The sequence below is a fragment of the Leeuwenhoekiella parthenopeia genome, from assembly GCF_020782115.1.
In the GTDB taxonomy this organism is placed as follows: Bacteria; Bacteroidota; Bacteroidia; order Flavobacteriales; family Flavobacteriaceae; genus Leeuwenhoekiella; species Leeuwenhoekiella parthenopeia.
This window is the reverse complement of sequence record NZ_JAJGMW010000011.1, coordinates 1-57,671: the sequence shown is the minus strand read 5'-3', so window position 1 is coordinate 57,671 and position 57,671 is coordinate 1. Positions and strand designations below refer to the sequence as shown.

Annotated in this window: 55 protein-coding genes (1 of these 55 running past the window's edge); 42 read left to right on the top strand and 13 right to left on the bottom strand. The window is 43.4% G+C overall.

The features are described 5' to 3' along the window. Positions 1–188: the 5' end (the start) of an OmpA family protein gene (locus LLW17_RS09835; protein ID WP_228230086.1), read on the bottom strand. It extends 532 nt beyond the left edge of the window; only the first 188 of its 720 coding nucleotides appear in the window; the start codon lies at positions 186–188; its stop codon lies beyond the left edge, outside the window. A 273-nt stretch (positions 189–461) separates the two neighbouring features. Between LLW17_RS09835 and hisG the strand changes: the two genes are divergently transcribed. The 9 genes from hisG to hisIE all read left to right on the top strand — a co-directional run bounded on the left by hisG (position 462) and on the right by hisIE (position 8,684). Further along, the gene (hisG, locus tag LLW17_RS09830) at positions 462–1,322 is read left to right on the top strand and encodes an ATP phosphoribosyltransferase (protein ID WP_228230085.1); all 861 of its coding nucleotides are present in this window, start codon (positions 462–464) and stop codon (positions 1,320–1,322) included. Positions 1,323–1,435: 113 nt separating this feature from the next. After that, on the top strand, positions 1,436–2,728 hold the full coding sequence (gene hisD / locus LLW17_RS09825) for a histidinol dehydrogenase (RefSeq protein ID WP_228230084.1): 1,293 nt from the start codon (positions 1,436–1,438) through the stop codon (positions 2,726–2,728). Then, a complete protein-coding gene (gene hisC / locus LLW17_RS09820) occupies positions 2,728–3,777 on the top strand; it encodes a histidinol-phosphate transaminase (RefSeq protein WP_228230083.1) in 1,050 nt (349 codons plus the stop codon). Before hisD ends, hisC begins: the two co-directional genes overlap by 1 nt. A gap of 119 nt (positions 3,778–3,896) precedes the next feature. After that, positions 3,897–5,084 (top strand): bifunctional histidinol-phosphatase/imidazoleglycerol-phosphate dehydratase HisB, encoded by a 1,188-nt coding sequence (hisB, locus tag LLW17_RS09815; protein WP_228230082.1) that lies wholly within the window; start codon positions 3,897–3,899, stop codon positions 5,082–5,084. 38 nt (positions 5,085–5,122) lie between these two features. Beyond that, the gene (hisH, locus tag LLW17_RS09810; RefSeq protein ID WP_228230081.1) at positions 5,123–5,758 is read left to right on the top strand and encodes an imidazole glycerol phosphate synthase subunit HisH; all 636 of its coding nucleotides are present in this window, start codon (positions 5,123–5,125) and stop codon (positions 5,756–5,758) included. Positions 5,759–5,786: 28 nt separating this feature from the next. Continuing rightward, the gene (locus LLW17_RS09805; protein ID WP_228230080.1) at positions 5,787–6,152 is read left to right on the top strand and encodes a four helix bundle protein; all 366 of its coding nucleotides are present in this window, start codon (positions 5,787–5,789) and stop codon (positions 6,150–6,152) included. A 32-nt stretch (positions 6,153–6,184) separates the two neighbouring features. Continuing rightward, positions 6,185–6,937 carry a 1-(5-phosphoribosyl)-5-[(5-phosphoribosylamino)methylideneamino]imidazole-4-carboxamide isomerase gene (hisA, locus tag LLW17_RS09800; protein ID WP_228230079.1) on the top strand — a complete coding sequence of 251 codons (753 nt, stop codon included), beginning with the start codon at positions 6,185–6,187 and terminating at the stop codon, positions 6,935–6,937. A 367-nt stretch (positions 6,938–7,304) separates the two neighbouring features. Further along, positions 7,305–8,060, top strand: coding sequence for an imidazole glycerol phosphate synthase subunit HisF (gene hisF / locus LLW17_RS09795; RefSeq protein WP_228230078.1), 756 nt, complete (start codon positions 7,305–7,307; stop codon positions 8,058–8,060). 30 nt (positions 8,061–8,090) lie between these two features. Further along, entirely contained in the window at positions 8,091–8,684 is a 594-nt protein-coding gene (gene hisIE, locus LLW17_RS09790) for a bifunctional phosphoribosyl-AMP cyclohydrolase/phosphoribosyl-ATP diphosphatase HisIE (protein WP_228230077.1), read from the top strand. Between the two features lie 3 nt (positions 8,685–8,687). Here the strand turns inward: hisIE and LLW17_RS09785 are convergent, their stop codons facing one another. Continuing rightward, positions 8,688–10,091: a hypothetical protein gene (locus LLW17_RS09785; RefSeq protein ID WP_228230076.1), complete on the bottom strand. Its 1,404-nt coding sequence runs from the start codon at positions 10,089–10,091 to the stop codon at positions 8,688–8,690. A 93-nt stretch (positions 10,092–10,184) separates the two neighbouring features. After that, on the bottom strand, positions 10,185–10,691 hold the full coding sequence (locus LLW17_RS09780; protein WP_228230075.1) for a peroxiredoxin-like family protein: 507 nt from the start codon (positions 10,689–10,691) through the stop codon (positions 10,185–10,187). 240 nt (positions 10,692–10,931) lie between these two features. Between LLW17_RS09780 and LLW17_RS09775 the strand changes: the two genes are divergently transcribed. Next, complete coding sequence (locus tag LLW17_RS09775) at positions 10,932–11,576, top strand: C1q-like domain-containing protein (RefSeq protein ID WP_228230074.1); 645 nt, start codon at positions 10,932–10,934, stop codon at positions 11,574–11,576. Positions 11,577–11,613: 37 nt separating this feature from the next. Here LLW17_RS09775 and recQ read toward each other — a convergent pair whose 3' ends face one another. Next, positions 11,614–13,734 carry a DNA helicase RecQ gene (gene recQ / locus LLW17_RS09770; RefSeq protein ID WP_228230073.1) on the bottom strand — a complete coding sequence of 707 codons (2,121 nt, stop codon included), beginning with the start codon at positions 13,732–13,734 and terminating at the stop codon, positions 11,614–11,616. 245 nt (positions 13,735–13,979) lie between these two features. On the opposite strand from recQ, the gene LLW17_RS09765 reads away from it, so the two are divergent. From LLW17_RS09765 to LLW17_RS09755, 3 genes are all read left to right on the top strand, one after another. Then, complete coding sequence (locus LLW17_RS09765; RefSeq protein WP_228230072.1) at positions 13,980–14,867, top strand: carbon-nitrogen hydrolase; 888 nt, start codon at positions 13,980–13,982, stop codon at positions 14,865–14,867. Between the two features lie 3 nt (positions 14,868–14,870). Further along, positions 14,871–15,908 carry an agmatine deiminase family protein gene (locus tag LLW17_RS09760; protein ID WP_228230071.1) on the top strand — a complete coding sequence of 346 codons (1,038 nt, stop codon included), beginning with the start codon at positions 14,871–14,873 and terminating at the stop codon, positions 15,906–15,908. Positions 15,909–16,141: 233 nt separating this feature from the next. Further along, the gene (locus LLW17_RS09755) at positions 16,142–17,488 is read left to right on the top strand and encodes a DEAD/DEAH box helicase (protein ID WP_228230070.1); all 1,347 of its coding nucleotides are present in this window, start codon (positions 16,142–16,144) and stop codon (positions 17,486–17,488) included. Between the two features lie 16 nt (positions 17,489–17,504). On the opposite strand, the gene LLW17_RS09750 is transcribed toward LLW17_RS09755, so the two are convergent. The 3 genes from LLW17_RS09750 to LLW17_RS09740 are packed head-to-tail and all read right to left on the bottom strand — an operon-like array spanning position 17,505 to position 18,576. Continuing rightward, on the bottom strand, positions 17,505–17,876 hold the full coding sequence (locus LLW17_RS09750) for a DUF2237 family protein (protein WP_228230069.1): 372 nt from the start codon (positions 17,874–17,876) through the stop codon (positions 17,505–17,507). Positions 17,877–17,884: 8 nt separating this feature from the next. Beyond that, positions 17,885–18,232, bottom strand: a complete 348-nt coding sequence (locus tag LLW17_RS09745; protein WP_228230068.1) for a DoxX family protein — start codon at positions 18,230–18,232, stop codon at positions 17,885–17,887. After that, entirely contained in the window at positions 18,229–18,576 is a 348-nt protein-coding gene (locus tag LLW17_RS09740; protein WP_228230067.1) for a DoxX family protein, read from the bottom strand. The genes LLW17_RS09745 and LLW17_RS09740 overlap by 4 nt, the downstream gene beginning before the upstream one ends. A 210-nt stretch (positions 18,577–18,786) precedes the next feature. Here LLW17_RS09740 and LLW17_RS09735 point away from each other — a divergent pair, with 210 nt between their 5' ends. Continuing rightward, the gene (locus LLW17_RS09735) at positions 18,787–20,049 is read left to right on the top strand and encodes an NAD(P)/FAD-dependent oxidoreductase (RefSeq protein WP_228230066.1); all 1,263 of its coding nucleotides are present in this window, start codon (positions 18,787–18,789) and stop codon (positions 20,047–20,049) included. Between the two features lie 98 nt (positions 20,050–20,147). Beyond that, a complete protein-coding gene (locus LLW17_RS09730) occupies positions 20,148–20,327 on the top strand; it encodes a hypothetical protein (protein WP_228230065.1) in 180 nt (59 codons plus the stop codon). A gap of 25 nt (positions 20,328–20,352) precedes the next feature. Here the strand turns inward: LLW17_RS09730 and LLW17_RS09725 are convergent, their stop codons facing one another. Next, the gene (locus LLW17_RS09725) at positions 20,353–20,931 is read right to left on the bottom strand and encodes a pseudouridine synthase (RefSeq protein WP_228230064.1); all 579 of its coding nucleotides are present in this window, start codon (positions 20,929–20,931) and stop codon (positions 20,353–20,355) included. Positions 20,932–21,058: 127 nt separating this feature from the next. Here LLW17_RS09725 and LLW17_RS09720 point away from each other — a divergent pair, with 127 nt between their 5' ends. The 3 genes from LLW17_RS09720 to LLW17_RS09710 all read left to right on the top strand — a co-directional run bounded on the left by LLW17_RS09720 (position 21,059) and on the right by LLW17_RS09710 (position 24,643). Next, positions 21,059–21,628 (top strand): PepSY-associated TM helix domain-containing protein, encoded by a 570-nt coding sequence (locus LLW17_RS09720; RefSeq protein ID WP_228230063.1) that lies wholly within the window; start codon positions 21,059–21,061, stop codon positions 21,626–21,628. A gap of 17 nt (positions 21,629–21,645) precedes the next feature. Next, the gene (locus LLW17_RS09715) at positions 21,646–22,689 is read left to right on the top strand and encodes an MBL fold metallo-hydrolase (RefSeq protein ID WP_228230062.1); all 1,044 of its coding nucleotides are present in this window, start codon (positions 21,646–21,648) and stop codon (positions 22,687–22,689) included. A 64-nt stretch (positions 22,690–22,753) separates the two neighbouring features. Further along, positions 22,754–24,643, top strand: a complete 1,890-nt coding sequence (locus tag LLW17_RS09710) for an OmpA family protein (protein ID WP_228230061.1) — start codon at positions 22,754–22,756, stop codon at positions 24,641–24,643. A 34-nt stretch (positions 24,644–24,677) separates the two neighbouring features. On the opposite strand, the gene LLW17_RS09705 is transcribed toward LLW17_RS09710, so the two are convergent. After that, positions 24,678–25,721: a chemotaxis protein CheB gene (locus tag LLW17_RS09705; RefSeq protein WP_228230060.1), complete on the bottom strand. Its 1,044-nt coding sequence runs from the start codon at positions 25,719–25,721 to the stop codon at positions 24,678–24,680. A gap of 284 nt (positions 25,722–26,005) precedes the next feature. Here LLW17_RS09705 and LLW17_RS09700 point away from each other — a divergent pair, with 284 nt between their 5' ends. The 3 genes from LLW17_RS09700 to LLW17_RS09690 all read left to right on the top strand — a co-directional run bounded on the left by LLW17_RS09700 (position 26,006) and on the right by LLW17_RS09690 (position 28,511). Continuing rightward, positions 26,006–26,455 (top strand): KTSC domain-containing protein, encoded by a 450-nt coding sequence (locus LLW17_RS09700; RefSeq protein WP_228230059.1) that lies wholly within the window; start codon positions 26,006–26,008, stop codon positions 26,453–26,455. 9 nt (positions 26,456–26,464) lie between these two features. Next, positions 26,465–27,325, top strand: a complete 861-nt coding sequence (locus LLW17_RS09695) for a DMT family transporter (protein ID WP_228230058.1) — start codon at positions 26,465–26,467, stop codon at positions 27,323–27,325. 130 nt (positions 27,326–27,455) lie between these two features. Next, on the top strand, positions 27,456–28,511 hold the full coding sequence (locus tag LLW17_RS09690; RefSeq protein ID WP_228230057.1) for an NAD(P)-dependent alcohol dehydrogenase: 1,056 nt from the start codon (positions 27,456–27,458) through the stop codon (positions 28,509–28,511). 74 nt (positions 28,512–28,585) lie between these two features. Here the strand turns inward: LLW17_RS09690 and treS are convergent, their stop codons facing one another. Next, positions 28,586–31,894, bottom strand: coding sequence for a maltose alpha-D-glucosyltransferase (treS, locus tag LLW17_RS09685; protein ID WP_228230056.1), 3,309 nt, complete (start codon positions 31,892–31,894; stop codon positions 28,586–28,588). A 483-nt stretch (positions 31,895–32,377) separates the two neighbouring features. On the opposite strand from treS, the gene LLW17_RS09680 reads away from it, so the two are divergent. From LLW17_RS09680 to lpxD, 4 genes are all read left to right on the top strand, one after another. After that, positions 32,378–32,572, top strand: coding sequence for a cold-shock protein (locus tag LLW17_RS09680; RefSeq protein WP_228230166.1), 195 nt, complete (start codon positions 32,378–32,380; stop codon positions 32,570–32,572). 105 nt (positions 32,573–32,677) lie between these two features. Then, entirely contained in the window at positions 32,678–33,244 is a 567-nt protein-coding gene (locus LLW17_RS09675) for a Crp/Fnr family transcriptional regulator (protein WP_228230055.1), read from the top strand. A 108-nt stretch (positions 33,245–33,352) separates the two neighbouring features. After that, a complete protein-coding gene (locus LLW17_RS09670) occupies positions 33,353–35,668 on the top strand; it encodes a beta-glucosidase (protein ID WP_228230054.1) in 2,316 nt (771 codons plus the stop codon). A gap of 229 nt (positions 35,669–35,897) precedes the next feature. Further along, positions 35,898–36,890, top strand: a complete 993-nt coding sequence (lpxD, locus tag LLW17_RS09665) for a UDP-3-O-(3-hydroxymyristoyl)glucosamine N-acyltransferase (protein ID WP_228230053.1) — start codon at positions 35,898–35,900, stop codon at positions 36,888–36,890. Here the strand turns inward: lpxD and LLW17_RS09660 are convergent. The 3 genes from LLW17_RS09660 to LLW17_RS09650 form a co-directional block, all read right to left on the bottom strand. Continuing rightward, entirely contained in the window at positions 36,887–37,789 is a 903-nt protein-coding gene (locus tag LLW17_RS09660) for a DUF6268 family outer membrane beta-barrel protein (protein ID WP_228230052.1), read from the bottom strand. The genes lpxD and LLW17_RS09660 overlap by 4 nt on opposite strands. 192 nt (positions 37,790–37,981) lie before the next feature. Then, positions 37,982–41,113: a VPS10 domain-containing protein gene (locus LLW17_RS09655; RefSeq protein WP_228230051.1), complete on the bottom strand. Its 3,132-nt coding sequence runs from the start codon at positions 41,111–41,113 to the stop codon at positions 37,982–37,984. Positions 41,114–41,234: 121 nt separating this feature from the next. After that, on the bottom strand, positions 41,235–41,513 hold the full coding sequence (locus LLW17_RS09650) for a hypothetical protein (RefSeq protein WP_228230050.1): 279 nt from the start codon (positions 41,511–41,513) through the stop codon (positions 41,235–41,237). A 340-nt stretch (positions 41,514–41,853) separates the two neighbouring features. On the opposite strand from LLW17_RS09650, the gene LLW17_RS09645 reads away from it, so the two are divergent. The 17 genes from LLW17_RS09645 to LLW17_RS09565 form a co-directional block, all read left to right on the top strand. After that, on the top strand, positions 41,854–42,390 hold the full coding sequence (locus tag LLW17_RS09645) for an Hcp family type VI secretion system effector (protein WP_228230049.1): 537 nt from the start codon (positions 41,854–41,856) through the stop codon (positions 42,388–42,390). A 131-nt stretch (positions 42,391–42,521) separates the two neighbouring features. After that, positions 42,522–44,084 (top strand): protein adenylyltransferase SelO, encoded by a 1,563-nt coding sequence (locus tag LLW17_RS09640; protein ID WP_228230048.1) that lies wholly within the window; start codon positions 42,522–42,524, stop codon positions 44,082–44,084. After that, complete coding sequence (locus tag LLW17_RS09635; protein ID WP_228230047.1) at positions 44,084–44,338, top strand: peptide methionine sulfoxide reductase; 255 nt, start codon at positions 44,084–44,086, stop codon at positions 44,336–44,338. Before LLW17_RS09640 ends, LLW17_RS09635 begins: the two co-directional genes overlap by 1 nt. Next, positions 44,331–44,837, top strand: coding sequence for a peptide-methionine (S)-S-oxide reductase (locus tag LLW17_RS09630; protein WP_228230046.1), 507 nt, complete (start codon positions 44,331–44,333; stop codon positions 44,835–44,837). The genes LLW17_RS09635 and LLW17_RS09630 overlap by 8 nt, the downstream gene beginning before the upstream one ends. Positions 44,838–44,935: 98 nt before the next feature. Then, a complete protein-coding gene (locus LLW17_RS09625) occupies positions 44,936–45,607 on the top strand; it encodes a ferredoxin reductase domain-containing protein (protein ID WP_228230045.1) in 672 nt (223 codons plus the stop codon). Between the two features lie 118 nt (positions 45,608–45,725). Next, positions 45,726–46,253 carry a hypothetical protein gene (locus tag LLW17_RS09620; RefSeq protein WP_228230044.1) on the top strand — a complete coding sequence of 176 codons (528 nt, stop codon included), beginning with the start codon at positions 45,726–45,728 and terminating at the stop codon, positions 46,251–46,253. Between the two features lie 89 nt (positions 46,254–46,342). After that, positions 46,343–47,263, top strand: a complete 921-nt coding sequence (locus tag LLW17_RS09615; RefSeq protein ID WP_228230043.1) for an EamA family transporter — start codon at positions 46,343–46,345, stop codon at positions 47,261–47,263. A gap of 207 nt (positions 47,264–47,470) precedes the next feature. Continuing rightward, on the top strand, positions 47,471–48,352 hold the full coding sequence (locus LLW17_RS09610) for a hypothetical protein (RefSeq protein WP_228230042.1): 882 nt from the start codon (positions 47,471–47,473) through the stop codon (positions 48,350–48,352). Between the two features lie 53 nt (positions 48,353–48,405). Further along, positions 48,406–49,389, top strand: coding sequence for a hypothetical protein (locus LLW17_RS09605; RefSeq protein WP_228230041.1), 984 nt, complete (start codon positions 48,406–48,408; stop codon positions 49,387–49,389). A gap of 20 nt (positions 49,390–49,409) precedes the next feature. Beyond that, the gene (locus LLW17_RS09600; RefSeq protein ID WP_262908968.1) at positions 49,410–50,276 is read left to right on the top strand and encodes a CHAT domain-containing protein; all 867 of its coding nucleotides are present in this window, start codon (positions 49,410–49,412) and stop codon (positions 50,274–50,276) included. Positions 50,277–50,319: 43 nt separating this feature from the next. Continuing rightward, on the top strand, positions 50,320–51,072 hold the full coding sequence (locus LLW17_RS09595; protein ID WP_228230040.1) for an MORN repeat-containing protein: 753 nt from the start codon (positions 50,320–50,322) through the stop codon (positions 51,070–51,072). A gap of 172 nt (positions 51,073–51,244) precedes the next feature. Next, the gene (locus LLW17_RS09590; RefSeq protein WP_228230039.1) at positions 51,245–54,127 is read left to right on the top strand and encodes a CHAT domain-containing protein; all 2,883 of its coding nucleotides are present in this window, start codon (positions 51,245–51,247) and stop codon (positions 54,125–54,127) included. A gap of 9 nt (positions 54,128–54,136) precedes the next feature. Continuing rightward, a complete protein-coding gene (locus LLW17_RS09585) occupies positions 54,137–54,355 on the top strand; it encodes a hypothetical protein (protein WP_228230038.1) in 219 nt (72 codons plus the stop codon). 196 nt (positions 54,356–54,551) lie between these two features. Next, positions 54,552–55,298 carry an MORN repeat-containing protein gene (locus LLW17_RS09580; RefSeq protein ID WP_228230037.1) on the top strand — a complete coding sequence of 249 codons (747 nt, stop codon included), beginning with the start codon at positions 54,552–54,554 and terminating at the stop codon, positions 55,296–55,298. A 317-nt stretch (positions 55,299–55,615) separates the two neighbouring features. Next, positions 55,616–56,629, top strand: coding sequence for a zinc-binding alcohol dehydrogenase family protein (locus tag LLW17_RS09575; RefSeq protein WP_228230036.1), 1,014 nt, complete (start codon positions 55,616–55,618; stop codon positions 56,627–56,629). Positions 56,630–56,701: 72 nt separating this feature from the next. Then, positions 56,702–57,412: a class I SAM-dependent methyltransferase gene (locus LLW17_RS09570; protein WP_228230035.1), complete on the top strand. Its 711-nt coding sequence runs from the start codon at positions 56,702–56,704 to the stop codon at positions 57,410–57,412. 75 nt (positions 57,413–57,487) lie between these two features. Continuing rightward, positions 57,488–57,671, top strand: a 184-nt coding sequence (locus tag LLW17_RS09565) for a transposase (protein WP_228228726.1), incomplete at its 3' end; no start/stop codon positions are given.

Here is a 57,671-nt window from a genome sequence, read left to right as displayed (position 1 = left end):
TCCTCTTCTATAAAAGGAACAAATTCTGTTGGTGTGGAATCACCGGGTGTAGTGTCGAGATCCTTGGGCTTTACCACTTTAGATGCAAAAAGGCTGCTCTGGTCTACCGCTCCTGTTGTGTTCATAAAGAGAACGCCCAGAAAAAACCAGCAGCAAAAAACTCCAAATGCAATTAAAAATCGTTTCATCTCCAGTGATATGCCTCAAAAGTAACACTTTAACTTATATTAGTTGTATTACATCGAAAAAAAACATTTGTATTATTTTGGGCACAAGAGCAATTTTTTAATTAAATTCGCTTCCGCATTATGAAAGCAACATCTTTACATCATCATCATTTTTATTTACGCGCTCAAGCGAGGTAAGAATGTTGTGTGTATAAAGCATAATTTACAATAACCCGTTTGAGTCATTCAAACGGGTTTTCTGTTTTGAATGGTTCAAGCTTAACAAACCAAAAAATGACTAAAAAAATTAGAATTGCTATTCAAAAGGCCGGAAGGCTCAATGAAGATTCCCTTCAAATCCTAAAAGACTGTGGTGTAAGTATCGACAACGGCAGAGACCAGCTTAAAGCCAGCGCAGCCAATTTTCCGCTCGAGGTTTTTTACCTGCGTAACGGCGATATCCCGCAGTATTTAAGAGATGGGGTGGTTGATATCGCTATTATTGGAGAAAATGTACTTATCGAAAAAGGTTCAGACATTGCTATTGCACAAAAACTGGGCTTTTCAAAATGTAAGGTTTCACTGGCTGTGCCAAAAGGGACTAAATACGAATCAGTTAAAGATTTTGAAGGTAAAAAAATCGCTACTTCCTATCCCAATACGGTGCTCGACTATCTTTCGAAATACGGCGTAAAAGCAGATTTACACATCATCAACGGTTCTGTAGAAATCGCGCCAAATATTGGCCTTGCAGATGGTATTTGCGATATCGTTTCCAGCGGCAGCACCTTGTTTAAGAACGGATTAAAAGAGGTGGAAGTGATGCTTAAATCTGAAGCGGTTTTGGCGGTTTCGCCAAAGATAGACAGTGAACGCCAGGAGATTCTAGACAAACTTATATTTCGTATAAAGGCGGTTTTAAAAGGACGTGATTATAAGTACGTGCTTCTAAATGCTCCAAACGACAGGCTCGACGCCATTATCGCAATGTTACCGGGTATGAAAAGCCCTACAGTGCTTCCGTTAGCAGAAGAAGGCTGGAGTAGCGTACACTCCGTTATCGATAAGAATGAGTTTTGGGAAGTAATCGATAAGCTTAAAGACTCCGGGGCTCAGGGTATTTTGGTGAGCGATATTGAAAAGATGGTTTTGTAGCGTCTGATGGATACAAAACTATTCCGAATCAGGTCGGAATCTTATGAACTTATATTTTCCGAAAGCCTACTGGTTATAGATCAAAATCAAAACGGCTCCAAAAAAAGTAAAGAATGAATAAAATAAGTAATCCGTTACGGGAAGATTGGGATCAAATCCTCAAACGACCCACGCAGACCTACGATCAGATCGAAGGTACGGTGCTCGAGGTCTTTAAGTCTATTCAGACGGAAGGCGACGCAGCTGTTGCCCGATATACCGAAAAATTTGATGGAATTGCTCTGGATAATTTGGTAGTAACTCAATCTGAAATCGACCAGGCTCTTACGAGTATTGATTCAGATTTAAAAGAAGCTATAAAGCTGGCAAAAGCGAATATTGAGCGCTTTCACCAGGCGCAGCGCACGCCGCGTGTCGAGGTGGAAACTGCTCCCGGTGTGATGTGCTGGCAGGAAAAACGTCCCATACAGAAAGTGGGACTGTATATTCCCGGAGGGACAGCACCCTTGTTTTCTACGATTTTAATGCTGGCCATTCCGGCAAAAATCGCAGGATGTAAAGAAGTCATTTTATGCACCCCACCTGATAAGCAGGGCAATATCAATCCCGCGATTTTGGTTACCGCGCAGCTTTGTGGTATTGATAAGATCTATAAAGTGGGAGGCATTCAGGCTATTGGTGCGATGACCTTTGGTACCGAAAGTATTTCGAAAGTCTATAAGATTTTTGGTCCCGGGAATCAGTTTGTAACTGTCGCCAAACAAATGGCTACCAAGTACAATGTAAGTATCGATATGCCTGCCGGTCCATCGGAACTGCTGGTAGTTGCAGACGATACCGCAGATGCAGCATTCGTCGCTTCAGACCTCTTGAGTCAGGCCGAACATGGTGTGGACAGCCAGGTGATTTTGGTTTCTACTTCAAAAGCGCTTATTGCAGCAGTGGAAGAGGAAATCGCGAGCCAGCTGGAAGCCCTTCCCCGTAAAGCTATTGCTGAAAAAGCCATCGCAAACAGCAAACTCATTTACGTGGAAACGCACGAAAAAGCTTTGGAACTCATTGATGAATATGGCCCGGAGCATTTTATTGTTGCTACTGACAGCAATGATTTTTACGTGGATAACATCGCCAATGCAGGCTCAGTTTTTATTGGGAACTATACGCCCGAGAGTGCCGGGGATTACGCTTCCGGGACAAACCATACCTTGCCGACTAACGGTTATGCCAAGCAATACAGTGGGGTGAATCTTGATAGTTTTATGAAAAGTATGACCTTTCAAAAACTCTCTGAAGAAGGCATTCAAAACATTGGTAACGCAATCGAACTTATGGCTGCCGCCGAAGGGCTTCAGGCGCATAAGAATGCAGTTACCCTACGTCTCAATAAACTCGCAAAAAAGAACTAATGCCAACAACATTTCACTTAGAAAAACTGGTGCGCGAGAATGTAGCGCGACTAAAACCCTATTCTTCGGCCCGTGATGAGTTTAAGGATTTTCACGAGGATATGGTTTTTTTAGATGCCAATGAAAACCCGTATAACAATGGCGTAAACCGCTATCCCGATCCGCAGCAAATCACGCTGAAGCAGCATTTATCAACCGTAAAGCGCGTTCCGGCAGATCAGATTCTTTTGGGTAACGGCAGCGACGAGGTGCTCGATTTGTTGTTTCGGGCGTTTTGCGAACCCAAAACCGATAATGTAATCACATTACCGCCTACTTACGGGATGTATAGTGTGCTTGCAGCAACTAACGATATTGCAAACCGCGAGGTTGTGTTGACCAAAGATTTTCAACCCGATGTACACGCTGTACTGGAGCAGATAGATCACCAGACCAAAATGATTTTTCTGTGTTCGCCAAACAATCCCACAGCAAACAGTTTTGATGCGGAGTCGATTGAAAAATTGTTGAAATCCTTCCGCGGACTCGTAATTGTGGATGAGGCGTATATCGATTTTGCTAAGGGTGAAAGTTGGTCATCACGGCTTCAGGAATATCCAAATCTGGTTATTATTCAAACCCTGTCTAAAGCTTACGGCTTAGCCGGAATCAGACTGGGAATTTGTTATGCTTCCGCAGAAATTATTGCGATACTCAACAAAATCAAACTGCCTTATAATGTGAATGAACTCACACAAAAAAGAGCATTAGAGCGGGTTTTAGACACCGAAAAAGTTGAGACTGAAATTAACTCTATTTTAGAGGAAAGGGATGCTTTATCTAAAGTGTTACTTCAAGTAAATTTTGTGCAGCACGTTTTTCCTTCTGAGGCGAATTTTATCCTTGCACGGGTAGACGATGCCAATAAACGCTACGATCAGCTCATTCAAAAAGGTATCGTGGTACGCAACCGAAGCACGCAGGCATTGTGTGAAAACACCTTGCGTTTTACGGTGGGGACACCAGAGGAAAACAAAAAATTAATAACAGCTTTGAACCATTTAAAATAATTAATTGTTCATACGAAAATAATCGCAAGGTAATTCCCCCTTTGGGGTTAGGGGGACTTTACGGTGGGGACACCAGAGGAAAACAAAAAATTAATCGCCGCTTTAAACGAATTAGACTAATGAATAGTTCAAATACAAAAAATCCTAATGCAGTTCCCCCTTCGGGGGCCAGGGGGCAGAAAGTACTTTTTATAGACCGGGACGGTACTATTATTAAAGAGCCACCGGGTTATCAGGTAGACGCTTTTGAGAAAGTCACTTTTTACCCAAAAGTATTTACGTATCTGAGTAAAATCGCGAAAGAACTCGATTACAAACTCGTGATGATTACTAATCAGGACGGTTTGGGTACCGACTCGTTCCCTGAAGATACGTTCTGGCCGGTGCATAATTTCATTATAAAATCCTTTGAAAATGAGGGGGTTGTTTTTGATCGTGTATTCATCGACAAGACCTTACCCGAAGAAAACGCCAATACGCGCAAGCCGGGAACCGGTATGTTGACCGAGTTTTTTTCGGAAGATTATGATCTCGAAAACAGTTTTGTTCTCGGTGATCGTATTACCGATATCGAACTTGCTAAAAATCTGGGCGCTAAGGGCATTTTCATAAGCGATCATACCGATTTGGGGGCAGACGAAATCACGACAAAACGGGAAGATCTTGACGCCTATATCGCGCTTGAGACTATAGACTGGCAACAGATTTACGAGTTTCTAAAACTCAACGCCCGTTCGGCTTCCATCTCTAGAAAAACCAACGAAACCGATATTGAAATCGAACTCAATCTCGACGGAACCGGCAAAAGCGACATCAAAACGGGTCTGGCGTTTTTTGACCATATGCTTGATCAGTTGGCCCGCCATGGTTCGATGGATCTAAAAATACACGTAGATGGTGATCTTGAGGTAGACGAGCACCACACCATTGAAGATACCGCTATCGCATTGGGCGAGGTGTTTGCGAAAGCTCTGGGTAACAAACTGGGTATTGAACGTTATGGCTTTTGCCTGCCGATGGATGATTGCCTGGCGCAGGTTGCTATTGACTTTGGAGGCCGCAACTGGCTGGTTTGGGAAGCCGATTTTAAACGCGAAAAAATAGGGGAGATGCCTACTGAAATGTTTTACCATTTCTTCAAATCCTTTACAGACGGGGCCCGCGCAAACTTGAATGTAAAAGCCGAAGGCACTAACGAACACCACAAGATCGAAGCCATTTTTAAAGCGTTTGCGAAAGCCATAAAAGTGGCTGTTAAAAGAGATCCGGATAAAATGGTGTTGCCCAGTACGAAAGGGATGCTCTGATCCCCCTAACCCCCGAAGGGGGAATTAAATCAATAGAAATGAACAACAATACTATAAAGGAACAAAAACACTCCCCCTTTGGGGGAGCCGGAGGGGGACTCGTAATCATAAACTACGGTGCCGGAAACATACAAAGTATCAAGTTTGCCTTCAAGCGTTTGGGGATTGATGCGGTCCTGTCTGACGATGCTGAAGAAATTAAAGCCGCAGATAAGGTGATTTTTCCCGGAGTGGGCGAGGCCAGTAGTGCGATGGCCAAGCTACGAGCTACCGGCTTAGACCAGGTAATTCCTACTCTAAAACAACCCGTATTGGGCATTTGCCTGGGGATGCAATTGATGTGCAAACACTCAACAGAAGGAGATACCACCGGACTCGGGATTTTTGATACCGATGTGATCAAGTTTTCAAATGCCGTAAAAGTTCCGCAAATCGGCTGGAATGAAATTTCAAACCTGGAAGGACCTCTATTCAAAGGAATACCCGAGAACTCCCATATGTATCTGGTGCACAGTTTTTATGCTCCCCAATGCACTGAAATGATCGCCACCACCCATTATGAAGTTGATTATGCTTCGGCTTTGCAAAAAGACAATTTTTACGGTGTGCAGTTTCATCCGGAGAAAAGTGGTAAAGTTGGACAGGAAATTTTGAAAAATTTTGTGAGCTTGTAAAATAGAAAAACTAAATTAAAAAGTAGAAATGGAAGATTTAAAGTCAAGAACGAAACGATTTACGATAGATTGCTGGAATCTTTGTTCAACACTTCCTAAATCTAGAGAGTATAACAATCTCGTTTCTCAATTACTGAAAAGTTCGAGTTCTGTTGGTGCAAATTGGAGCGCATCACAAAGACCTAAGTCAGATGCTGACTTTATAAATAAATTGAAAATTGTTGAAGAGGAAGCAGATGAATCTTGTTTTTGGCTTGAAATACTTATTGCAATTTCTGAGAGTGGTAATTTGGAAGCTGAAAGGCTATTAAAAGAAAGTTCAGAGATATTGGCAATAACTGTTGCATCTATCAACACAATGAAAAAAAGAATAAATAAAAATAAGGAAGATTGATTTTTCGACTTTCTAATTTCTAATTTTTAAAAATGCGAATAATCCCCGCCATAGACATCATAGACGGTAAGTGTGTACGCCTTTCAAAAGGTGATTACGATACCAAAAAAATATACAACGAGCACCCGCTGGAGGTTGCAAAGGAATTTGAAGCCCACGGGATTCAATATCTGCATCTGGTTGATCTGGATGGTGCTAAGAGCAAGCATATTGTAAACCACAAGGTCTTGGAGCAAATCGCTTCGCAAACCAGCCTTAAAATTGATTTTGGGGGCGGACTCAAAACCGACGAGGATTTGCGTATCGCTTTTGAAAGTGGTGCCAGTCAAATCACCGGTGGAAGTATTGCCGTCAAGGATCCGGAAACCTTTAAGAGCTGGTTGTCTAAATTTGGTCCCGACAAGATTATTTTGGGAGCAGATGCGAAAGATGAAAAAGTAGCCGTTAGTGGATGGCTGGAAGAATCTAAAGAAGAATTGATTCCGTTTATCAAGAGCTATCAGCAGGAAGGCGTGTCGTATGTAATTTGTACAGACATCAGTAAAGACGGGATGTTAGAAGGTCCTTCTTTTGATTTGTACCGAAAAATTCTGGAAGAATGTCACCCTGAGCTTGTCGAAGGGGCAGTCGAGAACATTAAACTAATAGCTTCCGGCGGAATCTCCCATTTTGACGAATTACCAAAGCTGGCTGAACTGGGCTGCGAAGGAACCATTATTGGGAAAGCGATTTACGAAGGACGCATTTCCATGAAACAACTGGAAGGTTTTATACTTGGTCATTGAAAAATCGAATTAGCATATTAGGAGTTTACTTATTGACATTTTATTTGGTAATTATAACATTTACCGTTAGCAATTGGTCAGAACTATCTGCTTACGAAGGCTGGGGGGTTGTAGGGATGATTGGTCTTATTGTATTGGGTATTCCACTTTTAATAATTGAATCGCTGTTATTCTTAATAGATAATAAGCTGATTAAAAATGGGGTTGCATTAATAGTATGTTTAATTTTCTCCTATTTGATTTTTATTGAAATGGGGCTATTAAAATTTTAATTAGAAAAATAGTTTTCAGTTTGCTATAGAATTGAAATAACAATAGAAATTATAATAAGTTTTCCGTCTTCACGGAAAAGACAAAAAATAAAAATATGCTTACCAAACGAATCATTCCCTGTCTCGATATTAAAAACGGAAGAACCGTAAAAGGGGTCAACTTCGTAGATCTGCGCGATGCCGGTGATCCGGTCGAGCTGGCGGCTAAATATGCCGAAACGGGTGCAGACGAACTCGTTTTTCTGGATATTTCGGCAACGGAAGAGCACCGAAAAACCCTGGCTGATCTGGTTTTGCGAGTAGCCGAAAAAATAAACATTCCTTTTACCGTGGGTGGCGGAATTTCATCTGTTGAAGATGTAGATATTCTATTGCAAAACGGGGCAGATAAAGTTTCTATCAATTCGTCGGCGGTTAAAAATCCCCAACTGATTAATGATCTTGCGGCTAAATTCGGTTCGCAATGCGTTGTGGTTGCTATTGATGCCAAACAAATTGAAGGTAAATGGACTGTACACCTTGTGGGTGGTAAAGTACCTACCGAACTCGATCTGTTTGAATGGGCCATGGAAGTGGAACAACGGGGTGCAGGGGAAATCCTCTTTACCTCGATGGATCATGACGGCACTAAAAACGGCTTTGCTGATGAAGCGCTGGCAAAATTGAGCGGTATGTTGAATATTCCCATTATCGCTTCGGGCGGGGCAGGGACGATGCAGCACTTCACAGATACCTTTAAAAACGGAAAATCAGACGCAGCTCTGGCTGCCAGTGTATTTCATTTTCACGAAACAGACATCCCCGAGCTAAAACACGAATTGAAAAAACAAAATATCCCGGTCCGGATTTAATACTTTCGCAACCGCGTAAAAAAAGATACCATGACAATCAACTATAATGAACAGGGCCTGGTGCCGGCAATTATACAGGACGCTAAAACCAAAAATGTTTTGATGCTGGGCTATATGAATGAAGAAGCCTATCTCAAAACCAACGAGACCAAAAAAGTAACTTTTTACAGCCGTAGTAAGCAACGTTTGTGGACCAAAGGCGAAGAAAGCGGTAACTTTTTACACCTGGTTTCCATTAAAAATGATTGTGATAACGACACCTTATTGATCAGCGTAAATCCGCAGGGACCAACCTGCCATAAAGGAACCGACAATTGCTGGGGCGAGGATAACGAGCAGTCGTTTGGTTTCCTAACCGAATTGGAACACACCATTTCGGAACGTAAAGCCAATCAGGATAACGAAAAAAGCTATGTTGCCGATCTGTTTCGCAAAGGCATAAATAAAATCGCCCAGAAAGTGGGGGAGGAAGCGGTTGAAGTGGTTATCGAAGCTAAAGACGACAACGACGATTTATTTCTCAACGAGAGCGCAGACCTCTTATTTCACTATCTGATTTTGCTTAAAGCCAAAGGCTACGGATTACAGGATATTGAGCAGGTTTTGATAAATCGAAAGAAATAAGACTTAATTATAATTGCTAAAGCGCAATTCCAGAATATCATTGTCTTTATCCAGATAAATATAGCTGTATCCTTCTTTAAGGAATGCAGCTGATAGTTCGCTGAAGCTTCGTTTTTTTTTCAGGGATTCGGTGTAGGATTCCTGATCAATCTGTGCATAAGTAGTTTCAACTCCGGTTGCGCTTTTCAGTACGCCTGATGCATCCAAAACAAACGAGATTTCCTCATCAGAATCATAGAAAGGAGCATCCCCGGGAGCAGCCGGGCCAAATCCTGTAGGTACAGATTGCATCATTTGATTCATATTTTGCTGCATCATTTGCTGCTGCCACATCATTTGATTTTGAAACATCCAATGGTGAAACCACCAGTTGTATTGATATGCCTTTTTATCTACATAACTTAAAGTAACCAAAACTGCGCCTTCCTTTATAGCATTAGTGGTTATTGTAGTCGTATTTCGGGATCGTGATGCTTTTGAGATAAATTCATTTAAATCTGAGGAAATTTCGGCTTTAGCTAATTGCGCTCGATCATACGTTACAGATTGCTCATCTGCATTTTGAATGGGTAAAACATCTAATTTAAAAGACTCTTTACTTAACGAAATAGCCAAAAGTTGTTCTGGGTTAAGAAAGGAATTGTAATCTTTTAATTTTTGAATACCATCCTGATTAAAAACCCTGACTTCAGAGACAGGGCCGGTCTCTTCGAGGTTCACACTAACAACCGCCGTTGATGAAGCCTTTGGATCATCTTTGGTAAAAGAGATTACCTTGTCGTATAAATAAGCTTTAGCGCTTGAAATCGAGCCTTTATCTACAAAATCCATAGTCTCTATGGCCTGTAGATTATCCTTGAACAATTCTTCCAGTAAATCGGCTGTTCTTCCGGTTACGGGGCGATCCTGAGTAGTAATGTTTTTGGAATTTTCAATACTTGCGATATGAAGCGTGTTGTCTTCATAGTTGATCATATGCGTAACACCATCGCTGCGAAGTTTCAGTTTATAATCCTCAAATTTATCCTTAAGCTCCAGTTTAGCGCTTGATGAGCCGTCTAAAGCGAAATCAAGCACTTCCTGACCATCTTTTGTAGTTACCAAAAGCGTCACGAGATCATTAGAAAAGTGTAACGATTCGATTCTCGGTTCTTCACTAATCGAGAGTGCGGCTAATTTCTGTAGGTTCTGAGCCTTATCTAACAGAAAGGGCAGGACCTCATACATTTTAGTATCCTTATTTTTTAAAACTGCAATGTGAATAGATTGCTCCTGTTTCCAATCTGCGGAAAAAGTCTGAACCAATTTTTGATTATCCTGAAGTTTAATACTTAAGGGATCGATTCCGGCAACTAGAAAATTAGAAAAAAGAAGAAATACTAAGGCAAAAGAATAATGGCGAATCATTTAAAAGTTTTGCTGGCAATATAATAATTTAAATTATTTCGACTCCCAAAACAATAAAGATGCGGCAGAATGGTTATTTAATCACGTGGAAACCTAATTTCCTCCCCGCGCCGGATACTCCTCTTTTTTGATAAAATCAATTCCCTTTAAGAGTCCGTCGAGATCAGGCCGGGCAAAAGGCATGGTTTGTATTATAGAGCTGTAAAGTGTTCCGTCGGGGTTTATTAAAAAGAGTCCGGGTTCTGAAAAAACTTTGGGTTCCCCTTCTTTTATAGCGTGTGAAATATACAGTCCCCATTCGCGTGCTTTGTCTTCGGTCAACTCATAAGCGATGGGTAAATTCCCGGTTTCCCATTTTTCAGCCGAAAGCTTTGCGCGTTTTTCTGAATCCATACTAACTGCGATTACATTCACGCCGCGTTCTTCAAAATCGCTGAGTTTTGAAGTGAATTCTTTGAGTTGTTTCTTGCAGATAGGGCAGTGCAAACCTCTGTAAAATAATACCAACGTAAAACGTTCCGGTTTTTGTTTACTCAACTCCCAGCGGGTGCCATTTATAAGGTTTAAGTCTAACTGGGGTACTTCCTGATTTGGTTTCATAATTTTTGTTTTCAAGTTAAGCTTAAGGCTAGCAACAGGGACACAATAAACTGGTAAAAAAGGTTAAGGTGTTCCCAACTAGATTTTACTTGTATATAAGTCTTAAGGCTTCTCAGGCTGAATAATTTTACAAGTAAAGTTTGATTAATCGGCTAACTATCAGTGTATTTTGTCGCTTTTTTGTTTATTTCAGCGGATGAATATTTATTTTCAAAGTGCCATTCAAAACGAAATCTTCTTATGCGTTGGGTATTTTATCTCTTAGTTCCGGCTATATCCTTTGCCGGTTTTTCACAGGTAGGATTTGGGACTACAAATCCACATCCGGATGTCTTGGTTGACATTAATGGAGCATTACGTGTACGGCAATATATAGAGGGCAGCGGCACTGCAGCACGGGATTCTATTGCTGTTTTTGATGGTAGAGGTGTCGTTATGAGCGTTCCTTCACGTATTTTATTAGCCAATAGGGATAAGTCTTTAGTAAAAGCTAAGCTAACCTCAAATTTTAGTATTGCCTTATTATCTAATGTGATTGTAAAATTCAATTCGGAAGATTTTGATCTAAAGGATGAGTTTGATCCTACCACGGGATATTTTACAGCGGAATATGCGGGAATTTACAGAGTTAGTGCGCAAATAAAAACGAGCTCTTTAAGTGCCGGTGATCTGGGACTTTCCATTTATAAAACCAATGCTGCAGGAACCGTTGAGACCAAAGTTGCTGAAGAGAATTTTATAAATGTATCTATTCCTCTAGGACTGTCAACAATCAATGTATCCCCACCCACACGTTCGGTTTCTACATTAGTTCAATTAGAAGCCGGGGAAAAAATCAGTTTTAAAGTATATTCTGCTGTAGGCTTAAGCCTCTCAGCAATATAAATGGTTATGATTCCTTCTGTACCATTGAGCAGGTGCGCTAGCTGTTGTTTTCCAGTTCAATTACGGTTAAGGCCAGACGTATTTTGTGATAGGGTACTTTTTCTTCCAGAAAATCGAAGTAAGCCTTTAAGGTATCGGGACTGTTTAATTCTTTCGCGGCAATTTTAACCTGAGATACTTCGTCCTCACTCACATAATCATACAGATTTATTTTTTCACCATCAAGAGCAAGCTTTGCCAAATGCGAATACACGGTAGTATCTTTTAAATCACGCTTTCGCGAAATTTCCTCAATGCTGAGTCCGTCTTGAAGCATTTGATAGGTGACCTGATGCGTAGCTGTTTTACTGCCCTTTTTCTTGATTTTAGCAGCCTGAAACTCGAGTATTGCATCGATAAAGGCATCTCCGTAAACCTCAAGTTTGCGCTGGCCTACACCGCTTATTTCCAGGAGTTCCATCTCACTCATAGGGCGTACCCGTTCCATTTCTTTAAGGGTGGCATCGCTGAAAACCAGATAGGCCGGAATATCTTCTTCCTTAGCAATCTCGGCTCGCAATTGTCTGAGTTTTTCAAACAGATCGTTGCCCTTCTTAATTTTAGGTTCTTTGGCAACGGCTGGTTCAGGCTGAATCGCTTCGGTAGGATGCGTAAGCAAAACTTTTTTTCCATTGAATAAAACCTCCTTGCTTGACGGAGTTAAATGCAGGGCATTATTCAGATGAAAAGCAATTTCGCAATAACCCTGATTAATCAATTGCAGGACATAATGCTGCCAGTCTTTCCAGGAAGTGTCTTTGCCAATCCCAAAGGTTTTGACCTCTTCCAAACCTTTATCAATGATCATCGCGTTTTTTGCACCGCGCAGAATATCGATAATAACGCCTATGGGTTCGCTGTTTTTCACCCGGGCAATGGTAGATAATGCTTTTTGGGCAAGAATGGTTCCGTCAAAAAACTGGGGCGGATTTTTACACACATCACAGTTACCGCAGTCTTTTTCTAAAAACTCTCCAAAATAACTCAGCAGTATTTTACGCCGGCAGGTCAGGGCTTCGGTGTACTGCTTCATACGATCCAATTTGGCATTCTGCACCTCCTCATTGGCAGCACCCTGAGTAAAACGCCTCAATTGAATCACATCTGCATAGGTATGAAAAAGCAAAGCGTGCGCATCGAGACCGTCACGCCCGGCCCGACCGATTTCCTGGTAATAGCCTTCCAGATTTTTCGGCATATTGTAATGAATCACCCAACGCACGTTTGACTTATCGATCCCCATCCCAAAAGCGACCGTGGCGCAAACCACCTGGGTTTTATCGTAAATAAAATCTTCCTGTACGCGGGTGCGCTCTTCAAAACTCAGCCCCGCGTGATACGATTCGGCTTTAATACCTTTGTTTTGCAGGGATTGGGCAACAGTCTCGGTGGTTTTGCGGCTCAGACAATAAATGATTCCGCTGGAATCGGGACGTTTGGCCAGAAATTTTTTAATCTGATCGAGCCGCTTGTCTGCCGCACGCACTTCGAGAGTGATATTTTTTCGGTCAAAAGAGCTAATGAACTGCCTGGCGTGCGTGATGTTAAGCTGCTCTGCGATATCCTGTCTGGTGGCTTTATCAGCGGTTGCGGTAAGCGCAATAACCGGAACAGCGGGCAGGGATTTCTTTAAAAAACCCAGTTGCTGATACGAAGGCCTGAAATCGTGTCCCCAGGAAGAGATACAATGCGCCTCATCTATCGCGATACAACTGATGTAGTTTTCGGTAAGCAGGGGCGATAATCCCGAAAGACTCTCAGGCGCAACATAAAGTAGCTTTAATTCGCCATTTGCAGCTTTGGCCAGTATTTCCTGTTGATCTTGAGCCTGCTGACTGCTGTTGTAAAAATCGGCCTTGATCCCGTTTGCATTGAGTCCGTCAACCTGATCTTTCATTAAAGCAATCAAAGGCGAGATGACCAAGGTAAGTCCTTTAAAATGCATAGCGGGTAACTGATAGCAAATAGACTTTCCGCCACCTGTAGGCATAATAACTATGGCATCATTTCCCGAAAGTACCGTTTCTATAATTTCCTGCTGATTGCTTCTAAAACTGTCGTACCCGAAATAGGTTTTCAGGGAAGTGAGCAGTTCGGTATGATCTACAGATTGGGCCATGTTAGAAACTTTTTTGCAAAAAACGGCATTTTTAGGCAGATAGCTCAGGACCATCTTATTTTTAACCTAATTGGACGCTGCACGTGTTTTTAACATTATAAATTTTACAAAAACGGGTTTTGCTTTTTAAACATTATGCATTTTTACAATCTCAAAATGAATATTAAATAATTCTTGGTAATTCAATGAACAAAGCCCTTATTTTACTGGGTTTTGCTTAGAATTTATCTGTAAAATTGTCTCGTATGAAAGCAAGAAAATACACCATCGCAGTCCTGCAACTCAATTTAAACAACACCCCCGAAAACAATCTGGAGAAGTGTAAAAAGTGGGTGCGTGATGCCGCCGCTCAGGGAGCAGAGGTTATCTCGCTGCCCGAACTGTACAGCAGTCATTACTTTTGCCAGGATGAAGATGTAGACAATTTTAAATACGCAGAACCCCTTTATGATATTTCGTTTACCGCTTTTAGCGCCCTGGCGAAAGAGTTAGGCGTGGTGATTATTGTTCCGTTTTTTGAAAAACGTATGAGCGGTATCTATCACAACAGCGCTTACATCATCGATACAGACGGAAGCGAAGCCGGTTTATACCGAAAAATGCACATTCCGGACGATCCGCACTTCTATGAGAAATTTTACTTTACGCCGGGGGATTTAGGTTTCAAAACCATAAAAACCAAAAAAGCGAACCTGGGTACACTTATCTGCTGGGATCAGTGGTATCCCGAAGCTGCCCGTTTAACCGCTTTGCAGGGAGCCGAAGTTTTATTCTATCCCACGGCAATAGGCTGGCATCCCCAGGAGAAAGCGCAATACGGGGTTAACCAGCACGGTGCATGGATGAATGTGATGAAAGGTCACGCTGTCGCCAATGGCGTGTATGTTGCAGCTGCAAACCGTATCGGACTTGAAAAATACGTGCCCGATACCGACGGAATTGAATTTTGGGGCCAGTCTTTTATCTGCGGGCCTCAAGGTGAAATTCTCGCACAGGCCTCTGTGGATCAGGAAGAAATTTTAATGGCAGAAATCGACCTGGATTTGCAGGAAAACGTTCGCCAAAACTGGCCATTTTTCAGAGATCGACGCATCGATTTCTATGGCGAAATAACTAAACGCGCACTCGATTAATCCATGAGAAAAGAACGACGTCTACCTGCAGAATGGGAACAGCAACAAGGCATTTTACTATGCTTTCCGGGAAATGGCAACGACTGGCCGGGGAAGTACCAGACCATTCAGTTTGCGTTTGCCGAGTTTATCAAGAAAATTGCAGCGACCGAGACCGTTTTTGTTCTGGTAGGTAGCGAAAGCATTCGGGATAAGGCCATCAGCCTGCTCGAAGCGGCTCACGTAAACCTTAGTAAAGTCACATTTATCATTCAAAAGACCAATCGCAGCTGGATGCGCGATGCAGGCCCAATCATTGTAAAAACGGATGAAGGTCGTGAGGCACTTAATTTCAACTTTAACGGCTGGGCTAAATATGGAAACTTCAGGCTAGACAAACAGGTGCCAAAACGTATGGGTGATTTTCTCGGGATTCCCGTAAATCAGATAATGCACAACGGTGAATCTGTAATCCTGGAAGGCGGCGCTATTGACGTAAACGGTAAAGGCACACTACTCACTACTGAAGAATGTCTGCTCGATCCCGAGGTTCAGGTACGTAATCCCAATTTCACTAGGGAGGATTACGAACTCATTTTTAAAAAATATCTGGGTGTTATTAACACCATTTGGCTGGGTGATGGTATTGCCGGTGATGACACGCACGGTCACGTTGATGATTTATGCCGCTTTGTAAATGAAAATACCATTGTAACGGTTGTGGAAGAGGATCAAAAAGATGCCAATTACAAACCTTTACAGGATAATTTAAAACGCCTGCAACAAGCAAAGCTTGAAGATGGCAGCAGTCCGGTGATTGTGACATTGCCTATGCCAAAGGCCATCAACTACGAAGATCTGCGCGTACCCGCCAGCTATGCCAATTTTCTTATTCTGAATAAAACGGTGCTGGTTCCAACTTTTAATGATGCTAAAGACCGAATCGCATTAAATACGCTAGCCGAACTTTTCCCCGACCGCGAAGTAATAGGAATCGGGGCCATAGATCTGATTTGGGGTCTGGGAACCCTGCATTGCCTCAGTATGCAGATACCGGAGTAGTTGTGTTAGATTTTAGGTTTGAATGTGAAAAGTAAGAGGTAAGAGGTAAGAGGTAAAAGGTAAGTGGTGAGAAGTAAGAGGTGGATTTGCTAATGGCCGGAAAGACCTGATTTTCTTTACGTAATTAATCGAACACTGAAGCGCAAACTGAAAACTGCTTACTCAGACTGCCAACTGCGAACCGAACACTGCCAACTGAATTAAAAACGTACCTTTGCCGCAAATACGCGCACATGGCATCTTTTGAAGATTTTAAAATAAATAAACAATTGCGTTATGCGATTGAAGACCTGGGTTTTACTGAAGCTACCCCCATACAGGAACAGGCTTTTTCGGTTATACGTTCGGGTAGGGATGTGGTAGGTATTGCACAGACCGGTACCGGTAAAACCTTTGCTTACACCTTGCCGTTATTAGAAGGTCTTAAATTTTCAAAACAGGTTAATCCGCGTATTTTGATTTTGGTTCCTACCCGTGAACTCGTTTTGCAGGTGGTAGATCAGATCAATGAATATGGTAAATACAGCTCCATTCGTGTTTTGGGTGTTTTTGGCGGCACCAACATCAACACGCAGCGCCAGGAAGTTGCGCAGGGCTGCGACATTATTGTAGGTACTCCCGGCCGTCTTTACGATTTGGCCGTAAGCCGCACGCTTCAGCTTAAATCGATCAAGCATTTGGTTATTGACGAAGTAGATGTGATGCTCGATCTGGGCTTCCGGTTTCAACTGGTAAATATTTTTGATTTGCTTCCGCAGCGCCGTCAGAATATAATGTTTTCAGCAACCATGACAGACGAGGTTGATGAACTCATGGACACCTTTTTTACGGCTCCAGAGCGCATTCAGGTGGCTTTAAGCGGTACACCTTTAGAATCTATCGATCAAAAGTATTACCAGCTGCCTAATTTCTACACCAAGGTAAATCTGGTTATTCATCTGCTTGAGGACAAAGACACCTATCAAAAAAACCTGATTTTTGTATCCAACAAAAAGCACGCAGATCGCGTGTATGCTGAGCTTGCTGAAGTTTTTGGCGATTCGGTTGGGGTAATTCATGCCAATAAAACCCAGAATTACCGAATTAATGCCATCGAGCAGTTTGATAAAGGCACCTATCGCATTTTGGTTACTACCGATGTGATGGCGCGCGGACTCGATTTAGATCAAATCACCCACGTCTTCAATCTGGATGTACCACGTTTCCCGGAAAACTACATGCACCGTATAGGCCGTACCGGTAGGGCTGACCACAAGGGGAACAGTATCCTGATGGGTACCGAAGCCGAACTTGAAAAGAAACAGGAGATTGAAGAGTTGATGAATAAGAGCATTCCGCAGCAGGAATTGCCCGAAGGACTTGAAGTTTCTAAAAAACTACTTCCCGAAGAACAGCCCGATTACGTTGAGATCAATAACCCGATTAAACGCGATGAAGATCGAGGGGCCAGTTTCCACGAGAAAAAAGAGAAGAATAAAAAGGTTAATCTGGGAGGTAGTTACAGAAGGGAAATTGCTAAAAAGTACAAGAAGCCCAAAACCCGTGGGGATAAGGGCTATAACCGCCGTAATAAAAAATAGGACAACATTTTTCGCATCATTCCGGTAAGGCATACTGTTCGAGCAACTCAAGACGGGTATAGTTTAGCGTTTCCTGATGACAGGCCTCGAGCTTAAGTTTTGGAGCAACGCCTGCTTTTTCCGCTTCAAGCCATCTGCTCACACACAAACACCAGAAATCACCGGGTTTTAGTCCGGGGAAATTCCATTGCGGGCGGGGCGTGATCAGATCGTTTCCGCGATTAGCAGAAAAATTCAGGAATTCTTCGGTTACCTGAGCGCACACCACGTGAGTACCCGTATCTGCATCAATTGTTTTGCAAAATCCGTCTCTAAAATACCCGGTTAAAGGTTCGTAGCAGCACGCAATAAGCGGTTTTCCGTAGACATTAAGCGGATTTTTTTCCATATCAAGTATTAATTTTTAAAGAAATAGATAGCCAAAAAAAGATTCACCAGCATAAAAACAAACGCCGGGGACGATGCCAGTATGCTGTCTTTAATTCGCAAGCGTGTTAGAAACCCAAGCAACATCAGTACAGCAAGACCAGCGGCGCTCAGGGCAAGCAGATTGGTGTTAAAGAACGTGCCTGCAAGTAGGCCTGTTCCGCCCAGTAATTGTAAGTACCCGGTAGTCCTGCGCCATTCACTCAGGCCAAAGCGCGTGAATTCTTCCTTCATTTTTTGGGTAAGCAAACAACTAATGCCGTAAATGACAAAAGCAATACCGGTAAATAGAGCCAGGGCCTTTAGTAAGAGTATCAATTGAAAAATCCGTAGTGATATGCGGCTATAAATAAGCTAAGTACCAGTAAAGCCAGGGAAGGAAGGTGCTTAACAAATGGATTTTTCACCTTAAAATGTGCAAATTGCGCACAAATCATCAAAAATGCCATTAATAACGCAGGGATTGCTGCCAAACCGGGATACCAGATACTCGTAATAAGCAAGGTAGAAAGGGCGATCTTAGAAGCTCCCACAAAATTACGGGTGAGGTCTGCCAAGCCATATTCATTAAACTCCTTAACGATATTGTCCCAGCGAAAAACCCAAACAATAACAATTGAAACAGTAATAATAACTTTAGAGAGGGTAACGATTAGTTCCATAGTTTTTCTTTTCAAGTTAAGGTAATGCGGGGATTGAATGCTGCCTTGCGCCACTAATATTTAGTTAAAAAACTTTCATAAATTTTGAATGTTCACTTCAAATGGTTGTGCTAGTGGCTTAGATATTAATGTTTTCTAAAAGAAGTTATTTCCGGTTAATCCTTTTTTTCTTTTACATATATTGAACCGCGATAAGCGTTTATAATTACTATGGAATCAACTAACGACAAACCAATTTTTATTGTAGGAGCAGGGGTAAGCGGTCTGGTAGCGGCCCGCGTACTGGAGAATCACGGGTACAGCCCTATTGTTATCGAAGCCGGTGATCGCGCAGGCGGTCGCGTAAAAACCGATATTGTAGAGGGTTACCAGCTCGATCAGGGCTTTCAGGTTATGCTTGATGCCTATCCTAAAGCTCAGGAATACCTCAATTACGATAAGCTCGATCTTCAAAAACTGATTCCAGGAGCGATACTTTTTAATAACGGAAAGCGTAAAGTGCTGGGTGATCCTACCCGCGAACTTTCGATGGCATTACCCACTATGCTAAGCAGTGTGGGATCATTTTCAGATAAACTGAAGGTTTTAAAGCTCAATTTTAAACTCCGAAAAAAATCGCTTGAAGCTGTTTTTGCTTCCGAAGAAAAAACCACCTTACAGTATTTAAAAGATTACGGGTTTTCTGAAGGGATGATCAATGGCTTTTTTAAACCCTTCTTTACAGGAATTTATCTGGAAGACAGGCTTCAGACTTCAAGCCGTATGTTTGAATTCGTTTTCAAAATGTTTGGCGAAGGCGCTGCGGTCATTCCCCGTGGCGGAATTGAGGCTATTTCCAGACAACTGCAGGATCGCCTAATCCAGACCGAGTTTCGGTTTAATACACGCGTAAAACAAGTCACTCAGGACGCGGTGACCCTCGAAGACGGTAGTGTACACCAAAGCCTGGGTACGATTATCGCAACAGAAGCCGGTGATTTGGTCGCCAATCTAAATCAACAACAACTTCCATGGAAATCAGTTGACAATCTGTATTTTGAAGTGAAGGGTGCGCCGGTTTACAACAAGCCTATCATCGGACTTTTTAATGCGAAAGACACTTTGGTCAATAACATTCATTACGCTACAAATATCGCCACGCACAGCGAAGGGCGCTATGGTTTGCTTTCGGTTTCGGTGGTAAAAGAACACGAATACAGCGAAGAAAAACTCGTAGAACGGGTACAGGAAGAACTGGCAAAACACGCTAAGATTAAAAATACCCGCTTTTTAAAAAGGTATCGAATTAAAAAAGCATTGCCTCAACTGGATAATCTGCGTTATGAGATGGCACCTTCTGAAACCCAGCTCATCAACGGAATTTTCCTGGCCGGGGATCAGCAATTAAACGGTTCGCTTAACGCCGCAATGATGGCCGGCGAGCGCGCAGCTCTGGGACTTATTCAGACGATTGAGGGTGGGGTTGTTAGATGAATTTTTTGATGATATTCTTTTAATTTTCCAAATCCATATTTTATTTAAACCTTTGATTCTTAAAAAATGTTAAATTTAAAAACCTAAAAATTAAACATATGAATAAATCAAAAATTGTATTAACCCTCGTAAATAGTGTACTTTTTGCAGGGATAATTTTGTATTTTACTGATATTATAAAATCAGAATTAACTATTAAAGCCTTTATGATTCCGGCATTTTTGATTTTAGCAAGTCAATTTCCAATAAGTGCGTTGTTTAATAAAAGTAAGGCGTAAATTTTTAATTGTTTAGCAATAAACACTAAACCTCCCCATCCCATTCTACAACCGCTCCGGGTTGCAGGTTATCCAATTTCAAATTTCCAACCCGTACCCGAACCAGTCGAAGGGTAGGGCAATTGATGGCGGATGTCATCTTACGCACCTGTCGGAATTTCCCCTCTTCAATCGTAATACTCAGCCAGGTTACCGGCCCATGCCGCGCATCCCGTATTTTTTTAGTCCGTTCCGGTAAATCCGGAGAAGTTTCCAATCGTTGTATTCGCGCGGGTTTGGTTTCGTATTTGGCTCCATTAAGCCCAATTTTGATACCCTCCCTCAGTTGATCGAGTTCGTTTTCGGTGGGATCTCCATCTACCAGCGCATAATATTCCTTTTCGATACCGCTCCGGTTGATGAGATCGCTCAGCTTTCCATCGGTAGTCAGTAGCAGCAGACCTTCAGACTTTTCGTCCAGACGGCCTATGGGCATAATACCTTCGGGCCAGTCGTAGAGTTCGTCCAGAAATTTTTTCTTCCGCCTTTGGCGCAAATCATTACTGCCCAGCTGGCTGATGTAGCCGTAGGGTTTGTAAAGCAGAAAATGCCGGTGTGTAGTCAAACTGTGTCTTTTTCGCCTGGCGAAAATACTAAAATCAAACCGCCTTCAGACAAAAGCTTTAACAGCAGCACAAGCAGCCATTTGCCGGAATACTTTATTTTTGGGCGTTTAAACGCTTTTACCAGTAATGTCCACGCAAACCAAACGAAAAAAACAAGCCAAAATCCTAAGACAATTTCGCAGCATACACCGGGCAATGGGTGCTGTGTTGTTTGTGTTTTTCTTTGTGATTTCAATTTCAGGGGCATTGCTGGGGCTAAAAAAGAACAGTGGCGATTTGCTGTTGCCCAAAACCCGGGAGGGCACCACCAGCGATTTGTCTGAGTGGCTGCCGTTACCTACGCTTCAGGACAAGGCCATCGCCGTTTTGCGCGACTCGGTCTCTGCAGATCTTTCGCCCAGGCTAGACCGCATCGATGTACGCCAGGAAAAGGGAAGTGTCAAGTTTATTTTTGCCGACCATTACTACGGCATTCAGCTCGATGGTGCTACCGGTAAAGTGCTTCATTTAGGGAAACGCCGCTCTGATGTGGTCGAAAACATACACGACGGTTCTATTATCGATACCTATCTGGGAACCGAAGGTTATTTTAAGCTGATTTACACGGTTATTATGGGAGTGGCCCTGCTATTGTTTACGATAACCGGTTTTTGGCTGTGGTACGGGCCGAAACGTATGCGAAAAAACCGCGACTAACGCAAAAATGAAAATCTATGTTCAAGCAATTTGGCGGTAAAATCACTCCCCAACTTAAAAAACGCTATGCACAATCGCCCAACTGGAAGGATGGGAAGTTTGAAAATAGTATGGAAACCGGAATGGATTTTAGTTTTAAAGACCTTCCGGGGATGCTTTATAAACTTTTTTTTCAAAAAGGAAATACCCTACCCAATGAGGATTTAGCCATCCTTCCGCTTGATGTTGAAGCTTTTTTAGAACCGTCAAAGTCTATCAAATACGTTTGGTACGGTCACGGCGTATTTTTAATGCGCGTCAATGGCAGGACTTTGCTCATTGACCCGATGTTTGGCCCTGATGCAGCACCCATTTCGCCTTTTGGCTCCAAACGTTTCTCTAAAAATACGCTCGATCTAATCGATACCCTGCCACCCATTGATCTGATGCTGCTAACCCACGATCATTACGACCATCTGGACCTTACCAGTATTCAAAAATTAATTCCGAAAATCAAGAATTGTTATGTGGCTCTGGGAGCCGGCAGACATCTGGAAGCCTGGGGTGTTGATGCCGGTGATATTACAGAATTTGACTGGTGGGACAGCACCAACTTTGAAGGTATTGAAATCACGTTTACGCCAAGCCGGCATTTTTCGGGACGGGGTTTGGGTGACCGGGCCAAATCGCTTTGGGGCGGCTGGGTTTTTAAAACAAAAACCGAATCTTTATACCTCACCGGCGATGGCGGGTACGGTCCTCATTTTAAAGAAATAGGGGAGCGGCTGGGGCCTTTTGACTTTGGCTTTATTGAATGTGGACAGTATGGTGAAAAATGGCGGCAGATTCATATGTTTCCTGACGAAAGCATCACAGCAGCCCAGGATGCTCAGATTAAAACTGGAATGCCGTACCACTGGGCTGGTTTTAAACTTGCGCTTCACGACTGGACAGAACCCGCTGAAGAATTTGTGAAGTATGCAACCCAAATGGGCTTTGACTATACACTGCCCGGGCTGGGCGAACTCAACAGCCTGCAGGACTCCCTAAATAAACAGAAATGGTGGATTGCCCTTTCTTGATTTCCTGCTTTTTATAATCCCAAAAGTTTCTATATTGCCGGTTTACCCCAAATCTGCTGATGCTATGCGCCCATTCTTTTCCTGCCTGCTTCTGTTTCTTTGCCTAACCACGGCTGGTCTTGCTCAGGACGATACCTACGGTATTGTAATGCCCAATAATGCAAGTACGCGAGCCAACTGCCAGCGCTGTCTGCAGCTATTTCGGCAAAAACCGAAAGAAGTCCAGTTTTCGGTTGAAAAAGATGAAAACAATATTTTGTGGTTTGTCATAACCGATAAACGCTGGTTTGAGCAGATGTTTCAGCAATCTGGAGACGGCATCGCCCTCGATATTGTGAATAAGAAGCGCTACGACTGCAAGGCTACGCCAACAGAAGCCAAACAAATACGGGGACTTTTACAAAAACCGGTTTATGCTGATGTACTGCGACGGGGTTTAAAACCTTACGAAAATAGCTTTCGGGTACGTCTAGGGCAGCTTCCTGATGAACTTCAGGGTCAAACGCTTGAGTACAATGTTTTGTTTTTAAATAACCGGCACTTGTGTATGTACTACACCGTGTACAACCTGGAAGCCTACAACTGGAAACTCCTCGATATGGGGGTTTATCTGGACACCATCACTTTCGAAAAAGCGGAAAAAGCAGGGCAGGAGCTGGTTTCCAAATCCTACAAAACCCTCAATTTCAGGATTCCTTTTGAGAAAAATAAGTCTGAATATCTGGCGGAAGACATCAGACCCGTTTACGATTCGTTACGGCTTACCGATTTCGATATCAAAGCTATAGAAATTCAGGCTTACAGCAGCGTTGAGGGCAATCTGGAACGCAATATTGAATTGCAGGAACAGCGCGCAGCCAGTATTGTAAGGGCTTTACAGAGTTTTCAGGAGCCTCAGATAGAAACCAGGGTAAATTCGGCTGAAAACTGGGTCGAATTTCTAAAGGATATTCAGGGCACTCCCTATGCATCCTACAGGGATTTGAGCAAAGCCGAAGTAAAAAATAGACTGGCCGGCCCCGATGGTACAAAGCTTGAACCCATTTTAAAAAACCACCGCAAAGCGCTGATCAGGCTTTCGCTCGAAAAGAAGAGCAGCTATAAAATCATGACTACCCAAAGCCTCATTCGTGAATTCAACGCTGCGCTGCAAAACGAAGAGGTCATCAAAGCTCAGGAAATTCAAAACCTGCTGCTGGGGCGGGTGCGCGACAAATTAGCGGATCCTAATTCGCTTAAAGAACTTCAAATACCTCGGCAGGAGAACTATGCCGATTTTTTAAACAACAATGCCGCTGTACGCTATCTGGTGGATCAGGCTTATTTGATAATTGCCTATAACGAACTCGAGAAACTGCAAGATCTTGATCCCGATAACTACAAAATCAAATACAATCTGGCCGCTCTCAAATTTGTGATATGGAAGTTTGATTTACAACCGGTAGATCCTGCGGCGTTTTTAACGCAAATCAGGACTTTGAGATCCTACGACATTGAAGAAAGTCTCATTGGCCGAATGCTTACTAATTATTACATCATTCAAAGCGAAAAGTATGCAAGGGCTCGCGATTATGCCCGAAAAGACGGCGCTGTACGACAGGTCTTATCGCTTTTAAAAAGTGTAGCCCTGCGCGATGAAGATTATTTGAGTATGGCGCAATACCTTACCTATTATTCAGATATGGAGCAGGCTACTGCCTTGATCGAAGACCGGGTAAACCGAATTGATGTAGACGAAGATTTACTGTTTTACTACCTCAATCTTACCATTATAGACGATGAACTTACTCAGACACCGGAGTATCGAAGTATTATGTTAAACGCCTTCAACCGGAATAAAACCCGTTATTGCCGGCTGTTTAATGCTTCAAATGACGGAGGTGTGACTTTTCAGCTGCTGGAAGATGATTATTTACGGGATTCCTATTGCGAGAACTGTGAGAATGGGGAATAACCGGAATCTGTGATAAAATACTTCGTTCTCGTAATTAGCAGCTTTCAGACTGCAAACTGGAAGCCACATCAGGATTAAATTCAGGCGGCTCGATGTCCATAGCCTCTTTGAGTGTGCTGATATTTTTCTGGGTTTCCTTAATTTTTTGGCGGGTTGATTCTATCAAAAACCGGGATTCGTTGCGTTCAAAACGTTTCAGGGAGCGCTTAAGCAGATTGAGTTTTTCTTCAAACATGCGCAATGCGATCCACAGGCTTTCTTCAACCTTTTTCTTTTTAGCTTCAATAAGCGCATCCTCGGTAAACCCGTGGCCGGTATGACACCGATAGCGATCCTGATTTTCATCATTTTTCATAAGCCAAAGCGGCCCTCCACAATCGGGACAGCCGTAGGGTACTTTTTCGCCCAGATCGTTTTCAAGATCAACCCGGCTTCCCATAGTTTTAGAAAGTAAAGCTTCGGTCTTGATATACTGCGGTATTTCGCCTGCAGGCGGAATTTCAGTATTTACGAGACGGGTGATTTCTGAAGCCATATCTTCCATTCCACAGCAAAAATCGGGTTGCAGCGAACTCAGGGCAAAACCGGGCATTTCGGGATAACTGGCCTCTGCAGGATCCTGAATACCTATAAGACCCTTGCATGCCTTGATGGCGTGTAAACCGCTGGTTCCGTCGCTCAGCATTCCACTCAAAACCACACCAATTAGCCTGTTTGAATAAGTGGCCGCCGCAGAGCGAAATAACGGATCGATAGCCGGGCGCGCCATATTTTCGCGTGGCCCGCGGGTAAGCAACATAACTCCCTCGTCTATAAGTAAATGATGGTCTGGCACCGCGAGGTACACAACCCCGGGTTCTATGGGCGCAGCATGCCGGGCATACTTAAACTCGAGTGTGGAGTTTTGTTTTAAACCGGAAGCATAATCTATATGCAAATGAGACTGCATATGTTGCACCACAAAAAACGCGGCGTTTATTTCTTTATCAAAACCCTTCAAAAGCTTGCGCAATGCGTCAAAACCGCCTGCGGATGCACCAATTACTACGATTCGGGTCTGCTCATTGAAGGTTTTCAAAATAGAAAGGCTTTTAAAGATTTTTAAAATTATAAAACACAAGTATTTAGCCTTCACAAGAAATCCCTAAAATAAACAGACATGCTGCAGCTAAAAAGGAAATCCATTTTCAGGGAACTTGGTGAAAACGCCGGGAGTGTTTGCTTAAGTTGAAGGTTCAAGCTGTTATAAATCAGATATTAACCAATTCGTAATCTGATACTTATGCAGATTTAGAATAAAAGCTGCTTTCAGGTTTTTGGTAGCCAAAATAACCTAACTTCGCGCCTTCTTAAAAAAACGCTATGAAACGTATTACCGCTTACCGCAAACTGTTTAATACCGATAAAGATGCAGACCTGAAGCAGCTTAAATCGGCTTACCGCAATCTGGTTAAAGAATGGCATCCGGATAAGTTTCAGGAAGGAGATGCGCGTAAAGAGGAAGCCGAACTGAAAAGTCGCGAGATCATAGACGCCTATCATTTTCTGGTAAGTATTGCTCCAGAGACTCACGCGGCAAACAAAGAGGTGTATACAGAGACCATCACACAATCGGGTATCGCAGATTACCAGCACAAGGGTTTGGTTCTTGAAATCACCTTTACCGACGGCAGCACCTATGAATATTTTGGTATCGCAAAACCTGTATTTCTAAAATTCCACAATGCGGGGAATCAGGTGCGTTTCGCAAAGCGAAATATTTACAACTCCTTCTTATACCGAAAATCAAAGCGTTATTTGCAGGAAGCCTAACAGATTGTAATGGCTAAAAAAGCGATTTATGCGGTTATTCTGGCTGCTTGCATAGCCGGGCTTAACGGTATTTTGATCAAAAAAATGCCTGCTTTGTCTACCGGAGCGATCGGCTGGTTTAGAGCGGGTATTCCGGTGCTGTTTTTGCTTCCGGGTCTTATAAGGGCTAATGATTTTAAGGTTAAGGGCAATTACAAAATGCTCCTTTTAGCTTCGGGTATCAATGCCTTGCGGATGTACTTTTACCTTATCGCTTTTATTTACACCTCTATAGGCAATGCGGTCGTACTGTTCTACATCTATCCGCTTTTTATAACCCTGATAGAATCGCTAATCTATAAAGCACCCATCAAAAAGGCTCAGATTTACCTGATGCTTCTTGCTTTTACGGGTATTGTATTTACCTACTTAAACAAGCCCTTCAGTTTTGAATCTAAAGATTTTATTGGGATGCTCGCCGCTCTTGCAGCCGCTGTGGGTTACGCATTTTTTGTAAGCCTGTTTAAGAGACAAACTGTGCACTGCAACCGCAATCAATTGCTGTTTTATCAAAATATAGCAGGAGCCGTTGTGTTTCTTCCATTTTTGTTTGGTATTGAAAATCCGGTACCAGAACAATTGGGCATTGCGGTGTTTTACGCACTTTTGATTGGGATTGTGGTATTCAGCCTGTTCTTTTTCGGCTTAAAACATCTTAACGCAACCACGGCTGCCTCGCTGATGTATCTGGAGATTTTGAGTGCCATTATCTACAGCTATTTTTTGCTGGGCGAAAAACTAACCTGGAATACCTATCTGGGCGGAAGCCTGATCCTCATCAGCAGCTTTTTCATCTCAAGGATCAATAAAACGGTGACTTCAAAATCTTGAGCTTTTAATACTTCGTCTTTAAAAAATTAACCTGAGTGAATCTTCCGCGTTAAACTTAGTTTAAAACCCCCGTTGCTACTTGCCAAGGCTTTAATATAAGCGTAATTTAATGCTCAAAGTAAAAATAATTATGAGCGAAGTAAAAGCATACGGGGCAGCAGATCCCAAAGCAGATTTAAAACAAATAAATATTGAACGCCGCGAGGTTAAGCCGCGTGACGTCAAAATTAAAATTACCTATTGCGGTGTATGCCATAGTGATATTCACACGGTACGCAACGACTGGGGCAACTCTAAATATCCGGTAGTTCCTGGACACGAAATCATAGGTGAAGTGCTAGAAGTGGGTAGCGAGGTAAGCAATTTTAAAGTTGGTCAAACCGTAGGTGTAGGCTGTATGGTAGATTCCTGCCGCGAGTGTGAGCCTTGTAAGCACGATCTGGAGCAATTTTGTGAAGAAGGAATGGTAGGTACTTATAACGGTAAAGATAAACATCTGGGAGGTCATACTTTTGGTGGTTATTCCGAAGAAATTATTGTAGATCACTATTACGTGTTAAGTGTACCGGACAATCTGGATACTAAAGCAGTAGCTCCCTTACTTTGTGCCGGTATTACCACGTTTTCTCCGTTAAACCACTGGAAAGTAAGTAAAGGCGATAAAGTAGGCGTGATTGGTCTTGGCGGACTAGGGCATATGGGAATCAAATTTGCTCACGCGATGGGAGCTCACGTGGTGATGATCACCACCAGCCCTGAGAAAGCCGAAGATGCCAAGCGTTTAGGTGCAGACGAGGTATTGATTTCTAAAGATAAGGATGCCATGAAAAAACATCAGGGCAGTTTTGACTTTTTGCTGAATACCGTTCCGGTTGGGCACGACATTAATCCGTATTTACAATTGTTGAAAATAGATTCAACGATGTGTATGGTGGGAGCAATAGAGCCTTTACCTGATGTTCACGGCGGTAACCTGATTATGGGACGTAAAAATGTAGCAGGATCCCTTATTGGTGGTATCAAGGAAACTCAGGAAATGCTTGACTTCTGTGGAAAGCATGACGTGGTTAGTGATATCGAACTGATTGACATCAACACCATAAACGAGGCTTACGAACGTGTGGTTGACGGCGACGTTAAATACCGTTTTGTGATTGATATGGAATCCTTACGCAACGCAAACTAAAAGAAGGTTTATATCCATTAAAAAACCCCGTAAATCAACTGATTTACGGGGTTTTTTCTATTTAGATGTGAAATTTATTTGCAGGCATCCAACACCGCCTGAATACCACGCAGGGGCACCAGCGACCAGTGCGGACGGTTATTGAGCTCGTAATTGAGTTCCATAATGGCTTTTTCAAGCATAAAGGTTTCCAAAAGAACGGTAAAATCACGCGTATTTGAAGGAATCAAATTTGAATTCTCAAGCGTATCGCAATAGCCTTTCAAAAAGAAACGGGTCATATAATAAAACCAGAGTTCGGCCCATTTTTCCAGCTCAGACTCACGGTATTCATCGGCATAATTGATTTGCATAAACGGCGTATAAGCCGCATAATGAAGGGATCTTATCATCGAGGCCACATCCCGCAGACCTGACCGTAGAATACGCCGCTCGCTAAAGGGTCGGGTAGGCTCACCTTCAAAGTTAATGATGATATAATCTTTACCCGTCCACAGCAATTGCTCCAGATGGTAATCGCCGTGTGTGCGTATTTTAAGCGTATCAAGCTTGTGATCAAATACCCGTTTAAAGCAGGCTGAAATCTCACTTTTTCGCTTTAAAACAGCTTCAGCTTCCTGCTGAATGCCTTCGGGAAGACTGGGTATTGATTTCTTTAGATTTTCAAAAGTCTCCCGGGTAAGACTTTGTAACGATGAGTAGAGCGAGCGCTGATAGTGCAGCGAAAACTCTTCGTGTTCAAAGCCCTTTTGATTTTTATTACTGGCCAAAGCCTGATGCATTTCGGCACTACGCTGGCCCAAAAGGCTAATGCGTTCGGGCAATAGACTGTCTACCAGTTCCTGATCGCGCTCGTTCAATTCCTCAAAAGTGAGTTTCTCGAGTCGGGATTCGATCTTAAACTCAGGTTCGTCTTCCACAGCCGTGGTTTCTACACGTTCCATATAGCGATGGGCTGCATCTTTGGCATTTTCCCAGGCAGTACCGGTGTTGGTTACCAAATCCTGCATCATACCCAAAACCGGATCGCTGTTACGCGGTGTTTTGTACCGAATACTGCCCATATATAAAGGCGTATTGTCAAATTGTACGGTTTCGGTCAGGAATTTTGAAATCTCCGCATCGGGATTGATCGTGCTGTCTAATCTGCGGTATAATTTTAAAAAGTACCGGTGATCATAAATGATCGAAGTATTGCTGCGGCGGCTTTCGATCAAACGCGAGGCAACCTCTTTGATATCAGAGTCCGGTGCGGTTTTGCCCTTATCAAAAATCATTGCTTCCTTACCGGATTTCAGGGTTTTACCCTGTTGCAGACTGTAAAACAAGAACTCGCGATAGGCAGGTACGTGAACGGCATCGACTAAGAACCCTTCCTCTTTACCCAGTTTTAATTGGGCGACCCGGCCTTTTTCAGGAATTTCTTCAAGTATTTTCTCGTGCGAACTCGCCACAAAAGCCAGTGGAAACTGGTAAATTTCCGGCAGACCTTCATTATAAGTAACGTCTACGATTAAATTTTTAACCGGAATTTCGTCTACATCCAGATCTATTCTATTGGCAACGCTAATGCCCTGAATGATGCGGTTGCGGTCTGTAAACCAATATTTTCCTTTAAAATAACGCGGGAAAACTTTAGTCTCAAGTGCCTGAAGCACTTTGGTCTCAAACAACTGCTCCCAGCTGTTGGCTTTTATTTCGGGCAAGGGCCCATCCTGAATTTGCACATCTGCCTTGGTTAGCGAAAACCAGTAATAACCGTGTGGCGCCAGGGTGAAGAGATACGGTCTTGAGCTTATACGCGGAAATTTATTATGGCTAAAGACTTCCATCGGAATATAATCTTTAAACTCATCGAGTTCCAGTTCTACCGCTTGTGAAAAACGCGAGAGGTTTGCGATTACCAGAATGTTTTCGTCCCCATAACTACGCGTAAAAGCCAGAATCTTGGAGTTGGAAGGAGAGAAGAACTTGATATCACCCCGCCCGAAGGCTTTAAAACTCTTACGCATATTTAAGATACGCTTCATCCACCACAATAGCGAGGATGGATTGATTTGCTGAGATTCTACGTTAACCGTTTGGGAATTGTACTGCGGGTCTATGATTGTAGGCAGGTACAGCTTTTGCGGGTTTGCCATTGAGAAACCGGCATTGCGGTCTGCCGTCCACTGCATAGGTGTGCGTACCCCGTCACGGTCACCCAGATAAAAATTATCACCCATCCCGATCTCATCCCCGTAATACATCACGGGTGTTCCCGGAAGGGAGAAAAGCAAAACATTCATCAGCTCGATCTTGCTACGGTTGTTATCGAGCAGGGGAGCCAGACGGCGTCTGATACCCACGTTGATTTTTGCCTTGGGATCCTGAGAATACACTTTGTACATATAATCCCGTTCCTCATCGGTGACCATCTCAAGGGTGAGTTCGTCGTGATTTCTCAGGAAAATCGCCCACTGGCAACTCTCTGGAATATCGGGAGTCTGGTCTATGATATCGATAATGGGATAGCGGTCTTCCATTTTTACCGCCATAAACATACGCGGCATAATGGGGAAGTGGTAGTTCATATGACACTCGTCACCTTCTCCAAAGTAGGCCGCAGAATCTTCGGGCCACATATTGGCTTCTGCCAGAAGAAGCTTATTGTCGTATTTATCGTCAATGCGCTTGCGCAATTTTTTTAGGAAATCGTGTGTTTCCGGCAGGTTTTCACAATTGGTGCCATCGCGTTCAAAGAGATAGGGCACGGCATCAAGCCTAAACCCGTCAACGCCCAGATCGCACCAGAAATCCATTATATTAAAGACTTCTTCCTGCACATCGGGATTGTCAAAATTCAAATCGGGCTGGTGGGCAAAAAAGCGGTGCCAGTAATACTCGCCTGCAACCGGGTCCCAACTCCAGTTTGAAGGTTCGGTGTCTGTAAAAATAATTCGGGCATCCTTGTATTTTTCAACACTGTCACTCCACACGTAATAGTTGCGGTATTTAGAACCTGCCGGAGCTTTTCGCGCCCGCTGAAACCACTCGTGCTGGTCTGAAGTATGATTGATTACCAGTTCGGTAATAACTTTAAGACCGCGATTGTGCGCCTCCTCAACTAAACGTTTAAAATCTTCAATCTCGCCGTAAGAGGGATTGATGCTGTAATAGTCTGCGATGTCATACCCGTCATCACGCAGGGGTGAGGGGTAGAAGGGAAGCAGCCAGATGGCCGTAATACCCAGTTCTTCGAGATAATCTAATTTTTGAAGCAAGCCTTCAAAATCCCCAATTCCGTCGCCATTACTATCAAAAAATGCCTTAATGTGCAGTTCGTAAATTACTGCGTCTTTATACCAGTTTTTCTGATCGTGCGGAAGAATAGGGTGTGTCATAAGTTTAGATTGTATTTAATTATTAAAAAATATGCGAAAGCAAAAAAGCTGCAACAACTTTAAATTTAACAAACAGGAGGCAAAAAGGTCGTTAAATAAAGAATAAAGCTTTGCGGGGGATAGTGCGAGGGGCTCTTTTTAGGCTGTTTTTAAGATATTTAAAAGATAATTAGGTATTTTGACGCTAAGACCAATAATTAGTCTACCTTTACCCCAGTAAACGCAGATAGGTTTTCTGTGTATTCTATAAGTTCAGTACTTTTTTTAAGTTATTACCGCTCTCGAGGCAAGTTTCCATTCTGAAACAGGTGAATTTTTTCACACTATTCTTCACAATACTACTTCTTCTTTAACTGTATTCTAAGATTCTTATCAAGTACCTGTAAACCCGGTTTCAGGACTGTTTTGCCTGAAGTCTAATAAGATGATATGAATAAAATAAAACGCTTTTTAAATAAATTAATTAATAATAGAGTAACTACAATGAAAGAAGGAACAGTAAAATTTTTCAATAATTCAAAAGGATTTGGATTTATCAATCCTGAGGGGTCTAACGAAGATATTTTCGTACATTCAAGCGGCTTAATTGACGAAGTACGTGAAAATGACCGCGTAGAATTTGAAACTGAAAGAGGTAAAAAAGGAATCAATGCAATCAACGTTCGCGTTATTGACTAAGTCCATATTTTATAAATTTATGAAAGCCTTCCTTGTGAGGGCTTTTTTTATGCGCTATTTTAACCCTTCAACAACACCGGTTGTTAACCGGGCAACAGGCAGACCGTGATTCCGCAATTTTTAAAAAGACTTCAGGAATTTTCTCCCCTTAGTGAGGCCACTCAGGCCGAACTACAGCAATACCTTTCGGTCGTAGAAATTCCTAAAGGCGAATTCATTTTAAAGCATCACGAAGTTTGCCGGTATATTTTTTATATCGAAAAGGGATTTGCACGTCAATATTATTTTAGGGACGGAAAGGAAATCACCGAATGGTTTGCAGGCACACACGAGTTTTGTTTTTCAATAAGCAGCTATTTTGACGCTACGCCCAGCAACCTGCTTATCGAAGCCGTTGAAGAAAGTACCGTAATACGCCTGCATCGCGATGGAATTTTGCAACTGAGCAAGACCAATCCCGAAATCGCGCAGTTAGCTTTGGGTATGTTTGCCCGGTCGCTTAAATTCTCCCAGCTACGCACCGAAAGTATTCTTTTTCAATCGGCACGCGATCGCTATTTACATCTTTTAGAAACCAAACCCTACGTGATTCAGAAGGTTTCACTTGCGCACATCGCTTCTTTTTTGGGTATTTCGCAGGAAACCCTGAGCCGCATCCGTGCAAAAATTTAAGTTTTATCCTGAGAATTCCACATTTTAAGAGCTTCATTTTGATTATTTGACAAATGTCAAAGGATTCCTAGTATTAGAATTTCATATTTGGTTTAAAATATACCTCTTATGAAAAAACACCTTTTATACCTCCTGCTTTTGAGTTGTGCAGCACTTTCTGCTCAAAAGAACACGCAGGAACTTATTGATGAACTCACCCTCGACGAAAAAATCTATTTCTTAATTGGAACCGGCATGGAAGTTCCGGGGCTCCCGGAAGACTCAAAACCGGCAATGGCCGTAGTAGGTGCTACAAAAAACGAAGTTGCCGGTGCTGCCGGAACGAGTTATGCTGTGCCCCGATTAGCTATTCCGGCAGTGGTATTTGCCGACGGTCCTGCGGGAATTCGCATCAGTCCGCAGCGCGATACCAATCCCGGGCAAACCTTTTATGCCACTGCCTTCCCAACAGCGAGCAGCCTCTCATCAACCTGGAATACCGGTCTTGCCGCTCAGGTAGGCGAAGCTTTTGGTATTGAAGGCCGCGATTATGGTGTCGATTTCCTCCTGGCACCTGCGCTTAATATTCACCGGAATCCGTTAGGCGGACGTAATTTTGAATATTATTCTGAAGATCCCGTGCTTGGCGGAATGATCACAGCCGGATTTGTAAACGGCGTACAAGCAACAGGCCTGGGTGCGACCATCAAGCATTTTGTGGCAAACAATTCGGAAACCAATCGTACGGCTCTTAACACCGTAGTAAGCGAGCGAGCCTTGCGGGAAATATACCTGCGTGGATTCAAGATTGCTCTGGATCACAGCGATCCCTGGGCGGTTATGTCTTCCTATAACAAGATCAACGGAACCTACGCTTCTGAAAATGAAGAACTGCTTACCCAATTACTTCGCGAAGAATGGGGTTACCAGGGCTTTGTAATGACCGATTGGTTTGCAGGTACAGACGCTGTGGCTCAGGTAAAAGCAGGTAACGATCTGCTGATGCCGGGAACGGGCGCTCAGTTTAAAGCCCTAAAAGCTGCTGTTGAAGCCGGCGAACTGGATGAAGCCATTATAGACCGTAATCTTACGGCCATCTTAAATACCTATCAAAAGACTTTTGCCTTTAAAGGATATGAACCTTCGGGAATTACAGATCTGGAAGGACATAAAGCCATTGCCCGCCAGGCAGCAACTGAAGGTATGGTTTTACTGAAGAATGAAAAGGAAAGTCTTCCGCTGGTAACCGGACGCAAGGTGGCTCTTTTTGGATCGGCCTCTTACGAAACCATCGCCGGAGGAACCGGTAGCGGGGATGTGAATAAAGCCTATAGTATTTCGGTATTGGAAGGCTTAAAGGCTGCAAATGTGAAATTAGATGAACAACTGCTTTCTGATTATGAGATTTATATGAAAGCCGAACGTGCAAAAATTCCACCTAAGGCGCTATTTTTTCTGAAAGACGAGCTGGTTCCTGAAAAATCCTTTTCGGCAGCAGAGCTTAACAAGCTGGCCGAAACCAATGATGTGGCAGTATTCACGCTTGGCAGAACCTCAGGCGAGTTTCAGGATCGTGCAGAAGCAGATGATTTTCTGCTTACCGAAACTGAAAAAGAACTGCTCACCAATTTGAAACGCGCTTTCTCCGGGCCCGGGAAAAGTCTTGTTGTGGTTCTCAATATTGGCGGGGTCATCGAGACCGAATTTTTAAAAGAAACAGCAGACGCAATCCTGCTGGCCTGGCAACCGGGACAGGAAGGCGGTAACGCGATCGCAGATGTACTTACCGGTACGGTTAATCCTTCCGGGAAATTGCCGGTGACTTTTCCTGTACAACTGGCCGATGTGGCTTCATCAAAGAACTTTCCGGGTAGCGTGCTCGATCCCGATGCCGAAAAACCTGCTAATCCGCTACAGGGTGTGCCTTCCGAAGAAATCTATGAAGAAGGGATTTACGTGGGTTACCGCTATTTCGACTCCTTTGAGGTGCCGGTTTCGTATCCTTTTGGTTATGGACTTTCGTACACCAGCTTCGCGTATGCTGATTTAAAGGTTACAGAAACTGCTGAAGGTGTACAATTACAATTTAGCATCACCAATACAGGAAAAACAGCCGGAAAGGAAATCGCGCAGGTTTATGTTGCAGCTCCGCAAACCGGTCTGGAAAAACCTGCAAAAGAATTAAAAGCTTTTGCGAAAACAGATTTACTCAATCCTGCGGAATCAGAAACGGTGACACTTACAATCAACAGGGGTGACCTGGCTTCATACGATGACGAGGCTCACGCCTGGATTCTGGAAGCAGGTGACTACACCTTTAACATCGCGGCATCGGTAACCGATTTAAAACTGCAGACCACAGTAAACCAACCCGAAAAAGTGCTTAGAAAAACAAAAGCCCTTCTCACTCCTAAAGTGTCAATACCTGTTTTTTCTAAGAACTAGACATCTGTTTCAAAAAACGATTGTCGTTTTTAGTGAACCGGTTTTGTGCAAAAAGCAACTCGTATCGAGTTGCTTTTTTAATTTTGGCTCATTTTCAACTTTTTATATTTACCTTTCGCGCACTTCAAACGGGTTAGCACCTGCTTTTAGACAACACTGGTTATCTACCTTGAGCAGATTTGCAAGGCACTTAGCTTCAATTTTGAACTACCGCTTAAACCCTTTAATCATGAAAAGTTTTTCACTAAACCAGCTTGCAGCTTTGCTCAACGCCGAAATTTCTGAAAACAGCACGCAACAATTTACCGGTTTAAACCATCTGGATGCTGCCACATCAGACCAGGTCAGTTTTATCGGTTCGTCTAAATACTCGAAGAATTACGCGGCCTCAGGAGCGGGAGCGGTGGTAATCAACGAGAATCTGAAACATTTGGTTTCCGGTGCTATTCCGCTTTTGGTGGTAAAGAATGCTGATTTGGCAATGGCCAAATTACTAAGCCTTTATGAACCCGATGCTCCCGAATTTGAAACCGAAATCAGCGACCGGGCTTACATTCATCCCACAGCACAAGTCGGATCCGGTTGTAAAATAGGCCCCGGTTGTTACGTGGGTGCGCGTACCGTGCTTGCCGAAGGTGTAACACTCTATCCAAACGTCACGATTCTTGATGACTGCAGCATTGGTACCAGGACTACCATTTGGTCCGGAACTGTAATCCGGGAACGTTCGGTCGTTGGTGCCTTTTGTATTTTTCACAACAACGTGAGTATCGGGGCAGACGGTTTTGGATACCGCCCGGCAGATGACGGCAGCGGTCTGGTCAAGATTGTTCATATTGGTAATGTGATCATTGGGAATGGAGTAGAAATTGGTGCCAACTCGTGTGTAGATCGCGCAAAATTTGCTTCAACCATTGTGGGTGACGGTTGTAAGATTGACAATCTGGTACAGATTGCGCACAACTGTATTCTGGGAAGGTGCTGCATTATGGCAGGTCATAGCGGACTCGCCGGTTCGGTAACGCTGGGGGATGGTGTTGTTATAGGCGGAAGCGCTTCGATAAAAGATCATACCACCATTCACAGCGGGGCAGTGGTAGCAGCAGGCTCGGGAGTGATGGGCGATGTGGCAGCCGGAAAAACGGTTTTGGGATATCCGGCGACAGATTCACGAGATAAACTTCGCGAATGGGCTGCCGTACGGAAACTGGGTAAAGCTTAAAGCGGAAAACGATACAGCAATTCCAGCTTAAACAAAGCCCCTTTAGCAAGAGGCGTATTCAACTGATTGCGATCATCACCCAAAAAGAACAGACTCAATCCCAAATCAACCTGATCATCTTCTTCAAAAGCTTTATACGTTCGCGTAATGCTATACCCGGCTTTGGCTTTTAAAAACAGATTTTTGGCCACCGGATAGCGCAGGTAGGCAAAAAATTCCGTGGTGTTTTTGACGAAATAAACGTTTTCGGTATTGAAAACAGGATCACCCAGGGCGTAACTGGAGGTAAGGCCGTTTACATCTCCGCCAATATTCAATTTATCGCTCAGCATATAGTTCATATCCCCGTTTATGGTCGTGATATAGGCTTCAAAGCGCTTGCTGGGGCTCAGATAATAAAAACCAGCATAAGGGACCAGAAACGGACCAAATTCTTCGGTATTGGCATACAAACCAAACTTCCAGCTGAAGTTTTCATTCTTCTTTAAAGTAGCCAGTGCGAGCCCGCCCAACTGAAAACCTCTGCCTGTCATCGCATCGAGTTGCGTTGCCAGTTTTGGAATAACCAGATAGGTAATGGCAAGCCGGTCTGAATACCGGTGATTAAAGCCTAAAGCAAGTCCCAGAGAGGCAAATGTGTATTCCTGTGGAATTGTAGGGTCTATGCGAAGCGTATTCGATTCCACTAAAAGCGTGCTGATAAAGGTATTTTTTTCGTCTAAAACCCTGGGAAAGGTAAACTGAAACTCCAGTTCGCTCACCGCTGTAGACTGGTTGCTGTTTTCAAAATCGTTTTGCGGCGTGATGCTGTAAGACAGATTGGCGATATCCACATAGTTTTGCGCGTAGCTCGTAAACGAAGCGGCAAGTAGCAAAGCAAACGGAAGGTGTTTTCTCATTTGACGAATATAACTAAAAATAAAAACGGCTGACTAAAAAGTACAGGCTAGATATCAAACTGCCCACATGCTTCAGGAATCGAAGTTTGTGAGGGTAATTATCAAACCGTCTTCGACAGGCTCAGACTGACAGTCAAACAGCTTTCAACTTCTAGAAAATCATTAAAATAATTATCAATCCAAATCAGTGTTCTACTTCACCCGAATAGCACCAATCCCGGCCTCCCAGAGACTGGTATTATATTGTGGTATACGCGTATTAAGTAGCGTATTTCCTGCTGCTTTCAGTTCCTGCCATTCGGCATTTAAGAGTTTTAGTTGTTCCAGATTTGAGGCGTTTACGCGGGGAATACTGCTTTCGGTTTGATTGAGTAAAAACATATAATTTGCGGTAAACTTGTTTTCGAAATTCTCCACATCATCGTAAGCTTTTGACTTGCGTTGCACCATTTTTTCATCCCATTCCTCCAGATCGGCGATCAGCTTTTTACCGGTTTCCTGAACTTCCTCAGGAAGGCTTTCTCTGGTTTTAAGCAAAGCGGAAAGTTGATCCTGAGCGCTTTTCAGCCTATTCACCAGTTCGTGCATTTCAGTGACCTTAGCTTCCATTTCGTTCATTACGCGGTCGTATTCGGCAAATTGTGCCGCAGGAATATCGAGATTGGGATTCGGCTGAATCACCGCAGCAACAGTTTCGGTTTGACCACCATAGTCTAAAGTGATGTTATACGTACCCGGCGCTACCTTGTGCCCCGAATAACCGGCTTCGATATACACCTCTTCAACACCCGGAAGACCTGAATGTCTTCCATCCCAGACAAAGCGATTCAATCCTTTATGCTTGCTAAGAGTTGGGACGGGTGAAGGGCCGCCTGCATAGGATTTAAAGTTTTCGTCCGCTTCCGAAGAAAAACGCGTGATAAGTTTGCCCTGAGCATCGCGTATGCTCAATTGCAGTGCTGTAGTATCGGTCACTTTAGGCAGGTTGTAATACAATACCACTCCGTTTGCAGGATTTACTCCGGCGTCATCGGCGGTTCCGTCAAAGTCCGGAATACTCCCGTTTAAAGCGCTGTACCAGCTTCCGTAAACCGATGCTTCGGGTTCGTAAAGCTGAAAGTCAGCCTTTTTGTTTTCATAGTTGGCTAAAAGCTTGAGGTCATCGAGTATCCAGAACGAGCGGCCTGAAGTGGCAACAATCAAATCTCCACGATGCACTTTCAAATCGGTAACAGGCGTCATCGGAAGGTTTAACTGCAGGGATTTCCAGGTTTTCCCGGCGTCAAAAGATACGTAAACACCCTGTTCAGTCCCGGCATAAAGCAGGCCTTTGCGGTCTGCATCTTCGCGCACCACTCGGGTGTATGCCCCATAGGGAATCCCGCTGCTGATGTTTGACCAGCTTTTACCGTAATCTGTGGTTTTATAAATCGCCGGGGTATAATCATTAAACTTGTAGCGGGTAGTGGCGATATAGGCGGTAGCAGGATCGTGTGGCGACACCTCAATTGCGTTAATCAGGGTTTCCTCAAGGCCTTTGGGCGTAATATTCTGCCAGCTTTTGCCATTATCCCGTGTGAGGTGCACCAGACCGTCATCACTTCCGGTATAGAAAACACCTGCTTCGTGAGGCGATTCGATCAGGTAGCTGATGGTCCCGTAATTTTCGGCACCAACGGCTTCAACCGTGTAAGGACCTCCGCCTTTCCCTTGTTTAGCGTCGATATTTCGGGTAAGATCAGGTGAAAATTCAGTCCAGGTTTTTCCCATATCGCTGGTTTTTAAAACCAGTTGGGCGGCGTGGTAAACGGTTCCGGGTTCGTGCTGTGACCAGATGATGGGGGCATTCCAGTTGTACAGGTATTTCATATCGTGCGCGGCTTTCCCCAAATACTGAATAGGAGCCGCCATGATGTTTGTACTCATTTTGGTTTCGGTATCCAAAACTTCAATGGTTCCCAGATAGCTTCCACCATACACATATCGCGGATCATCGGGATCGAAAGCCAAAAAGGCGCTCTCACCACCCGCTGAAGCCGACCAGTTTTCGCGACCAATGCCTCCGCTTCCCGGAGCCATACTGGCAATTTTTACCGAAGAATTATCCTGCTGCCCGGCATAAATATTATAAGGATACAGGTTATCGGTATTGATGCGGTAAAACTGCGCGGTAGGCATATTGTCCTGAGTCGACCAGCTTTCACCGTAGTTATAGGAGATCGCAGCGCCACCGTCGTTACCAATCACCATATTTTTAGAATTTGCCGGGTTGATCCACAAATCGTGATAGTCGCCGTGGGTACCGGAGAGGCTTTCCCAGGTTTTTCCGCCATCGGTTGAACGTAAGGCAGGAGCACTCAACACATACACGGTGTTTTCTGCGGAAGGATCTGCAAAAACCTCAGTATAATACCAGGCGCGCTGGGTAAGACGGTTATCGCCGCTAACCATATTCCAGCTTTTACCGGCATCATTTGAAACGAAAAGTCCGCCTTTATCCTGCTGGCTGTCGCTTTCAATAAGCGCATATACCTTATCGGGATTGGCCCGGCTTACTGCAATCGCCATTTTCCCTTTTTCCTCAGGAAGGCCGTTGTGATTGGTATCCCAGGTTTTTCCGGCATCGGTAGATTTGTAAAGTGCGCTGCCCGGGCCACCGCTGATCATTTTCCAGGGTGTGCGCTGATGCTCCCACATCGAGGCATACAACACATTGGGATTGTGAATATCCATAGAAAGTTCGTTAGCTCCCGTTTGCTCATTTACAAACAGAATTTGTTCCCAGCTTTCGCCGCCGTTTGTGCTTTTGTAAACCCCGCGTTCGGCCGTTGGGCCCTGCATAGCGCCCTGAGCAGCCACGTAAACCACATCCGGATTTTTAGGATCTATTACAATTCGCGCGATTTGCTGGGTTTTGGTAAGACCAATGTGCTTCCAGGATTTTCCGGCATCGGTTGATTTATAAACCCCATCCCCGTAGGATGTCATCACCCCTCGAATGGCGTGTTCGCCCATTCCCACATAAATCACATTAGGATCAGACTCCGATACCGCCACGGCACCCACCGAACCGGTCTTAAAGAACCCGTCTGAGATGTTGTACCAGTGCTGCCCGGCATCGGTGGTTTTCCACAAACCGCCACCGGTGGTTCCCATATAATAGGTGAGGGGATCGCCCACCACACCGCTAACCGAATTGCTGCGCCCGCCTCTGAATGGACCTATGCTTCGGTATTTTACGGGTTTAAAATAATCGTTAAGTTCCTGCGCTGCCGCGCTAAAGCCAATGAGAAGGAGTAGGGAGAAATAGTATTTGATTTTCATAAGATCAACCGGTTAAGGATTAGTATTTAAAAATAGAATTTATTAAAGTTCCTAAAGGTTGCATCCATAAAAAAAGCGACCCAAGTGGATCGCTTTTAAAAATGCTGTGAAAAAAGAGGTCTTAGTTTGCGATTTTCTCAACTTCGCGCTCTACGTCTTTCTTAAATTTCTTGGTATCATTACCGGTAATTTTATGCTCTACTTCATCGTAAGCTTCTTTTACCTTGATTTCAGCGTCGGTATAGGTTTCTTTTAATTTGCTGCCCAAATCATTGATCTTTCCTTTGATTTTAGCTTTTTCTTCTTCGCTTGCGTTTTTATATTTCCACCATGCAAAAAGTCCACCGGCTAAACCTAAAACTGCTGCTGCTATTCCTGTATTCTGTTTTCTAGTTGTCATAATCAAGTGTTTTAATGTTACACACTAAAATAGGCAAAGCTTGTTCCAACCGCCTAGTTGTCAGTCAACTTTACAATAACTTTAATAGTTGCATCCCTCAATTCAATGATTCTCTTAAATTTTTAAGATTCGATTTCAGGACTAGTGTCATTTTAGGTACTGACACCTCGTTTTAAGACAGGTTCTTGCTGCCTGGCCTGTATACAGGCATTTTCTTTGGTAATTTCAGGAAATTTCCCCTGTAGGAAAGGGTTAAGTAGCCGCTGTTTTCATCAACATAAGCCCGTATTTTTAATTCCTTTAGAAATAACCTGACCAACTAACAACTTAAAAACTCCTTATGAAGACTTGCTTAACACTTTTCCTGCTGATTCTGGCAACTGTGACCCTTCAGGCACAAACTCAGATGTATTTAGAAATTCCCGGTATTGAGGGAGAATCTTCGGTGAACCGCTTTGAAGATCAAATTGTGATTGATGCCTTTGTTTTTTCGGCTGAAAGCCCAAAATCAAAAGTAGTGTCGGGCAGAACGCGCAGTACGGTGCAATTTTCAGGAATGAATATCGCCAAGAAAACCGATGCAGCTACAAATCCTATGCTTCAGGCGCTTACCCGCAATCAGCGATTTGACGAGATGGTACTAAGCCTCATCAATACATCCGGTGCTCAGGGTGCGGCTCCGTATTTGGTCTATACCTTATCTAACGTGGTGATTTCATCTTATGATGTAGAAGTTACTCTGGAAGACTCAAAACCCCGTGAATCCTGGATTTTAGAATATGAAACCCTCAACGCCGTTTACACAAAAATGGAACGGGATGGCTCGGCGGGAGACACTAACGAGTTTGAATACAAAATCAAAACCGCACAAAATTAGTCCTAAACCGAAGACGCTGATTGAGAATCCCTGACAGAAACCTGACAGGGATTTTTTAGTTTTTAAGACAGGAATGGGTGCGATGACCGACAACCCTTTTAAAACCCGTAGTTTTGCATAAAACCTTCGCAATGGATTTTAAACTCAACAATCGCTTTTCACAAAAACTTCCGGCTGATCCCAATACCGAAAATTCACGACGTCAGGTAACTGAAGGCTTTTACTCCTTTGTAAACCCAAGGAAAACCGGCAAGCCACAATTACTGCATGTTTCTGAAGAAATGCGGGAAGAATTGGGCCTTTTACAATCTGATGTTCAGTCTGATGAATTTTTAAATCTGATGACCGGTAACAGCGTTTTGCCCGAAACCAAACCCTATGCGATGCTTTATGGCGGACATCAGTTTGGGAACTGGGCCGGCCAGTTGGGAGACGGGCGAGCCATTAATCTTTTTGAAACGGAAGGTAAGACCGGTCACTGGGCGCTACAGCTCAAAGGAGCAGGGGAGACGCCTTACTCGCGCAGTGCAGACGGTCTGGCGGTTTTACGCTCTTCTATACGCGAATATTTGATGAGTGAAGCGATGTATCATCTGGGCGTTCCTACCACGCGGGCTTTGTCGCTGGCACTTACCGGTGACCCGGTACTCCGCGATGTGATGTACGACGGAAATCCCGCTTACGAAAAAGGGGCGGTCGTTTGCCGCGTGGCAGAATCCTTTTTGCGCTTTGGCAATTATCAAATCTTTACCGCCCGAAATAATATAAAAGGTCTTCAACAGTTGGTCGACTACACCATCGAAGCGCATTTTCCGCATTTGGGTAAACCTTCTAAAGACGTGTACCTTCAGTTTTTTGATGAAGTAACCCGGCGCACGCTCGATTTGATGATACACTGGCAGCGTGTGGGTTTTGTTCACGGCGTTATGAATACCGATAATATGAGCATTTTGGGACTGACGATAGATTACGGACCCTACGGCTGGCTCGAAGGTTTTGACTGGGGCTGGACGCCCAATACGACAGACCGGCAGCATAAGCGGTATCGTTATGGCAACCAGCCGAATATAGGGTTGTGGAATTTATACCAACTCGCCAATGCGCTCTATCCGCTGGTGGATGAATCTGAAGGTTTTGAGGAAATCCTTGACCGTTATAAAAGCGGTTACGCCACAAAATCGCTCGAAATGATGGCCGGTAAACTAGGATTGCAAAACGCCGGGGAAGCCGATTTAGAACTCATTGCCGATCTGGAAGCCTGTCTGCAGCTTACCGAAACTGATATGACGATCTTCTTCCGCAAACTGGGTGATTTTGAAAAGGATGCTTCCGTAAATGGATTTGACCTGATTTCCGATGCTTTTTATAATGCCGAAGAGCTTACCGGAGCTGTCAAAACGCAATGGAACGCCTGGTTTTCCGCCTACGCGAAAAGAATTCAAAATCAAAACCTTACCGATGAAGCCCGAAGTGCGGCCATGAACCGGGTGAATCCCAAATACGTGCTGCGCAACTACATGGCTCAGCTTGCGATTGATGCCGCAGATGAGGGCGATTACAGGCTGATTGATGAATTGTATGAGCTGCTTAAAAAGCCCTACGACGAACAGCCCGAAAACGGAAAATGGTTTGCCAAAAGACCCGAATGGGCGCGGGATAAGGTAGGTTGTTCCATGCTTTCGTGCAGTTCGTAATGAAGCTTAAATCCCTGATATCCCTTATTCCTGAAGGTTATTCGGAAGGCAGCTATAACGGCCGGAAATACGGCATTACCCGTACCGGCTTCAATGCCGGAAAAAGCTTTAAAGTCTATGCGGAAGAGTTGGGCGGCACCGATTTTATAAGTCTAAATTTTTATGAAACTAAAAGCGGCGAACTGCTTAAACCCTGCGAAATGCCCGAGGCTAAAGTGATCGCGTTTTTAAAGGAAGTAAAATGGAATGACTGACTCTCTGCAAAAAATAGCCCTTGGTGGTGGATGCCACTGGTGTACTGAAGCGGTATTTCAGTCCCTGCTTGGTGTAAGCCGGGTAGAGCAAGGCTACGTAGCAGCCACAGAGGATGAAGCCTGGTTTTCGGAAGGGGTGATCGTGCATTTTGATGCCGAAAAGCTTCCTCTTCCGGTTTTGCTGGAAGTGCACTTGCGTACGCACAAAAGCACTTCGGCACACAGTTTTAGAGACCGGTACCGCTCTGCGATTTATACATTTTCGGCTATACAAAAAACGAAAGCACAAGGTATTCTGGAAGAACTGCAGCAGCATTTTGAAGCCCCGCTTGTAACCCGGGTTTTGGATTTTTCGGCCTTTAAAGCATCGCGGGAAAGTCTGCACAACTATTACCGTTCTGATCCCGATAAACCTTTTTGTATCAATTACATAAACCCGAAACTTAAACTGTTGCTTCAAGAGTTTAGCACGTACTTTAATGCTTCGTATCTGCGCTAAGATGGATTATGCTTTTGGTAAAATTTTAACGCAGACATTAAGAAAACCTTGGTAGTCAGGCCCGCTTTGAGTGTGTATTTTTAAGGAAAAACCAAACTATGAGCACTGTAAAAATCAAGGAAATTCATTTTATAAATCACGATGTCCTGCACATCGCAACCGAAAAACCTGAGAATTTTAGTTTTGAGCCGGGGCAGGCAACCGAGGTAGCCATAAATAAACCCGATTGGAAAGATGAAAAGCGCCCGTTTACATTTACCAATCTTCCCGAAAACGAAAATCTGGAATTTACCATTAAAACCTATCCCGAGCATTATGGTGTAACCGAACAACTGGGCAAACTTATTCCGGGAGACGAGTTGATTATTGGCGATTCCTGGGGAGCCATAAATTATGAGGGGCCGGGTGTGTTTCTTGCCGGCGGAGCAGGTATTACGCCTTTTTTGTCCATTTTCAAAAAGCTGGATAAAGAGCAGAAACTAGCCGGAAACAAGCTGATTTTCGGCAATAAAAAGAAAGAGGATATCATTTACGCAGCAGAACTCGAGAAAATGCTGGGCGATGATTTTATCAATATTCTTTCAGATGAAAAAGATTCCCGCTATGCCAGCGGTTATATCGATAAGGAGTTTATCAAAAAGCACATCAATACCACCACGCTCAAGAAATTTTATGTGTGCGGACCGCCACCGATGATGGATGCGGTTCTCGAAGATTTAAAAGCTCTGGGAGTCACAGAAGAGCGCATCGTGATGGAGGCCATGGAATAAGGATTTTCTTAGTTTCACAGCGAAAATCTGCCTCATTTTATCAAAAGAAGGCAGATTTTTTTGGTTTAAAACCGAATAGTACCGATTTACGTAAATTTCAAAAATTATATATACCCCTATGAAACGAATACTTCTACTGCTAAGCCTTTTAGCAATGACTGCCTGTGATAAGATTGATGACCTCACCAAATTTGATTTAGATTACAACAGCAGTGTCACCATCGAGTCCGGAACCCTGATTAACCTTCCGTTTGTGGTGCAGACGCCGCCTGTGCAAACCAATAGCGAGTCTGAATTTGAATCAAACAATACCCAAAAAGACCTCATTGAGTCCATCAAACTCAGTCGTATGCGCCTCATTATTACGAGTCCTACTGATGCAGATTTTAGCTTTTTAGAATCTATTGAAGTTTTTATCAAGGCAGAAGGTCTTGAAGAAATACCTTTAGCTTCCTTAAATCCGGTCGCAGGAGACGCTTCGGGTACGATAGAGCTTAATACCAGCAATGCAGAATTGAAAGAATACATCAAAAAAGACCGCTATACCCTGCGTGTTGAAAGTATTACCGATGAGGCCATTGACCGCGATATTGAACTAGATATCAGGAGCGTTTTTCGGGTAGATGCGCGTATTCTCGGTTTGTAAATTATACGGAGTAAGCAGCAGATTAGTAACCAAAAACTGACGCGATTTCGCCCAAAAAGCAGAGCTTTGCCTCCGCTAATTTTTTTGCCGTGCTATCCCGAAAGAAAACCTTTATCATCCTGTCATTTATTGCCATTTACGTCTTTTGGGGGTCTACTTTCCTCTGGAATAAAATAGCGGTTACCAAGCTTCCTCCGTTTATGATAGGCGGAATGCGGTTTTGCACGGCAGGTCTGCTCATTTTTGCTTTAGCAGCTGCCCTGGGACACTCCCTGCGTATCAGCTGGAAGCAATTGGGAAATTCTATTTTAGCCGGAATTCTGTTTTTATCTGTGGGCAACGGAGTCTTTGTATGGGCGCTGAAATACATCGACAGTGGTTTTGGCTCGCTCATAGCCTCGATGTATCCCTTATTTACCATTTTGATTATGATGCTCGTGCAGAAGCGTAAGCTGAAAAAGATGACTGTTTTTGGCGTTATTTTAGGCTTATGCGGAATGATTTTGCTGATCAGTCAGCGGGAATTGGCGGTAGAGCCCAATTTCTGGTTGGGCGTGGGGCTGGCGGTGACGGCTATTTTTAGCTGGAGCTGCGGCAGCCTTATGGTGGCACAGGTAGATACACCCAAAAATCACTTTGTAAGCACGGCGTATCAGATGACCGCTGCCGGTCTCATTTTAATCCTGGCCAGTCTGGTGATCGGCGAGGAGTGGAGCAGTCCGCTAAACTGGCAATCCCGTACGCAAATCGCGATGCTTTGTCTGGTATTCTTTGGGAGTATCGCAGCATTTTCGGCCTTTAATTATCTGCTAAAAAATGTGGCTACCGAAAAAGTGACCACTTCAGCCTATGTAAACCCGGTTATTGCACTGTTTCTGGGCTGGTATTTTTTGGGCGAAAAACTCACGACGCAGTCGGCTGTTGCTGCAGCCATCCTGATCACCGGCGTCTACTTCATCAACACCGGAAGAAGTAAAAATAAAGCTGAAAATATGCGGTCTGGGAAGTGATTTCTTGATTTCCTGATTTTTTGTTTCTTATTTATTATTCCATGTTTCTGATTCCTGATTTTGTCATAACGATAAACGGTAAACGGCAAACCGTAAACCAACAGAAAACCGAAAACGGCGAACCACAAACCCACAAATACGTCAATTGCCCTATTGATTGCAGGTGCTGTCTGACCCTACTTTTAGATCGTAAAAACCGCACGATCTATGAGAATTCTAGTTTTACTGGTACTGCTTTGCAGTGCGCTCAGGGCACAACAGCCTTTTTCCAGAAAAATAGAGGAAAATTTGCTTTATACCGAGGCAATTAATGCAGCCGGTAAAGATTTGAACAGATTATTTAATATATCTGAATTTCTTCTTAACCAATACCCCTTCCCATACAGGATACCGGCTATTACCGGATATAATCTGATCGCGACGCCATCCTCAGATCAGGCTCTTTTTTATACTTCAATGGCTGTTTACCTTGCTCCGCTAGATGAATATTCGGCAAAACTGAATTATATAGCCGCGTTGATAACAGGATCTGATTTTCAGCGAAATGAAGCCTTTTACAATTATGTATTCACGTCTCAGCTAAATCAAAACGAAACTGAGGTTTCCAAAAGTTTAATGGCTTATCTGGACTTCTATAAAAACCAGCCGGATCTGCTGTCTAAAATAGAAACAGACCTGGCCGCTATATCTGCTTTAAAAACCAGATTTCAAGGCGGGATAGAAACTGCAAATACAGCTTTTAAATATGCAGAGCTGAATACTGATGTTTCCGCTACACAAATCGAAAGTCTGAATGTTGAGTTGCAAAATGCACGAAAAAATGGAGCCATCCCAAATCTGGCATATTCCTGTTTACTTTCAAAACTCGGCGATGCACTCTGGTATCACGATTTAAAAAGTACTGCCGTTCGCTCAACTTTTGAAAGGTATTTAACAGAGCAAAACCTGAATCCATTTACGGGGTTTTTATTGGTACATAGTTTCGGTAATACCTATTCAAGCCAGGAAAATCAAAGGCTAATAGAAATTCTAGATGTTTTACTAAGCAGAAGAGGTGATTTATTCAAACCTCAGATTACCTGGCTATAAATAAAAAAGCTAAAGCGCTGCGAGAACTGAATAACTATGCAGCCTATACAAACGTGTTAAACGAAATCACCCCACTTATTAAAGATCTTCAAAATCCGGATTTGCTGATCGATTCCTATCTGGTTTTGACACCTCCCGAGATTGCTAAGAAAACCGAAACCGGCACAAATTACCTCCAAAAAATGCAACGACTTATTGATTTAAATCCCCATTTGAGCGGTGGATACCAAAAAGTCGTTACTGAACTGATGATTTTAGCCGGACTCAAAAGCGTTGAGGAATCTGTTGCAATAAGACCGGCAGATTATTTTAACAGAGCTATGTTGGCTTTACAGGAAATGGATTATGAGGGTATGATAGGCTCATTAGTTCAGGCTAAAAACCTTCTGGATGCCGAAAGAAAACAAGCTGATGCAGCCGTTCGAAAAGAAACAGAACTGGTTTATACAAAAGTACTTACCAATTTGGCGGGTGCTTATATCAAAACGGGACGTCCTGCAGAAGCTCTGGAAACAGCAGAGCTAATTAAAAACGCTGAGCTCAACACACTTTTAAATTCCAATTCAACCAGTTCAAGAACGGTTAGGGAAATACAGGCAAGTCTCGCAACTGATGAGGCCATTATCTACTATTTATCTCCGGGTTCATTAGATGACACGGGATATTTCAATTTTTTGGTTACTAAAAACAATGTAGAAGCTACATTTTTTGACTTTACCAAAATTGTAGCCGATCTGTTTACCGAAAATCCGTCGATTACGAGTTACGTGGAATCAAAACTGGCAAAAAAAGAATTGCGACGGCCAAATAATACAGAGCGCCCTGCATTTTCTGCAAACTATATGGCACAACCGGGTGATGCACGTATCTTTTTTGAAACGTACCGCACTTATCTGGAAGCTGCTAAAGAAGACAGGCCGTTTTTAAAAGCCGGAGAATTTGCCAGACTTTCTGCCAATATTTGGTATGTATTATTCCCCAACCTAAACTTTTTGCGTGATATAAAAAAATCACAATCGTACCTACCGGTGAGTTAAGCTTTATTCCGTTTGAAACATTGATTAACCCGGTCACTAAACGCTATCTCATTGAGGATTTTGAAATAGGCTATGCTCCCAGTGCAAGTGTGCTTGTATCCTTAAGACAAAAACAAAAGACAAGTTATAAAAAGAATGTGCTGGCTTTTGGGGATGCCAAATACAGCCTTAGAAACAACACCCATTCTAAAATAGCTTCTATAGCAGATATCAAACGGCTGCAATTAGAAGTAAATGAAGCCATTGAATCAGGAAAAGATCTGGATTTTGCCTATGGGGCTTTTCAAACCGACGAACCTATGAAATATCTGATAGGTACAAAAAATGAAGTGGAAGCCATAAAGCAAATCGTTCCCCTGACTGATGTGCGGCTAGATAAGCAAATGACCGAAAATGAAATAAAAAGTATGTCTGACGCAGGTTTACTGAAGGATTATAAGGTGATTCATCTGGCCAGCCATGCTTCGGTAAATCCTTACATATTTGAAATGAGTGCCATTGCTATGAGTGTTCTTCCAAGTCCTGTAAACGGAGAAGATGGTATGCTCACCGTAAACGAAATCAAAGCATTAAAAATGAATCCGGACCTGGTTATGCTTAGTGCCTGCCAGACCGGCCTGGGGCGCATTACTACGGGAGATGCCGTTCAGTGGTTAAACAACTCCCTGTTTCAGGCCGGTGCTAATGCCAGCCTGACATCACTTTGGTCTGTAAATGATTACACGACCAGCATTTTCCTTCAGGAGTTTTACAAAAAAGTCTTTCAGTCAAATATACCTTATGTAACAGCGGCGACTGAGATTAAACGTGCCTTTATAGCCGGAGCCTATGGCGATGAATTTAAGCATCCCACGTATTGGGCTCCATTTATCTATTACGGCAAATAAACAACGCTATTAAACTTTAATATAAACCTTAAATCAGATCATTATGAAACGAATAGTTCTAATTACCTTTTTGTCATTACTAAGTTTATTTGCCAAAGCTCAGGAAGGAGATTCCTGCCAGGCAGGAGATTGTAAAAATGGATATGGATATAGTTTTAATGTAAATTCAAAAGACATGTATCACGGTTTTTATAAAGATGCCGTGTTTGAAGGAATAGGATATCACCAGCTACCCGGAGGGAACTGGTACTTTTCAAACTTTAAATCAGGAATGCCAAATGGATTTACGGTATATAACGAAGGGGAAGGTACAGTTTGCGGTGTTTTTGAAAACAATCAGAAAATCGGGCCACATATAAAAATTCTAAATTCTGCAGATAAGGTTGAAAGAGAACTGCTTATTTATACTAAAGGTCAGCTTACCGCAAGTAAACTTTTTGTCGGTGAGGCAAACACAGAAAACCCTTGCCTTGCAGGGAACTGTGATACGGGTTTTGGAATACTTAAAAGCGACGATACCCTAATGTCAGGGATTTTTAAAGACGGTTTATTTGTGCAGGGTGAGGTTCAGCTTCTTGCCTATAACGTTAGTGAATATTATAAACCACCAACACTAGACCAGTCGCTGGAGCCTTATTTTAAATACTTCAAAAGGTTGACGCCAAATGGTGTCGAAGAAGCTGCACATATGACCAGGGGTTCGCGAGCAGATGGTCAGTTTATATTAATTAATGCCAGTACAAATGCTTTAAAAGCTGCCCTTTTTGAAGATGGAGAACCCGTAAAAATCTTTTAAAATCAGGTCTGTTGGCAAACACTGTTTTGGGTTAATCGTTAATTGGGTTTTTGCAGAAACGGTAAACGGAAAACCGTAAACAGAAAACGCCAAACCCATAAATACGTCAATTGCCCTATTGATTGCAGGTGCTGTGTGGCCCTACTTTTAGATCGTAAAAACCGCACGATCTATGAGAATTCTAGTACTTTGGCTGTTCTTTGGCGCTTCGCTATGGGCACAACAGCAGGCCGTACCTGTTGACATCAACAGAAATCAAAATTTCCAGAAATTTAATGCTCTTAAAAAGGCAGGCAATAATCTGGAAGCATTTAAACTGGGCTACGAACTCCTGGACGCGTATTATACCCATACCGATCTGTATTTCGATTTGGGTCTAGCCCGCGCGGCTTTGCCTAATGCACCCCAGGAAGGTGCCGCAATGGTACAAAAGGCTTACGATCTGGAGCCCATTTACGACCGTTTGGCTCAGGCGGCTATTTCGTATGCCTTTTATACCAAAGATTTAGCACGGGCCAAACAGTTGTTATGGGAATACAGTTTTTATCCGCGTCCACCCGAAGATTTTACTGCCGCGATGAATTACCTTACGGGCTCACTGGAGTATTACAAATCTTCCTTTACCGCTGATCAGGCCAATACCGCGCAGCAACTGCTTAATATGCACCGCAGCGAGGCCACACAAAATATGAAGTATTTCTGGGAACATTTCAATCCCGTCTACAGCGCTTCTCCTGAAGAAATGGTTCAAAAGGGCCCGGCCCACTATCTCAACCTCCTTGCACCCGTCAAAAAGCAGATGCAGGCTGGGGCATTTCCGGTGAGTTATTACAATCAAAGCCTCGAAACCCTTGCCACACGCACGTTTTGGAACAACTGGAAACAGGCAGCAATCCTGATTCCCGAGCTTAAAGAGCAATTTTCAAATGTGCGTACCACACCGATGATGAAGCTTAAGATTTACGATATCCTTTCAAAAATCAATGAAGTAAACCGTAATTATGAAGATAACCTTAGCCTTGCAACCATAATGCTTGACGAGTTGCCGAAATACTCCTATTCCAATTCGGCAATAATGCTCGCTGCAAACAATTATTTGTTTTCCCTTATTCAGCGCGAGCAATTTAAAGAGGCTTATGCCTTTGCTAAACAGGTAGAAAGCCTTTTCGGGAAAGTAACCCAGCCCGAAGTCAAAATGAACGGGTACTACAACCTGTCACGGGCTTACGCCTATGGAGGGGATAAAGTCAAAGGAATACAGCTGGCCGAGGCCGGAGTCGCGTATATGAAAAACACCGGCAATGAATCGCATCCGCAGTTTGGCAAGACCTTACCGGAAAATCTTCAGGCTTTGAACGTGTTTCAGGATAAAAGCACCCTTGTTGAAACATATCTTAATTCAAATGACGTGATTGAGCTCTACGACTATGGGCAACAATTGGGAATGCAGAAAAAATATGCCGAAGCGGTTCCATTTTATGAAAAAGCCTTTCAGCTTTATAAACCCAAAGTAAAAGCCGCAACCGGCAGTGAACGCAGCAATTTGCTGGATCTGTATACCAAAATAGGAGGGAACCTGATTGCCTGCCTTTTTGAAAGTAAGCAAACCGATAAGATTTTTTCGGTGATGGAAGAACTCAAAGCCAACGGCTTACTCACCTCTAAATCTGGCGCAACACCGGTAAGCCTGCCTGCACTACAAAAAAGCCTTAAGCCGGACGAAGCACTCATTTATTATAGTGACGTTATGCGTGGTAATACCCATGAAGGGGTTTATATGGCCGCTGTGATTACAAATAATACCATCAATTACCGCTATGTTAACGCTGCAGGTGCTCTGATGCGGGTGTATGTAGACCGCAATGCAGACATCGGTGAGATCGAAAAGAAAATGGCACAGCGAGAGCTGCGACAGCCACACTATACCGTTTATCGAAATCTGGAAGAAGCCGGCTATAATCAATATAAAAAAGGGGATTTTGTTCTGCTGGCCGAATTGTACCGAAGTTTTCTCAATCCTTCTGAAGGCGGCGAGGTACAGCAACAGTTTACCGATTCAGCTTATAGAGATTACATAGCCGGCGCTTTTTATACCGATCTGGTAAGCCGACTCGAACCCTGGTTTGAAGGTAAGAAGCGCTTATATATAAGCGCAGACGGCATACTTAATTTTTTGCCTTTTGAAAGTTTTAAAAACCCCTTAAATCGGTATTTGGTAGAAGATTATGAGATAGGCTATGTGCCCAGCGGCAGTCTGCTGGTTGATCTGCGCAAGCGTACCGCTCCGGCCTATGAGAAGAACGTGCTCGCTTTTGGTGATGCCAAATATGAAAAGTATGCCAGTGCGGGTCGCGAACTGAAATCAGGAGCAGACATCAAACGCCTGGAACTTGATGTAGAAAAATCACTACAGCTTAACGAACCGCTCGATTATGCGTTTGCCACCTTTTCTAAAGAAGCTATGAAGTATTTAAAAGGCGCCAAAGCCGAAGTTCTGGCGATAAACGAACTCGTGCCCAAAACCGATTTGTTTCTGGATACCCAAATGACCGAAAACCAGTTTAAAAAACTTCATGCAACAGGAGCGCTTCACACGTATAAAACCATTCATTTGTCGAGCCATGCTTCTGTACATCCCTATGTTTTCGATTTAAGCGGTATCGCATTCTCGGTCTATGCCAATCCGCGCGAAGGGGAAGACGGGATTCTAACTGTAGCAGAAATGGGCGCTTTAGACATTGAGACCGACTTTATGTTCCTCAGCGCCTGTCAGACCGGCCTGGGCAAACTGGTGCCGGGAGAAGGCGTACAGGGGCTTAATCAGGCGATGTTAATGGCGGGTGCCAATTCGACCCTCACGACTTTATGGTCGGTAAACGATTACGGTACCATGATCTACACCACCCAATTGTATAATAAGATTTTTAACGAGAATAAAGAGTATCTAACTGCCAGTACCGAAGTAAAACGGGCCTTCATCCGTGGCGATTTCAGCAAGCAGCTCGATTTATCCCATCCGCAGTTTTGGGCACCTTTTATTTATACCGGCAAATAGATCTTGATTATGACACGGGTTTTGAGGACACAGCTGATTTTTCTGTTTTTGTTCGGTTACGATTTCGCGAAAGCGCAATGCCTTCAGGGAAATTGTGAAAATGGTTTTGGAGAATACAAGACCGAAAGCGAAGCCTATAGCGGTTTTTTTAAAGATGGAAAGTTTAACGGAAGCGGAATGCTTCAAAGTACACTTGGCGTGTATTGGGGTGATTTTAAATGCCAATAACTGGTTCATCGGGATGTTTAATAACACGAGTGCTAAAGACGGCGCGGGAGCCGAATACGCGAACGGGCAGCTTAAACAGGCAGGAATCTATGCTAATGGCAAGATTCAGGAAGTAATGCTCAAAGAATAGGGCAATTGCCCTATGGACTCCAAAAGCCCTGTCCGCTAATTTTGATAATGTAAAAAAACCTCAATTATGAAAACACTTCTATTCAGCAGCTTCTTGCTTTTCGGTGCGCTTAGTTTTGCACAGACCAATCCTTGTTCCAAAGGCGACTGCCAAAACGGCTATGGCTTTTATTACAACAATGAAACCGGTGACCTCTACCACGGCTTTTATAAAAACGGAGCTTACAACGGCGTTGGATATACCCAGAATGCCAAAAATGACTATTACTGGTCTCAGTTCAAAGACGGAAAAGTAAATGGTTTTACGGTCTATGATGAGGGCCAGGGCAGAACCTGGGGTACTTTTGTAAATGGAGTCAAAACCGGCGATCACGTGCGTGAGATTCGAAAAAAAGGCGGGATACAACGCGAATTAATCACTTATGAAAACGGTGCCGAAATATCCCGAAAAATGCATTCCCCTGCAGAAATAACCGAAGCAACCTGCATCAGCGGTGATTGTACTAACGGCTACGGAATTTATTATCAAAACCGGACGCTGATATCGGGCAAGTTTGAAGACGGATCTTTTAGAGCCGGGGAAATGGTACATATAGACACCAACACCTCAGACTTCTTTATGCCTCCCGTCGAGACCACCTATACCAATTCCTACTTTAAATATTCCATCACCGGAACCGATAACGGAACCAACGAAGCCGGCTATATGTCAATCGGTCCCAAAGCAAATGGAGAATATGTAATGCTCAACCTGAAGCAAAACCTATTTGCAGCGGCTCTTTTTAAAGACAATCAAATGATCGAAAGGTTTTAAATAAGGGGATAAAACCATTTTTGATCAAAACCTGCATTCCAAAGGAGTGCGGGTTTTTTGTTTTCCTTCCACGGATTTTTTGTTTCTGGTTTCTTATTTGGTATTCCTTGTTTCTGATTCCTGATTTTGTCATAACGGTAAACCGCAAACCGCAAACCGTAAACCAACAGAAAACAGAAAACGCCAAACGGCGAACCGAAAAGAAATAACAAATCATAAATAACGAATAGCCCACATACATTAATAACATTTTAACCTCTTTCCTTCTGCAAGCTTGCTGCGAAGCCCGTAACTTTAGCAAAAAACAAACAGACACTATGAAAGCAATCGGATTTAAAAAATCACTCCCCATAAGCGAACCCAACAGTTTTATCGCCTTTGAAACCGAAAAACCAAAGCCTGAAGGTCACGATCTTTTGGTACAGATTCAGGCGATTTCGGTTAATCCTGTAGATTATAAAATACGCCAGAATGCTGCGAAAGATCAGGAACTGGACACCCCTAAAATCATCGGCTGGGATGCCGTGGGTATTGTAGAGGAAGTAGGCGAGGAGGTAAGCCTGTTTAAAGCCGGGGACGCTGTGTATTACGCAGGGGATTTAACTCGTAGCGGTTGTAATGCAGAATACCAACTCATAGATGAACGCATTGTAGGCCGTAAACCTAAAAATTTGAGCCTGGCTGAGGCCGCAGCAATGCCCCTGACGACTTTAACGGCCTGGGAAAGTATCTTCGACCGCATTAAGTATAACGAAGCAACAGATAAGGGTAAGAGCATTTTATTCCTAAACGGAGCCGGTGGTGTGGGTTCTATCGCGATTCAGTTGGCTAAAAAACTCACCGGTTTTACCGTGATCGCCACCGCTTCGAGTGACGAGACCCGGGACTGGTGTAAAAAAATGGGAGCCGATTTCGTAGTAAATCATCACAATCTAAAAGAAGAACTCGAAGGCATTGGCCATACTCAGATTGACTACATCCTCGATTTTGTTGATTTAAAGGAATACTGGCAACAGCTGGCTGACCTGATCAAGCCTCAGGGCCATATACTTTCAATCACCGGAAGCAGCGATCCCCTCAATCTCAATCTGCTCAAAAATAAGAGTGTCACGTTTTCCTGGGAGTTGATGTACACCCGCTCGATGCATCAAACACCCGATATGCAGCGGCAGCATGATATTTTAAACCGGGCTGCAGATTTATTTGAAGACGGAACCCTGCAACCCACCGTCACCACCGTATTTGAAGGCTTTAGTGTAGAAAATCTCAAAAAAGCCCACGAACTTCAGGAAAGCGGAACCAGTATCGGGAAGAATGTGATTGTGTATTAAAAAACTATAAAAGGAAAACCGATGCGTAGTACAACTCCCTCCCTTATAAAATTCCTTCAAGCCCTTGTTGTAATGCTTCTGCTATTTCAAGTGACAAGCTGCAAAGGCCAGAATACCGAAAGCAAGCAGGAGGGAAGTGACACTGCTGCTTACACCTACAGGCCGGGAAGTATAAACGGAATTGGAAAATGGTTTATGGGGCGTGAGATTGCCCACGTTATGGGTTTTCAGGGGATGGAATGGCTCAACCGACCTGAACGTGAACAGGAAGAAAACGTTTCGCTCCTGCTTAAAAATATGAATATTCAGGCTGATGATATCATTGCCGATATTGGAGCAGGCTCCGGCTATCACGTGTTTAAAATGGCAACACAGGCACCCGAAGGAATGGTGTATGGCGTAGATATTCAGGAGGAAATGCTTGCCGAAATGAAACGCGTGCAGCTAATAAACGGCATTACCCATGTTACTCTGGTCAAAGGAAGCGTGCAAAGCGTCAATCTTCCCGAAAATAAAGTAGATAAAGTACTGATGGTAGATGTGTACCACGAGTTTGAATTTCCGCTGGAAATGCTGGCATCCATTAAAAAGGCGATGAAAGCCGATGCTAAACTTTACCTGATCGAATACCGCGGGGAAGATCCCAACATTCCTATCAAAACCATTCATAAAATGACCGAGGCCCAGGCCGTTAAAGAGCTTCGCGCTGCCGGTTTTACCTTGGTTGAAAACATAGCTAATCTGCCCTGGCAGCATTGCATGGTATTTCAGAAAGGAAGTTAAATGTTAATCGTTAATTGGAATTTAAAAAACGGTGTACGTCCCTGATATAGGTTGACCACTTAAACGTGATTAACAATGAAATCCAACGTACAAATCATCCAAAAGAGGCGTGTTTATTCTGAGAGTTTTAAGCGTCAGATCGTCGAAGATTTTGAATCCGGTAAGTATAGTGCTAGCCAACTATCGATGTTGCACAACATACCTTGTGTTAGTATTTACCGATGGATTTATAAATTTTCTAACTTTAATGAGAAAGGAT

Coding starts and splice junctions, on each gene's coding strand:
- hisG (WP_228230085.1), top strand. CDS start 462: ATGACTAAAAAAATTAGAATTGCTATTCAAAAGGCCGGAAGGCTCAAT.
- hisD (WP_228230084.1), top strand. CDS start 1,436: ATGAATAAAATAAGTAATCCGTTACGGGAAGATTGGGATCAAATCCTC.
- hisC (WP_228230083.1), top strand. CDS start 2,728: ATGCCAACAACATTTCACTTAGAAAAACTGGTGCGCGAGAATGTAGCG.
- hisB (WP_228230082.1), top strand. CDS start 3,897: ATGAATAGTTCAAATACAAAAAATCCTAATGCAGTTCCCCCTTCGGGG.
- hisH (WP_228230081.1), top strand. CDS start 5,123: ATGAACAACAATACTATAAAGGAACAAAAACACTCCCCCTTTGGGGGA.
- LLW17_RS09805 (WP_228230080.1), top strand. CDS start 5,787: ATGGAAGATTTAAAGTCAAGAACGAAACGATTTACGATAGATTGCTGG.
- hisA (WP_228230079.1), top strand. CDS start 6,185: ATGCGAATAATCCCCGCCATAGACATCATAGACGGTAAGTGTGTACGC.
- hisF (WP_228230078.1), top strand. CDS start 7,305: ATGCTTACCAAACGAATCATTCCCTGTCTCGATATTAAAAACGGAAGA.
- hisIE (WP_228230077.1), top strand. CDS start 8,091: ATGACAATCAACTATAATGAACAGGGCCTGGTGCCGGCAATTATACAG.
- LLW17_RS09785 (WP_228230076.1), bottom strand. CDS start 10,091: ATGATTCGCCATTATTCTTTTGCCTTAGTATTTCTTCTTTTTTCTAAT.
- LLW17_RS09780 (WP_228230075.1), bottom strand. CDS start 10,691: ATGAAACCAAATCAGGAAGTACCCCAGTTAGACTTAAACCTTATAAAT.
- LLW17_RS09775 (WP_228230074.1), top strand. CDS start 10,932: ATGCGTTGGGTATTTTATCTCTTAGTTCCGGCTATATCCTTTGCCGGT.
- recQ (WP_228230073.1), bottom strand. CDS start 13,734: ATGGCCCAATCTGTAGATCATACCGAACTGCTCACTTCCCTGAAAACC.
- LLW17_RS09765 (WP_228230072.1), top strand. CDS start 13,980: ATGAAAGCAAGAAAATACACCATCGCAGTCCTGCAACTCAATTTAAAC.
- LLW17_RS09760 (WP_228230071.1), top strand. CDS start 14,871: ATGAGAAAAGAACGACGTCTACCTGCAGAATGGGAACAGCAACAAGGC.
- LLW17_RS09755 (WP_228230070.1), top strand. CDS start 16,142: ATGGCATCTTTTGAAGATTTTAAAATAAATAAACAATTGCGTTATGCG.
- LLW17_RS09750 (WP_228230069.1), bottom strand. CDS start 17,876: ATGGAAAAAAATCCGCTTAATGTCTACGGAAAACCGCTTATTGCGTGC.
- LLW17_RS09740 (WP_228230067.1), bottom strand. CDS start 18,576: ATGGAACTAATCGTTACCCTCTCTAAAGTTATTATTACTGTTTCAATT.
- LLW17_RS09735 (WP_228230066.1), top strand. CDS start 18,787: ATGGAATCAACTAACGACAAACCAATTTTTATTGTAGGAGCAGGGGTA.
- LLW17_RS09730 (WP_228230065.1), top strand. CDS start 20,148: ATGAATAAATCAAAAATTGTATTAACCCTCGTAAATAGTGTACTTTTT.
- LLW17_RS09720 (WP_228230063.1), top strand. CDS start 21,059: ATGTCCACGCAAACCAAACGAAAAAAACAAGCCAAAATCCTAAGACAA.
- LLW17_RS09715 (WP_228230062.1), top strand. CDS start 21,646: ATGTTCAAGCAATTTGGCGGTAAAATCACTCCCCAACTTAAAAAACGC.
- LLW17_RS09710 (WP_228230061.1), top strand. CDS start 22,754: ATGCGCCCATTCTTTTCCTGCCTGCTTCTGTTTCTTTGCCTAACCACG.
- LLW17_RS09700 (WP_228230059.1), top strand. CDS start 26,006: ATGAAACGTATTACCGCTTACCGCAAACTGTTTAATACCGATAAAGAT.
- LLW17_RS09695 (WP_228230058.1), top strand. CDS start 26,465: ATGGCTAAAAAAGCGATTTATGCGGTTATTCTGGCTGCTTGCATAGCC.
- LLW17_RS09690 (WP_228230057.1), top strand. CDS start 27,456: ATGAGCGAAGTAAAAGCATACGGGGCAGCAGATCCCAAAGCAGATTTA.
- treS (WP_228230056.1), bottom strand. CDS start 31,894: ATGACACACCCTATTCTTCCGCACGATCAGAAAAACTGGTATAAAGAC.
- LLW17_RS09680 (WP_228230166.1), top strand. CDS start 32,378: ATGAAAGAAGGAACAGTAAAATTTTTCAATAATTCAAAAGGATTTGGA.
- LLW17_RS09670 (WP_228230054.1), top strand. CDS start 33,353: ATGAAAAAACACCTTTTATACCTCCTGCTTTTGAGTTGTGCAGCACTT.
- lpxD (WP_228230053.1), top strand. CDS start 35,898: ATGAAAAGTTTTTCACTAAACCAGCTTGCAGCTTTGCTCAACGCCGAA.
- LLW17_RS09660 (WP_228230052.1), bottom strand. CDS start 37,789: ATGAGAAAACACCTTCCGTTTGCTTTGCTACTTGCCGCTTCGTTTACG.
- LLW17_RS09655 (WP_228230051.1), bottom strand. CDS start 41,113: ATGAAAATCAAATACTATTTCTCCCTACTCCTTCTCATTGGCTTTAGC.
- LLW17_RS09650 (WP_228230050.1), bottom strand. CDS start 41,513: ATGACAACTAGAAAACAGAATACAGGAATAGCAGCAGCAGTTTTAGGT.
- LLW17_RS09645 (WP_228230049.1), top strand. CDS start 41,854: ATGAAGACTTGCTTAACACTTTTCCTGCTGATTCTGGCAACTGTGACC.
- LLW17_RS09640 (WP_228230048.1), top strand. CDS start 42,522: ATGGATTTTAAACTCAACAATCGCTTTTCACAAAAACTTCCGGCTGAT.
- LLW17_RS09635 (WP_228230047.1), top strand. CDS start 44,084: ATGAAGCTTAAATCCCTGATATCCCTTATTCCTGAAGGTTATTCGGAA.
- LLW17_RS09630 (WP_228230046.1), top strand. CDS start 44,331: ATGACTGACTCTCTGCAAAAAATAGCCCTTGGTGGTGGATGCCACTGG.
- LLW17_RS09625 (WP_228230045.1), top strand. CDS start 44,936: ATGAGCACTGTAAAAATCAAGGAAATTCATTTTATAAATCACGATGTC.
- LLW17_RS09620 (WP_228230044.1), top strand. CDS start 45,726: ATGAAACGAATACTTCTACTGCTAAGCCTTTTAGCAATGACTGCCTGT.
- LLW17_RS09610 (WP_228230042.1), top strand. CDS start 47,471: ATGAGAATTCTAGTTTTACTGGTACTGCTTTGCAGTGCGCTCAGGGCA.
- LLW17_RS09595 (WP_228230040.1), top strand. CDS start 50,320: ATGAAACGAATAGTTCTAATTACCTTTTTGTCATTACTAAGTTTATTT.
- LLW17_RS09590 (WP_228230039.1), top strand. CDS start 51,245: ATGAGAATTCTAGTACTTTGGCTGTTCTTTGGCGCTTCGCTATGGGCA.
- LLW17_RS09585 (WP_228230038.1), top strand. CDS start 54,137: ATGACACGGGTTTTGAGGACACAGCTGATTTTTCTGTTTTTGTTCGGT.
- LLW17_RS09580 (WP_228230037.1), top strand. CDS start 54,552: ATGAAAACACTTCTATTCAGCAGCTTCTTGCTTTTCGGTGCGCTTAGT.
- LLW17_RS09575 (WP_228230036.1), top strand. CDS start 55,616: ATGAAAGCAATCGGATTTAAAAAATCACTCCCCATAAGCGAACCCAAC.
- LLW17_RS09570 (WP_228230035.1), top strand. CDS start 56,702: ATGCTTCTGCTATTTCAAGTGACAAGCTGCAAAGGCCAGAATACCGAA.